Genomic DNA, 57,671 nt, shown 5'->3' with positions numbered 1-57,671 from the left:
TTTCGTCCGTTGTTCCGTTGGTTTACACCAAGGTATTATTTGGTTTACGCGGAGAGAAAATAGTTTTCAGTATTTAGAAAATGAAATATTATATCATCATTCCAACCTACAACGAAGAAAAATTTATTGCACTGACCTTACAGTCAATAGTGGAACAAACCGTTTTGCCTTCAAAAGTTGTGGTGGTTAATGATGGTTCAACCGATAAGACTGAAGAAATTATTCAATCGTTTTGTGATAACTATCCGTTTATTTCTTTAGTTAATAAAACTTCGGAAGCAATTCATCTACCAGGAAGTAAAGTTATTCAAGCATTTCAAAAAGGTTTAGAAACCTTGGATGATCATTATGATATTATGGTAAAAATTGATGCCGATTTGATTTTTCCATCTAATTATTTCGAAACCATAATTAAACATTTTCAATCGGATGAACGAATTGGAATGGTTGGCGGATTTTGTTATATTGAGAAAAACGGCGATTGGGTTTTGGAAAATCTAACCGATAAAGATCACATTCGTGGTGCATTGAAAGCATACCGAAAAGAGACTTTCAAAGAAATTGGCGGATTAAAGCCTGCAATGGGTTGGGATACAGTAGACGAATTGCTTTGTAAATTCTACAATTGGAAAGTGGTAACCGATGAAAGTTTGCACGTAAAACACCTAAAACCAACTGGCGCAAGTTATAACAAAGCGGCACGATACAAGCAAGGCGAAGCTTTCTACAGTTTGGGTTATGGTTTTTTTATCACGGCAATTGCTTCGCTAAAATTGGCAATGCGCAAAGGAAAACCATTACTTTTCATGGATTATATCAAAGGCTTTTGGAAGGCAAAATCAGCCAAAAAAGAACTTTTAGTTACACGTGAACAAGCCAAATTCATTCGAAACTATCGCTGGAAAAAGATAAAAGAGAAGTTATTTTAAACTTAAAATTAACCTATCAAATAAAATTATAGTATTTTTACTGCTTACTATCCCGAATACTCGGGACTGAAAACTGAACACTTATAAAAATGATGCTCATTCGTTATTTATCACAAATTGGAAAATATTTCTTGATGCTAAAAGAAGTCTTCAATAAACCTACCAAATGGTCGGTAATGAAGGGATTGATTTTCAAGGAAATTGACGATTTAGTTATTGATTCATTAGGAATTGTGGCTTTCATTTCGTTTTTCGTTGGTGGTGTTGTTTCCATTCAAACAGCGTTGAACTTAACCAATCCGTTAATTCCAAAATATCTAATTGGTTTTGCCACTCGACAATCGGTGATTTTAGAGTTTGCGCCAACCTTTATTTCGGTTATTATGGCCGGAAAAATGGGGTCGTTTATTACGTCAAGTATTGGAACGATGCGCGTAACGGAACAAATTGATGCCTTAGAAGTTATGGGTGTAAATTCGTTGAACTATTTGGTTTTTCCAAAAATTATTGCCCTACTACTCTATCCTTTCGTTATTGGAATTGCTATGTTTCTGGGCATTTTTGGCGGTTGGATCGCTGGAGTTTATGGCGGATTTTCTTCTAGTGTAGAATTTATACAAGGACTTCAAACGGAGTTTATTCCGTTTCATATTGCGTATGCGTTTATAAAAACCATTGTTTTTGCTATGATATTGGCAACCATTCCATCATTTCATGGTTATTATATGAAAGGTGGCGCATTGGAAGTTGGAAAAGCCAGTACCGTTGCTTTCGTTTGGACGTCGGTAGTGATTATTTTGACAAATTATATTTTAACTCAATTACTTTTGGCAAAATGATAGAAGTAAAAAACGTAGAAAAATCATTTGGTGATTCAAAAGTATTGAAAGGAATCACAACAACATTTGAAACCGGAAAAACTAATTTAATTATTGGTCAAAGTGGTTCGGGAAAAACCGTTTTGCTGAAAAGTTTACTTGGAATTCACATGCCCGATAGTGGTACAATTGCATTTGATGGCAGAATTTATTCTGATTTAACAGATGATGAACGAAGAGAATTGCGCACCGAAATTGGAATGGTTTTTCAAGGAAGCGCATTATTTGACAGCATGACCGTAGAAGAAAATGTTGGTTTCCCTCTAAAAATGTTTACTACAAAAACACCAGCCGAAATCAAAGAACGTGTTGATATTGTTATTGAAAGAGTAAAACTAATTGATGCAAATCATAAGAAACCTTCTGAAATATCAGGCGGAATGCAAAAACGTGTTGCTATCGCAAGAGCCATTGTGAACAATCCGAAGTATCTTTTTTGTGACGAACCCAACTCAGGTTTAGATCCAAAAACGGCGATTGTAATTGATAATTTAATTCAAGAAATTACGCAAGAATACAACATCACAACGGTAATTAATACACACGATATGAACTCGGTAATGGAAATTGGCGAGAAAATTGTTTTCTTAAAACAAGGAATTCTTGCTTGGGAAGGAACTAAAAAAGACATTTTCAAAACCGATAACGAAGCGATTGTTGACTTTGTATATTCGTCAAATCTTTTCAAAAAAATTAGAAAAGCGCAAAATAAAGAGGAATAGTTTCTATCCTTTAGTTACATAAATCCAACCTACTTTAGTTGAAGCTTCATTTTCTATTTGAATTAAATAATAATAGGTAGAATCAGGCAGCAACTCGCCGTTGTTATTTTGTCCGTACCATTCGTTAGAATAGTTTTCTTTGTCGTAAACCAATCTTCCCCAACGATTGTAGATTTCGATTTTTTTCACACCAAAACCTGTTAAATCAAAGCTATCGTTAGAACCATCATTGTTTGGCGTAATCACATTTGGGATTTCACAAATCGTTCTAATTACGTTAATTTCTTTAGTAGCCGAACAACCAATCAAATCAGTAATGGTTAAATTATATATTCCAGTTTCGCCTCTTGTAATCGTCACTTGATTTTCTGTGCTTGAAAAATTATTTGGTCCAAACCATGAAAAATCATAATCAGTTTCAACGGCTGCATCGTTATTTGATATCTCATAACTCAGAACATATTCATTGTTAACACAATTTTGAAATAATTCAAATTCTGGTAATTCATTTACGAAAATCTCTATCGAAGCTGTTTCGGATGGACATTCGTTTAAAACCACATTTACAGTATAAATTCCGTTGTTTACACTCGATATATTTTCAATTGTTGGATTTTGAACTGATGAAGAAAAGTCATTTGGTCCAACCCAATTATAAGTAACATTTGGAATAGTCGTTGCAAATAAATCCAGCTCTTTTGTTTCACAAATAATGGTATTGGAACTAGCGATTGGTGCATTTGGAATTTCCTTTATGGTGATATTGACTGTGGCTTCATCAAACACACCACAATCTCCATCAACGCGATAGGTAAAACTATACGAACCAAAAGCAACATTGCTTGAATTCCAGAAATTTCCTGATAATGTTCCGCTGTTTGAGGTTTCTGTCCAAACGCCATCAGTATCAAAAGTTCCTTGCAGTAATGTATTTAAATCAACCGTATTTTGTGTGCCACAATAACTAAAACTTCCGCCTTGACCTGCATTAGGTTCATTTGTATTTACATCTATGGTATAAGTCAGCACTTGGTTCAAACAAGAATTCGGATTACCATCATAAATTATTCTAACGGAATAGGTTCCATTATTTACATTGGAATTAAAATTTGGAAAAACTAATGAATTACTCGTGCTTAAAATAGTTGTTGTGTTATTGTTTTTCCACCATTCGTATTCTAGAAAATCGAAATTAGGCGCAATCAGTGTAACATTTTCTCCATTGCAAAGCGTTGAATTTGTGGTGATTTCTAACGGATTTGGATTTAGAACTTCAAAAAATCTATTCACTGTATTATTACAACCATCTTCCACTTCAAAATTATAAATGGCTGGTTCTAGGTTTGAAAATAAATACGAACTACCATTTTCTATCAAAAAAGGTAAATTGTTTTTTGTTTTAATTCTATAAACAAGTGGATTTAATCCAACAGCATCAACAATAACTTCAAAAGTTGCTCCACACGAAATAGAATATATATCAATGATTTGTGGAACGCCTTTGAACTCAAACTCCTCAATAACTCGAATACAATTGGCAAGTGCAAGACTGTTTTCGATGTAACATTTATAGGATTTCACAATTCTAAAATCTCCAAGTGTAGCTAGATTAAAAGTGGAAGCATTATTTTGAATTAAAAAAGAATTGTTTTCAATAGGTACAACTCCTTCGAGATATTGATTCCCATTGAAAGGATGTTCCCAAGAATTTGTATTCGGATTATATTTTTGCAACCAAAATTTCACATCATTGTTATTACTACTAGTGTGATTTAAATTAAGATTGAATGAACCACAATTTGCCTGAACATCAAGAATTGTATTGTCTGTATACCCCAAAACAACAGCCGTTTTGGTATACATTATGTTGCATGAATCAGTAATTTCAAAGGTATAACTTCCTGGCGGTAACATATCCAAAACTAAAGCGGAGTTTCCAGAAATTAAGCTTGACGTATAATCAACTGGAAATGAAGTTGCAAATGAACTTGGTGCTGAAATTAAATTAATACTTTGCATCAAACCACTCACTTTAAATGAGCCAACATTGTCATTACAACCTTCTAGAACAGTTACTGTTGGTGGAACAGCTAATGGTTCAATAGTTATTGTCATTATCTTTGGTTGACCGCAGAGATCTATCACTGAAAAAACATAAACTCCAACTGGCAGGTTCACAAATGCGGCATAATTAGCATTATTAATTAAATTAGTATAATCCTGAGGCAAAGTCACATTATAAGCAGTTGGAGAAGAAGTCAATATCAATTGCGAAATGTCAAAAATGAGAAGTGAGCTTGATGAACAGGTTCTATTAAACAAAATATGGTAAGGATCATTTCCTTCTGAAATTTCAATTACAATAGAAATCACTTGAGCAACTCCACATAAATTTGTTGCATTAAAAACATAAGTTCCAGCTCCAAGATTATTAATCGTAACTTGATTATTAATTATTTGTGAAGTAAAATTTTGAGGAAGTGAATTTGGATATGTACTTGGCGCAGCTGTTAAGGTTAATGCTACTACATCAGAAAATTTAATACTTTTTTGAGTGCAATTTTGGGTTAGAACAGTATAACTAACTGAAGTGGAAAGCGTTTGTACACTTCCATTTAAAACATAGTTTTCTCCACAAGCATCGGTTATAGAAAAAGAGTAATTATAGGATTGACCGTTATAATAAGGAATTGAAGTACTAAATCCTGAACCAAAAGTAATTGTTGAATTAGAAACTATTGGAGAACCAGTTGGAGGAAAAACGGTAGTAGTAACTGCTAAAGGATAAGCTACAACACCATCACTCGCTACTGTAGAAAAACTAAACCCAACCGAAACCATCGTACAAGATGACAACGATGGAGGATTTAAATTGCAGCTTAACGTTGGATCATCACTAAATAAAGTATAGGATTGTACAACACCTTCGTTACAGTTACTAATCACTCTAATTTGATATAAGCCAGCTGTCAAACCTGTGAAAATATTTGAGGTTTGTAGTGGTCGAGTAACTGGTCCTGAAATTATTTCGTATTGCTGTGCAATGCCTGTTACGGTGCTTACAATAATTTCTCCATCGTTTCCACAGAGTTCATTTTTACTATCAAGTGTATAGCTTAGCGGGGAAATTTGATTTGTAATTATAACATCTTGTTGCTTACTTGCATTTTCATTTCCTAATGATTGTGTAGCAACAACTCTATACGTTCCAGATGTCAAACCGCCTAAAGTAGTAGCAGACTGAACAGAAATTGGCGTAGTTATATCAGGAAGTTTGTATATCGAATACAACATTGTAGCACCAACAGTTGTATTATTTACTGAAATTGTTATCGTACCATTTGCCGTACACGTTTCATTGGAAGAAATTACAGTTAAACCAAAGTTTGACAATTGACAAAACACCATTTGTGAAAAAAACACGAAAAGTATTGAGAGTTTGATTTTGCCCACTTTGAATCTTTATTAATAACTATAGAAAGTAAAAATAGTTATTTTATCATAACCCATTCATTAATCATATAAATAGTTTTATATCATTACTTTCTTTAGGCTAAAAGATACTAATTTTTGAAAAAATCATATAATTGTTTAGCATATTAACCACGATTGGATGCCAAAAAAACCCAACCGTTTTTTATTTCACCACTTCTTAAAAAAACCAAATAAAAATAAGTAGAATCAGGCAGCCTTCCACCATTCATGTTTTGACCGCGCCATTGAGCTATATAATCATTTTGTTCATAAACTAATCGACCCCATCTGTTATAAATTTCAAGTTTTAGAACATCAAAACCTGACAAATCAAACGACTCATTACTTCCATCATCATTTGGAGTGATAACATTTGGTATCGTACATGATGTACTTAAAACATTGAAGGAACTACCTTTAGAACAGTTTTCTTGATTGGTTACAGTCACGGAATACATCCCTATTGCATTGTTGCTAATAGTAATTGGATTTTCATTACTTGAAAAACTATTTGGTCCAGTCCAACTGTAATTGACCAACTCTGGATCAAATGAACCATCTACTGCAACTGCCTTTAAAGTATAGAAACCGTTGACACATTTTTCTTCAATTACTACATTAGGAGTGGATTTAAAACCAATATCAATTGATGCTGTTTTCATACATCCATTTAACATGGCAGTTACTGTATAAGTTCCAACATTTTCGATTGTACTGTTTTCAATTAAAACATTTTGACTACTCGATGAAAAATCATTTGGTCCAGTCCAATTGAATGTTGCGTTTGGTATATCATTTAAATTAATAGCTATCGTTTCTCCATTACAAATTTCTTGATTACTTCCAAGTATTGGCGTTGTTGGTCCTTCATTGAAAATTATTGTAACCGTCGCACTATCGGTTTCACTACAAAATCCAGTTACTGTATATTTAAAAATATAAGTTCCAAATTCCAAATCTAATGGCAACCATATACTTCCGTTCAACATTCCACTGGAAGTAATTTCTTCCCAAACACCATTATTGTCAAAAGGTGCTTCTAAAATTGAAAATAAATCTATGGCTTCAGTTAAATCACATAGTGTTTTAGTCACATCATTTCCAGCATTGGGATTAATCACTGATGGGATTGTGTATGAAATAATTTTATCTACACATGATAATGATGTTGTTGAATATATTCTAACAGAATAAGTTCCTGGTGTTGTAACACTTGAAAACGGATTGAATGGCAATACATTGGTTGTACTCAAAATAGTTGCTGTATCACTTCCTCTCCACCATTGATAACTTAAAAATGAAATGGCTTGAACCGATAGTTGACCAACTTGTCCATCACACAAATCTGAAGGTGTAATTGTTGGCTCAGGAAGAGAGTTGATGTCAAATAATCTATTTACAATATTTCCGCACAAATCTTTTACCTGAAAATTATAGATAGCAGCTTCTAACCCTGAAAAAATATTGGAATTCCCATTATTAACAATAAAAGGAGAACCATTTTTTGAAGTTATTGAATAGCTTAATGGTGGAAATCCTTCTGCTTCTATTACAACTTCATTAACACCGTTTGCACACGGAAAAGTGGTAGCAGAAAGAATTTTCAAATCATTATTGAACTCAAAATTCTTTATAACTTGTATACAATTTGTCAATGGAAGTAATCCGTTTGAATAAATTGAATGTCTCTTAACTATTCTAAAAACGCCAGTAGAAACTATGTTGTAATTTGTTGTTAAATTCACCAATGGATAGGAATTTGTACTGTTTGGTATTGAACCTTCAACATAATCTTGTCCTGTTAATGGATGTTCCCATTGATTAGTATCCGAATTGAATTTCTGCAGCCAATAATTATGCAATGAATTTTCGTTTACTACATATTGCATTACTACATTAAATGAACCGCAATTGGCTTGAATTGTAATATTATCTTGTTGAACAATATAATCTGGAATAACAATATTTGATATTAATTCAAAACCGCAAACATCGATTGTTTTAAAAGTATAATTACCTGGCGGTAATGAATTCATACAAAAATTTCTATTGGATGTAATGATATTAAACGAAACATCATGTGGTAAAGTAGGAATAAATCCAGAAGGAGCAGCTGTAATTATTACTGAGTTCAAACCACCATTTCGGCTTATTAATAATATTGAGCTATTTCCCGTTTCACATCCTCGTAAAAAGCGAACCACCAATGGGAGTTCAGAAATAATTACTGGAACAGTAACAGATACAATATATACATTTCCACAACTATCAGTAACTCTAAAAGTATAATCTCCAGCAGGAAGTGTAGTTCCAAACTGAAGTATTGTATTTGGAACTTCTATTATTTCAGAAATATCTTGCGGTAAAACAGTTCCATATTCAACTGGTGCTTGTTCTAAAATAACAGAAACAATAACTGGACCACCTAAAATCTTTAATGTAATTTTACCCGATGGATTTAAACAACCAAGAGTTGCTGTAGCTTCTGCTATGACAGTTGGTGGTTCAAATGGCGGAACAATTACTTCAAAGTTAAATGTATCTCCACAAATATTGATTCCAGTAAATGTATACGTTCCAGGTTGCGTTAATGGCATTACAAAATAGCCACCAGAAATCATCGATGAAACATCATAAGGAAATGAAAAATTTAATTCGGACGGTGCATTTGTTATTATTACAGAAGTTACTTCTGGACCAACATTTGGTATCTGTATATTGTCATCAGGATTACATGGATCGCCTGTGAAAAAAAGTTTATAATCTGGAAGTTTACTTCTAATCGTAATATTATTTTGAGTTTCATTTCCGCACGAGTCTGTAACTTTAACAACATAATTTCCATTTGGTAATCTATTTTCTAACGTAGGTAAATAGGAAACAGAATTTGTAAATGGTCCAGGATGCGCAGAGTTAAAAATAAGTGGATTAAAACCAGAAGGAGTTGATAAAAATTCAACCGTAAAAGGTGGAACAAAATTGCACAAACCTAGATTAAGACCATTTGAACAACTAGTAACTTCTTGTTGATCTAGCTCAAGCCCAATACTTTTGTTTATTTGAATAGAATTAGTTTGTACTTCCAATCCGCAACCATTGCTGACTTTTATTGAATAATTATACAGCTGTCCATGATAAAAAGGAATATCTAAATTGACGACTTGAGCTGTGGCGTCACCAGAGGAAATGGTTTGATTAAAAATTATAGGTGTTCCGCCGTTTGGAGGGAAAACAGTAAACACTATACTTAACGGATAAATCAGTGTGGAATTGGCAGTTGACTGGATTATATAAGTGCCCGAAATGGTTGTACAATTTACCAAACTACATACTGTTTCAAATGGTGAAATAGTAAAATTAGCAACCAATGGCACTGATAATAATGTGAAGGTTTGTACAACTGCATCGCCACACGAATCGTTAACTCTAATATTATAACTTCCTGCAGGCAAGTTTGTAAAAACATTCGAACTTTGAGGTGGAACAATAACTGGTCCTGAAATTATTTCATAACTAGCAGGACTTCCTTGAGATACACTGACTGTAATAGACGATTCCGTAAAACATGTAGCAGGAATTCCTGAAACTTGATAAATTAATGGTGTAATTTGACTATTAATTTGAATATCTTTCTGTTGCGAATTACTAAGATTTCCAAGTGATTGTAATGCGACTACCCTATAATTTCCAGCACTTAAACCCGTAAAAACATTTTCGGTCAAAACCGATATAGGAGTCGTCACATTGGGTAATAAATATACCGAATATAATAGCGTTGCATTTGGAGTTGTATTTTGAACATTAAAAGTTAATGAGCCGTTTCCTGTGCACGTTTCATCAGTTTTAGTAACGGTCAATACAAAATCCGCTAATTGACTATAAGAGGATTGTCCAACAAATAATAAAATAAAAATTATAAAGGATAATTTTCTCATAGTAAAGGTTTGATAAACAAATATATCTATTATTGTTTGAAATATATCATCCCAATGATTAAAACCCCTTTTTCAATTATTATTTAAGTTCTAAACAGTATTTTAAAAAAATTACAACTCGTTCGCTAATCCAGTAATTCGTTTAATATCTTGCTCTTTACTTTTTGGGTAAATCATCAAAATACCTTCTTTGTCAACGATAATGTAATCATGCAATCCATCAATAACTATGATTTTATTAGCATCAGAACGAACAATATTGTTTGTAGCATTTTCTAGAATAACTTTCGCATTGATAACACCGTTATTATTCTCGTCCTTATCAATTTTTTCGTGAAGTTGTCCCCAAGTTCCAAGATCATTCCAGTCGAAAGTAGCTGGTAAAACATACACATTAGTGGCTTTTTCCATTATAGCATAATCAATCGAAATATTTTCTGCCGAAGCATAATTTTCATTAATAAACTGCTTTTCATTTTCAGTATTATAGCTTTCAAAACCTTGTTGAAACAAAGCATTCATTTGCGGTTGAAAGGTCGAAAAAGCTTCTGTAACTGATTTTACACTCCAGATAAAAATGCCACCATTCCAAAGAAAATTGCCTTGTTCTAAAAATGATTTCGCTGTTTCATAATCGGGTTTTTCCCTAAACTGATTTACTTTTTTTATACTGTTTTCGTCCGTTTTATCAAATTCAATATATCCAAAACCAGTATTCGGAAAAGTCGGTTGAATACCAAGTGTCATCAAAGCATTTTCTTTTTGACAAAAATCAAAACACTCTTGCAAATTATCGGCAAAAGCCGTTTCATCTTCAATCCAATGATCGCTTGGTGCTACAACCATAACCGCATCAGGATTTTGCTTTTGAATTTTTAATGAAGCATACAAAATACAAGGTGCTGTATTTCGCATGGCTGGTTCTAACAAAACTTGCTCCGGTTTAACCATTGGCAGTTGTTCTAAAACCAAATCATTATAGCGTTCATTAGTCAAAATCAAAATATTCTCCGCCGGAATTAGTTTGGCTAATCGACTAAATGTTTTTTGGATTAAGGTTTCACCAGAACCCAACATATCGTGAAATTGTTTTGGAAATTCTGTTGTAGAAACGGGCCAAAATCGCGAACCAACGCCACCAGCCATCAATATTGCGTAATAATTTTTATTCATAATTGTTGCGAGAAAAAAGCAATCTCTTATTTTTTTGTTGTAGTTACAAATATATCTAATACTATAAGATTTTGATAAAATAATAGTAGTAAATAATATTTTTTACCCCGGTATTATTTCTACCTCAGCATTAGCATTAAACAAAAATAATTGTCCCGTTTTTACTTCAAGGCATTCATAGCGTTTTACTCGAAGTCCTTTTTTTTGAAAAACCCTTCCATTTTTTATTCGAAATAAACTACCACTCGGCACTTCATGCACAAAATGAACATCGGGTTTTCGTTCGTCAAATTGCTTTAGAGCGAATGCCAATCGAGCATCAGTGTCGCTACTTGCCGCAGGATTTCTAAAATGATTGGCAACCAAAGGCAACACTGAATGCGGAAAAATCTCAGGTCGAATAAACGGAACCATCAGTCGTTGAAAAGTCATTTTCCACTCCACGCCGTGAGGTTTAATAAATCGTCCATATTTTTCAAAAGCGACCAAATGAGCAATTTCATGAACCAACGTAATCAAAAAGCGGTATTTATTTAAATTGGCATTTACCGTAATTTCGTGTTTCCCCGAAAATCCTTTTCTATAATCGCCATGACGCGTTTGTCGTTCGTTGACAATTTTCAAATGCACATTATTGGTTTTGATTAATTCAAAACAACTAGCAACAGCATGTTCCGGTAAATATTTTGATAAAACTTCGCTCAAATCTTACTGATTTATTATCTTAAATCTTACAAATATAGTGTGTTTATTAAAAACCATCGTCTGACATTCTACTTCCATCGTCTGAAGGCTTACTTCTACCGTCTGACAATCTACTTCCATCGTCCGACTTCCAACTTCCATTGCCTGAATGTTCACTTCCATCGTTTGATTGCTTACTTCCACAGTCAGACTTTCTACTTCTATCGTCTTACTATCTACTTTCATCGTCAGATTTTGTTTTCCTATCCTAACGACACTATATTTTTAAGGTGTTGAACTTGAAACTTGTATAATCTTTCCGTTATGATATTTATTTCCTGTCAAAGCAAAGTTAAAAATATAATCGGCCATTTCTGTTGCCGAAATTGGTGCTTCATAGCCAGGAAAAGCTTCTTGCAGCATTTCAGTATTCACAGCGCCAAGTGCTAAAACATTAAACGCAATGCCTTGTTCTTTATATTCTTCAGCTAATAATTCCGATAGTGTAATTACTGCGCCTTTGCTCGAACTATAGGCTGCCAATCCCGGAAATTTCATGCTGCCTTGAATTCCTCCCATGGAACTAATCGTTACTACATGACTTCCTTTTTGAAGATATGGCAATGCAATTCTGGTCAAATTGGCAACACCAAAAACATTTACTTTATACACATTCTCAAAATCAGATTGCGATAATTCAGCAAAAGGTTTACTAATTAAACTTCCTGCATTGTGAATGATTATATCTACTTTCTTCCAAGAGCTCGAAAGTAATTTTTCAACTTCAACCAACTCGTTTTCATTACCTAAATCAACAGCAATACAAGTAATATTTTGATTATCGATTAATGTTTGAGGTGTTTTTCTCGAAATAGCAAGAACTTGATGTCCTGCATTGGCAAATTGTAAAGCCAGTTCATATCCTATTCCGCGTGAAGTTCCTGTTATGATGATGTTTTTACTCAAAATTTTAAATTGTTTTTTTGTGTTCGTGAATCTACGATTTCAAAATCTTTTTTTTGTAAAAATAAGAAATGAAAACTACTTATAATACTTTTTATAAAACTTAAATCCTTGTACTAATCCCAAAATTATAAACACTAAAGGAATGATTACTTTCATTAAATATTTTGCCAAAAAATCGTTTTGGTGGGTAACGTAATCTAAAGATAAAATCAAAACTAACATTCCGGAAAATGTCCCGATAACAGTTCCAAAAACGTAAAAATATTTTCTGCTTTTAGAAATTTCGATATAATTTCCATTCAATAAATACAAATTCCAACTCGTCCAAAACGGAACTTGAATAAAATTTAAACAACTCAAAATCAACCCAACTACAAACGGAGAATAGTTTACATATCGTTCTAAAACAGATGGATTTATCGTTTCTGAAGAAGCGCTTGAATAAAAAATATAAGCCAAAACAAACATAAAAACGACTGAAAATCCTTCGATAAATTTTAGCAGTTTTTGATTTGCAATTAACTGATTTGCAAATAACAAAGTAAAATAAATTACAAAAAACTCAATCGATATTACTCCCAACAAATAGAATACTGTTTCATTTAAACCAAATTTTTTAAAAACATCATATCCAACAACATTCAAATAGCCCAATGGAATTGAACCAATAAAACTGACTAAAAATCCAATGAATATGTTTTTTATTTTTATCACACTTTTTTAAACTAACTTGTCATTTCGACGAAGGAGAAATCACATCAAAAAAAATCAAATTATGAGATTCCTCCTTCGTCGGAATGACATAAAAATGCGTTGCAAATTAAAAATCAACTATTTTTTTACACTGTTCTAAATGCAAACGATATTGTTTCATTCCTTCTTTATGAGTAAGATACGGAAAACCACGTTGGTGATTTTGAACACTAATTTTGTACATATATGAAATGTGTCTGGATAGTTCTTTCCATGCAAAAAAAATGGAGTGCTTTGGATCATAAATGTGGGTTGGTTCGCTTGCTGCGCCGTTCACTTCTACGAGCAGAAAGTTTTTACCTTCTTCAAGTTCTTCCCAAGAATTGTACATTAAATCCATGCGGCCAAAATAGAATTCATTCATTTGTAAACACATTTCATCAATAACTTTGGTTAATTTTTCAGAAATCAAATGGCTGTAATCTAAAAATTTAGCACCGCGAGCATGATTGCCATAAGGAACTAAATTGCGTTTTTCACCATTTGGTAAAATTTCGTTTAGTTGATTACCATATTCCTTTTTTAATGCGTTTAATTGCAGTTCATATCTAGGATTTTTTAGAATTAAATCTAAAGTGGTTGCATTTCCATCGCCTTCAACGATTAAAAATTCTTTGGCAACAATTCCTGTAATTTTTCCGCTCAATTCATTTGGAAAACGAACATAGAAAATACCAACTTCATTTGGAAAAGGAATTAATTCTTGGAGTAAATAATCAAAATTTGCTTTAATGTGGTAGTTTTTTAGGTCTTCAATATTCTCAATTTTTTTTACTGCCGAACCACGTAAACCAATATCCGGTTTAGTTATAAAAGGAAAATTGATTGCGGCTTTTTTTAGTATATTTTCGACTTCCTCAAAAGGTAAATTTTCTTTAATGTAATCTGTTTTGGGATAGAATTTCTGCGGAATTAAACCATAAATTTCTTTCTTACTATCCATGATAAATCCTCCGTTTGACATGGTTGGATTACTGGCATTGAAGAAGAAAATCGTTCGTGCTTTTATCGCATAAAACGCCCAAAGAAAATAAATCGGAATGTAAACAATTTGAAAAGGCCAATATTCCCAATGGAACAATTTGTGGAAAAACAACTTCATTAAATAATGATAAAAGCATGGTTAAACGAATCATTTTTCATCAAATCATAATGCGTCATTTGAACTTTGTTCTTTTCAACTACTGCTTGCGTTATGCTAAGTGTTTTGAGCGCATCATTCCGATTGATAACTAAACCATGTTCTGTATTTTCTTCTTCGGTATAGCGATGAAAATTAAATAGTTCCGCTTCGTTTACTTCTGGTTTCGTGTCCAGGAAAGTATTGAACCAATTGGCTCTTTTTTCTCTAATTGCTGCCGAATACAACGTTGATGATGACCAAATATGATTTTTAGTGACATCTAATGCTAGAGTAGTTTTTTCGATTTCATTCCAGCGCAATTGGTATAACTTTTGGTCTTCAAAAAGCACTAATGTAAAGGGTTCAACATTATCTAAATCAATAGTTTGCCACATTTTTAAAGGCGAAGTTTCACCTATCAATTCGAGAACAATCAAACCTCTACTTCGGTTGTATTTTTCTTTGAGAATATGTTTTTCTTCGGCACCGTTGAGTAATACTAAAACATTGGAATTTTCATCTACAGCAAACCAAGTTCCGCCGGCTTTTGGATCTTTTGGAAAAAAAACATTCTTAGTATTAATTTGATAATTTTTGGGCTCAATGGCTGATGGTCTGAGTACCTTTTCATCACGATTGGACGTAATGATAGTTTTGCCATTAGAAGAAACAAAACTTACTGTGCACATTGTTTTCTGTATTCGATTGTAGAACGTGCAACGCCAAAATTTTCATCAATTTTAATTGTTTCTGATTGAATAACAGCCACTTTTATCAAGGCTTGATGATGAATACAATGCTCTAAATTATACAACAATTCGCGATTATAGTTGGTATCGATTAATAATTCTTCACCATCGACAATTTGTTGCAATTGAAGCGACTTGTTTGGTTTTTCAATTTGATTTAGAATTTGCAAAATACATTTTTGAGCAAAATCCGTATTGGTTTGAATAAGATGATCTCTTTTTCGAATATCGTAATTCACTATTCCATTTTCATATTGACTTTCAAGACATTGAAACATTTCAATACTATGTCTTGTATGTTCTCCAATGGTTGCATTGCTTAATTGATGACAAGGACAAGAATAATCAGTATCTGAAATTTGCGACAATAAATCTAAAAGTTCGTTTAATGTTTTGGTTATAGAGGCAATCAACATATGGAAATAAATTGTTTAGTGGTGTTATTTACGATTTAAAGACTGCACTAGTTTTTGGGTTATACTTTTAAAAAGTATATCCTGTAAAATTTTGATGTTAAAAAAAAAGACATTAATAAATTACGTAAACTAACACAAATATAAACGAAATAAAACAGTTTGTAGAAAAAATGATTTCAAAACCACAATCGTGAATGATTTTCATAAAATTATTTTACATTTAAAATAAAATTCGATAATTCAATCCTAAAACAAAGCTTCTAGTCAATCCATCTGGACGAACATCTCTAACTACAAAAGGTGTTGCCACTGAAAGTTCAATACTGTTTTTTGAGTTGATGTTGTAAATGCCAATCAAATTTCCGTTGATGGTTAATCCGTCCGAACCTTGGATTGATTCTCTATTGCCCAACAGATTTTCAAAAGTATCTTCACCCAAATGATAAATAAATAAAACATTTGGCTTGAATAAAAACTTGTTATTGGCAGTTTTTAAAGTATAAATCGTTCTAAAAAGCGCATCCGATTTTCTTTCAAAATAATTAGTAGAAGGAAAATCATTAGAAGCGGAAAACTCATCATAATAAGCATTTTTGTTGTTATTAATGACTGGGATTTGGAATGCTAGATTAAAATCCCACGCTTTGTAATTCAAATTTGTTCCGAGAAACAAATCAAATGTTCCCAAACTTGCTTGATAATCCATTGGCAAGGAAACGAAAGCATCTTTTGCATCTGCATTGGTTAATGGTATTTTCCAACCTGCTAAAACGCTCCATTGTTTATTGTTGTTTTCCTTGAACTTATAATTTCCAATTAAATACACATCGCCCAATTGACTATTAGAACCTAAATCGCCATCAGCAGTATTATAAGTTACTCTTGTGCTCAGGGAAAATTTATCAGTAAATTTTCTTGCATAGGTTACACTTTGAGTAAATATAGATACATCGCCATCGCCTTGACCAAGTGTTGCATTAATTTCAAAGCTATTTTTAAACGTTTTTGTTTCCTCTTGAAAAGCTTTTCCAATAGAACAAATTCCTGCATCGCTGCAACCTTGCGCAAAACTTAAATTACTAGTAATAACTAATAAAAGAACAATACAAAAATTTTTCATAGTTTTATTTTTTAAAGTGATTTGACAACCGAAAGTAATAAATCATTTGTAATTCGTTGTTTGTAATCTGGAGAAATATATTCAAATATAATTGTCCCTGATTGATTTAAAATGAATAAACTAGGTACAGGAATATACAATTCGGTGTTTAGATTTTCGGAACTTTTTTTCAAATATTTACCATAATTTTCTGGAGCTTGAAAAGCAATTCCAAACGCTTTAGCAAATTCTCCGTCGCTATCTGATAATAAAGTATAATTAAGCTTTTCTTTTGTTTGTGTTTCCATCAAACTTTTCGGCGAGTCTGGACTAATGGCAACAATTTGATAACCTTGGGCAATTAATTGCAATTCTGTTTCGGCCAAAGCACTCAAATGGGTATTGCAATATGGACACCAACCACCGCGATAAAAAACTAAAATCGTTTTTTTAGAACTGATTAAATCAGAAAAATTAACTGATTTTCCATTAGTGTCTTTCAAACTTAAATTTGGTACATTCTCACCAATTAGCAAAGGCGAAATGTCGCTGGCTGAGGAAGGCAGATTCGATTGTGCAATTAATGAGTTGGAAACAAAAAATAAAAACAAGAATACTCTTTTCATAATAATTGAATTAGATTAGTATTCAAATTTACTTCAATGCACTAAAAAGAATTGTCGGGTAGTTTACAAACGGAGTAAGTTATTATAATTTGCTGATGTCTTCAATAGTAATTTCTTTTCTGTTATAGTAAATAAGGTTTTTTTCTTCCAATTCATTTAACAATAAAGTGGCCGTTTGTCTGGAAGTACAAATAATTTGAGCGATATCGGTTTGGGTTAAATAATTACTAATCGTATATTTTTTTCCTTCCTGTATTCCTTCGCGTTCTGCCCAATCTTTTATAAATGAAATCAATCTGGTTCTTGCGTCTTTGGAAACCAAATTGGAATAATTATTCTTAAAACGTTTCATTTTCAGTCCAACAAACTTAGTATACGACAACGCTAGTGATGGATTTCGAACCAATAAATCTTCAAAATCAGATAATAAAAAACTACAAATAGAAACTTCATCGGTTAAAACCTTAGCATATTCATTGACGTCGCCATCATTTTCTAATGACAATTCACCAAATAAATCGCCTTTTTGAATAATTTCTTTGATGGTTTCGTTGCCTTCTTCATCCACAGAAACTATTTTGATGTTTCCTTTTTTTAGCAAATAAATTCGTGGCAAATCTGACGATGAAAAATAAATGACTTCACCTTTTTTCGCTGTTTTAAAACCTGAAATTATACACAACTGTTTGATTTGAGACATGTTTAACGTCAAAAATAATTTGTGATCCCGTAAATACCAATATTTTAATTCGTCGTACATAAAGATAAATCTTTAGTAAAAGTATAAAAAAATAAAACCCTTTCCATTAAAATAGAAAGGGTTTCGATTTATGAGTAATTTATTTTTTATAAAGTCAATCCTCTTGAAATTACAATTCGTTGAATTTCAGAAGTTCCTTCATAGATTTGAGTGATTTTAGAATCACGCATCATACGTTCTACATGGTATTCGGCAACGTAGCCATTTCCTCCGTGAATTTGAACTGCTTCATTCGCTACTTCCAAGGCAATTTCTGAAGCATATAATTTTGCCATTGCTCCAGAGTGTGCAATATCTTTACCTTCGTCTTTTTCGACAGCAGCTTTCATTACCAATAATTTGGCAGCTGTAACTTTTACATACATATCGGCTAATTTGAATGCTATGGCTTGGTGATTGAAAATTTCTTTTCCGAATGCTTTTCTTTCTTTCGAATATTTCAAAGCAATTTCATATGCGCCAGTGGCAATTCCTAATGCTTGTGAGGCTATTCCAATTCTACCGCCATTTAAAACGTTCATTGCAAATGAAAATCCAAAACCATCTTCACCTATTCTATTTTCTTTAGGAACTTTAACGTCAGTAAACATCAATGAATGCGTGTCGCTTCCGCGAATTCCCATTTTCTTTTCTTTTGGACCAATATCAAAACCTTCCCAACCTCTTTCTACTATAAATGCGTTGATACCTTTATGTCCTTTTTCTACATCCGTTTGGGCAATAACTAAATAAGTCGAAGCCGTTGAACCATTAGTAATCCAGTTTTTCGTTCCGTTTAACAAATAGTAATCGCCTTTGTCGATAGCGGTTGTTTTTTGCGAAGTAGCATCGCTTCCTGCTTCTGGTTCTGACAAACAAAAAGCACCAATAACTTCACCTTTGGCAAGCGGAACTAAATATTTCATTTTTTGTTCTTCCGAACAGTATTTTTCCATTCCTGCACAAACCAAAGAGTTGTTTACCGACATAATAACGGCAGCTGAAGCATCAACTTTTGCAATTTCAGTCATTGCTAAAACATAAGAAACGCTATCTAAACCTGAACCACCATATTTTGGATCGACCATCATACCCATGAAACCTAATTCTCCCATCATTTTCACTTGTTCGGTTGGAAACTTTGAGTGTTCGTCTCTTTCGATTACACCTGGTAATAATTCAGCTGCAGCAAAATCTTTGGCAGCTTGTTGAATCATTAAATGTTCTTCGGTTAAATTAAAATCCATAGTATGTATTGATTATGATAGTTGTTTCTTTATTTTTGATGGGCAAAAATAGAATATTAAAGTTAAAATTTCAAACGATTTCGTAAATTTAGAACATGTTTAAAGAAAGCTACAACGTATTGGGAATTATGTCGGGAACATCGCTTGATGGTATTGACTTGGCGCATATTAATTTTACTATAAAAAACAACCGTTGGAGTTATACTTTGCATGAAACCCAAACTATTCCTTATGATAATAATTGGTTAAACAAACTAAAAACTGCCGTTGATTTTTCCAAAACTGACTTAGAAATACTCAATGAAGATTATACGCTTTTGCTGGGAAATACGATCAAATCGTTTATTAAAAAAAACAAAATAACCAATCTTGATGCCGTATGCAGTCATGGTCACACCATTTTGCATCAACCCCAAAATGGTTATACGTTGCAAATTGGTAATCTTCCCGAGATTGCTGAAATAATTGGCGTAACAGTTGTCTGCGATTTTAGAGTTCAGGATGTAAAACTTGGTGGACAAGGCGCGCCGTTAGTTCCAATTGGTGATAGGATTTTATTTTCTGAATATGATTATTGTCTAAATTTAGGCGGATTTTCCAATATTTCATTTGAACAAAATGGAAAACGAATTGCCTTTGACATTTCGCCTGTCAATACCGTTTTAAATTTTTATGCGAATAAATTAGGTTTGGCATATGATGATAAAGGCACTATTGCCCGAAGCGGCGAATCTGACCTCAACCTGATGGAAGAATTGGATACGTTGTCCTATTACCAAAAACCATTTCCAAAGTCATTAGGATTTGAATTTGTGAAAACTGTTGTACTACCTTTGATGGAAAGCTATGACATAAGTATTGAAGATAAAATGCATACGTTTGTCAAGCATATTGCCAAACAAACGGCATTTGCTTTACCTGAAAGAAATGAAAAAATGTTGATTACTGGCGGCGGAGCTTACAACACTTTTCTACTGGAATCCATGCAAAATTATTTACCCGAAATGAGCCTTGTCGTTCCAGATGCCAAAACGTTAGAATACAAAGAAGCTTTGATTTTTGCTTTGCTCGGCATTTTAAAACTTCGAAAAGAAATTAATGTTTTAAGCAGCGTTACGGGTGCGAAGAAAGATCATAGTAGTGGAAAAATTTATACAATCTAAAGAATATGATAGGCTAAAACTTTCTGCACATCATACACATTAACCGAACGATTAAACTGTTTTACAACACTTGGATTTAGTTCGCTAGAAACCCAAATTTTCAATTCTGCATCAAGTTCAAATGTTCCTGCTGTTTCGATGCTAAATCTCGTTATGCTTTTGTAAGCTATTGACTTATATTCTACTTTCGAACCTGTAATACCTTGTTTTTCAATTAAAATTAATCGTTTTGAGGTAAAGATGAACGTATCTCTAATCAGTTTAAAACCTAATTCTACTGTTTCGCCATCAATTAAAAGTTGTCCATATTGTTTGATTAAATCTTCTTGATTCACTGAACCTGCATTGCCTAATAAGGCTGAAAAAATTCCCATAGTTTCTTTTTTATATTTTCAGTACTGTTTTGTACAGTACAGGCTAATATACAAAAAAACCCAATTAAGTTCTAATTGGGTTTTTATGATATTAATTTTAATTTATTTAGGCTAACATTGTCACTGGATTTTCCAAATACTGTCTAAGTGTTTGTAAAAATTGAGCTCCTGTTGCGCCATCAACTGTTCTGTGATCACAAGCTAAGGTTAATACCATTGTATTTCCAACTACAATCTGACCATTTTTAACTACTGGTTTCTCTTCAATTGCTCCAACAGATAAAATTGCAGAGTTTGGTTGATTAATGATAGAAGTAAACGACTGAATTCCGAACATTCCTAAGTTAGATACAGTAAAAGTACTTCCTTCCATTTCGGCTGGTTGTAATTTTTTACTTTTCGCTTTTCCGGCTAAATCTTTTACATTTCCACCTATTTGAGACAAGCTCATTTGATCTGTAAAACGCAATACTGGAACTACTAATCCATCTTCAACAGCTACGGCTACACCAACATTCACATGATGATTAATAGTTATAGCATCTTCTTTCCACTGTGAATTTACTTTTGGATGTTTTTTCAACGCCATTGCACACGCTTTGATTACCATATCGTTGAAGGAAACTTTAGTATCTGGAACCGAATTGATAACTGCTCTTGATTTCATAGCTTCGTCCATAGTAACTTCTATCGTTAAATAAAAATGTGGTGCTGTGAAAATTGATTCTGATAAACGTTTCGCAATGGTCTTACGCATTTGCGAATTTTTGATTTCTTCAGAAAAAGTTTCTCCAGCTGGAACGAATGGTTTTACCACTGTAGTTGGCACCTCGACTGCGCTAGGCGTAACAACTGTTTGGGATTGACTTGAAGCAGCAGCTGATGTTGTGAAATTCTCCACATCACTTTTTGTAATACGCCCGTTTTCACCAGAACCCTTTACTTGAGAAAGATTAATACCTTTATCTTTTGCTATTTGTTTAGCTAACGGTGAAGCGAAAATTCTTCCCCCATTTTCAGTTGGAGCTACTTCTGTTGAAGTTGCTACAACGTTTGATGAAGTAGTTGCTTCGACAGTTGTTGCTGGTGCAACTGATGCTCCACCTTTTTTAAAGTTTTCAGCAACTCCTGTAATATCAGTTCCATCAGGACCAATAATAGCCAAAACGCTATCCACTGGTGCAGATTGTCCTTCGTTAATTCCGATAAACAAAAGTGTTCCAGCATTAAACGATTCAAATTCCATTGTAGCTTTATCAGTTTCGATTTCTGCTAAAATATCGCCTTCTGAAACTTTGTCTCCTACTTTTTTCAACCAAGTAGCTACAGTTCCTTCCGTCATGGTGTCGCTTAAACGTGGCATTGTAACTACTACAACTCCTTTTGGCAAAGCTGTTGATTGACTGTTGTCGATTGTCGGTTGTTCTTCAGCTGGGGCTTCTGCTTTTACTTCAGTAGTTGTAAGTGTTGAATTACCGCCAGAGATTAAACCTGAAATGTCTTCACCTTCTTTTCCTATAATGGCAAGAAGCGAATCTACTGCAGCCGTTTCACCTTCGTTAATTCCTATATATAATAAAGTACCAGAATTGAATGATTCAAATTCCATGGTTGCTTTATCGGTTTCAATTTCTGCTAAAATATCTCCTTCAGAAACTTTATCACCTACTTTTTTCAACCAAGTAGCTACAGTTCCTTCCGTCATGGTGTCGCTTAAACGCGGCATTGTTATTTTTGTTGCCATAATTATAGTCTATGAGGAATGAAAGGATAATTTTCTTGTTCATACACTACATCATATAATTGTTGTGCTTCTGGGAAAGGAGATTCTTCGGCAAATGTGGCACATTCTTCTACTAGATCTTTTACTCTTTCGTCAATCACTTCAATTTCTGCATCGGTAGCATACTTTTTCTCTTTGATAATATCTAATACTTGAGTAATTGGATCAATTTTTCTATACTCATCAACTTCTTCTTTTGAACGGTACAATTGCGCATCTGACATAGAATGACCTCTATAACGATACGTTTTCATTTCTAAAAATGTTGGTCCTTCGCCACGACGAGCTCTTTCCATGGCTTCGTGCATAGCTTCGGCAACTTTTACTGGATTCATTCCATCAACTGGTCCGCAAGGCATTTCATAACCTAAACCAAGTTTCCAGATATCAGTATGGTTAGCTGTTCTTTCCACAGAAGTTCCCATGGCGTAACCATTATTTTCACAAATGAATACTACTGGAAGTTTCCACAACATAGCCATGTTGAACGCTTCGTGAAGTGAACCTTGACGTGCTGCACCATCACCAAAATAGGTTAAAGTTACACCGCCAGTTTCGAAATATTTATCGGCAAAAGCCATTCCTGCACCAACTGGAATTTGAGCTCCAACAATTCCATGACCTCCATAAAATCCGTGTTCTTTTGAGAAAATATGCATCGATCCACCCATTCCTTTGGATGTTCCTGTTACTTTTCCTAAAAGTTCTGCCATTACTTTTTTTGGATCAACACCCATTCCGATTGGTTGAACGTGATTACGATAGGCTGTAATCATTTTGTCTTTCCCACCCAAGTTCATAACATGTAAAGCACCTGCTAAAACAGCTTCTTGTCCATTATATAAGTGAAGAAATCCTCTAACTTTTTGTTGAATATAGAGTGCGGCAAGTTTGTCTTCAAACTTTCTCCAAAATAGCATATCTTCATACCATTTTAAATAAACTTCTCTTGTTACTTCTTTCATTTGTTACTTTTTGCTAAAGCGTTATTAAGTTCTAAATTAAATTCAACGCAAAATAGTTCACTCACTCACAAATTTGCGAAAGGCAAAAGTAAAACATTCCTAGTAAGAAGTAAAATTTAAAAGCGTAATTTTTTCTTTCTATAGGAAGTTTTTATCGAATGTTAGTGGTAATAAATTTTTAATAGAATCTGATTTGTAAACTTCTCCCGTTTCACCCATAAAATAAATTTCTATTGGATAACTTTGTTTGAACTCATATTCCGAAATTGACTGACGACAAGCGCCACATGGTGGAATTGGTGTTGTGGTTTGGTTGGTGTCAGAAGCAGCAGAAATTGCCATTTTTACAATTTTAGCATCAGGATACATTGCTCCTGCTTGAAAAATCGCCACGCGTTCTGCACAAAGTCCAGATGGATAAGCGGCGTTCTCTTGATTGGAACCTAAAACAATTTGTCCATTATCTAAAAGCAAACAAGCACCAACACGAAATTTAGAGTAAGGAGCATAGGCTTTTTTACGAATTTCAACGGCTTTTTCCATCAAAGGCTGTATGTCTTGAGGAAGTTCCTCCTGCGATTGATAAACTGTAAACGAAGTATTGATATTAATTTCTTTCATTCTTTATAGGGGAAAAAAAATCCAAATCTCTATGAATTGAAATTTGGATAATTATTAAATTGTTTTCTATTTATTAATATTCTTCGAATTTATCACCAAAGTTAAACGTTAGTGAGAAACGAAGTGTATTTTCTAATGGATTTTTTACTTTTGAAGCAGAGAACAAATAAGATACATCTACTTTAACTACGTTGTATTTGAAACCAGCACCAAGAGAGAAAAACTGTCTTGCTCCTTTTTCTGGGCTTTCATGAAAATAGCCTAAACGCATTGCAAACGAGTCTTGATACAAGTATTCAGCTCCAACCGAATAAGTGAATTCTTTTAATTCTTCACTGAACCCATCTGGCGCATCACCAAACGATTTAAAGATACCAGAAACCCAATTCACTTTATTATAAGCCACATTATTCTCATCTCTTAAATTAAACTCTTCTTGACCTGAAATTACACCATCACCATTAATATCCGCGCTTTGAGGCGTTGGAACTAAAAGTTTTGTTAATTCAATACCTAATGAAACTTTATTATAATCATCAAAAATAAAATCAAAACCACCACCAACTCTCATATTAGCAGGCAAAAAGTTGGCACTACTTTCATCTGATTGACCTGCATCATAATTGATTTTTGGTCCTAAATTTTGAAAATTAAAACCAGCTCTCCATCTACCGTTAAAATCGCCATATGCATCTTCTTCTGATTGATAATAACCTGCAATATCTACAGCAAATGTACTTGCTGGTTTTGCATCAGCACTTCCCGCAGTTGCGATACGCAATTGAGAACGAATGTATCGACCAGCAACAGACATGGCAAATCTTTCACTAAGTTTTAGGGAATAGGAAGCGTCAAGAGCTAATTCATTTGGCTTAACTATATTAGCAGCATCTTCAGCATTATCTCTTAATTCGATTTCTCCTAAACTGAAATAACGTAAGCTAGCTCCAAAGGCACTTCTTCCATCGGCGCCAAATCTATTATAATAAGTTACTTGTCCAAGTGAAATATCATTTACAAGCTCTGTTAAATAAGGCGTGTAACTTACTGTAAACCCTTGTTTATCCAAAGAGAAAGCATATTTTGCAGGATTCCACATTTGTGAATACGCATCAGGTGCAGTTGCAACACCTTGATCAGCCATACCTGCAGCTCTAGCATCGGCAGCTATAAGTAGGAATGGAACTCCAGTAGTGATAACTCTACTTGACTCAGTAACTTGGGCTTGAATAGTTGTTATTGTGGTTAAAAAAAGTAATAATAATGCAATTTTTTTCATCTTCATTTTTAATAAAAGTTAACAAATATAGTATTTTCCTAAAGGATTACAAGTTTTTCTATTTTTTCTGCTTTTTTATTCGTTAAAGTGGATTTCACAGTTAGTTTGTAGACATAAACACCTTTTCCAATTCGATCGCCAAAATCATCTTTTCCATCCCAAATTATATCTCTGGAAAGAAAACCTTCATTAACGACGGTTTGGTTTTTTGTCCAAACAATTTTACCTGTAATAGTCATTACTTGAACTTGGACTTCCAGTGGTTCAAAAGGTCGATTGTGAGAGAACCAAAACTCAGTGTAACTTACAAATGGATTTGGATAATTTAAAACATTTTTTAAGGTAACACTTTCATCTCCAACTACAATAAATTGAATTTCGGCAGTGATTGGATTGTTATAAACATCCCAAGCTTTGAAAGTTATAGTGTGTAATCCTGGCGCTAAATTTCTATAAGGAAAATACACTCTTCCTTTGGTGTAATCATCTAATTCAGTTTCATAGTAATCATTCATTATGAAAGGATTACTCTCGTCTCCATCTAAAATTCCTACAATATCATGTCCGATTCCGCTTGCCGTATTTATACCATTTTCATCTTCAAGTATTGCTAAAAGGAATGGTGATTCATTTGTAATTCCTCCATTGACAAATGTTTCATCGTTCATATATAATTTTACGGTTGGACCAATATTATCTACTGCTGCATTAGTGTTTATTCCGCCAATTTTTATATCGGTATTATAACCCGTTTTATCAAGCAATGTTTGATTTCTTTTGGCATAAAAACTAATTCTTCCATTATCAACAGGAATTCGAATATCGCGAGGAACAATAAACCCAAATTCAAATTTTCCATTATTTATAGAAGCATTTCCTCTAAAAATAGTTTCACCTAAAGCTGTAAATGGCATCGTTGGTCCTGTTTGTCCCGAAGCGCTTATCATAGCGTTGACATTATCATTTCGTAGTGTTGAAAGAGTAAGGTTTTTATCAAAAATATTGACCGCTAATTCACCATTGTAAGTCGACAAAAGTGCGTTATTCTCATCAACAATTTCTCCAGAAAGTTTCACAAAAGCCAACGATTTTAAATCATCAATAGCTCCTGTTATTGGTACATCATTCACTTTTGTTAAAATAACTTTTGGCTTTGGAATGGCTAGCATTAAAGCTGGATCGCCAATGTAGAAAACAATATTGGTTGCCGAATTTGGTCCCGAATTTTTAGCACGTCGTAAAGCTTCAGCTATCGATGGATAATCATTATTATTTGGTGTTGTGTAGGCAAACAAATACTCTGCCATGTCATCGTTAAAATATTGTGCTGTGGTTTGACCGATAGACCTAACAGTTGTAATCATTGAGATTGCACCACCTTTTGGATTCCAATAGGTATATTCTCCACCTGTTGGACGTGAAGGATTGTCGAACCTAGAATAATCACAAGTTATCGTTATAAACAAAGGATATTTATATTGATTATTTAGATTTTGTCCATCTGATTTTTCCCAAATTCGTTCTTCAGAAAGGCCATCCTCTCCACCATGACCAAGATAATTAAACACTAATGCTCCTTTTTCAAACGCAGCAAAAATTTCTTCCCTAGCTTTTGGATATCGTTTTCCTCCAGCAGCTGATTCTTGTTGAAAGGCGTCAATAAGTATTTTTTTTGTATTTATAAATGGTTTTTCCAAAGCGATTCTATCTGTTAAACGATTTTGGTAAAATTGCAACTGTTTATCGCCATCTTTTTCGATACTTGGATCATCAGCTATACATACATAATTATTTCGCCAACTTCCATAGGATTTAATATCATGATATTCGATTACTTTATTGACCATTTCATCAGCTTGCTTGGCGTCGCTAGCAAGCATTCTTCCAACAGCAATATCTAGACCTAATATTTGAAAATCCCATTGACCACCGGGTGTTATATAGTCAATTCTACCTTCGTTTGGATCCATTAATCCGTAAAAATCATCAGTTGAAAAAGAAAACTCCGATTCGGAATAACTATTTAGCGAATGATAAATTGGAACCAAATTTGTGTTATTCGAAATTCTATTTTTAAAATCATACGAACCATCTCCAAAAAGGTTTACATATTTCACTCTTTTGCTAGCAGTTGATGCATTGTAATAAACATATTTAACAAAATTTCTAATGGCTCCAATGTCTTGTTTACCAGATGAAAATTCTTGATAGATGTTTTCGAGGTTGACAACTTTTACATTTAGTTGCGAATAATTTCTGTGAAAAACAGCTAATTTTTCAGCTTGAGCGCTCAATATTTTAGGTGTAATAATTAAATAATCAACATCTTGAAATTGTCCTTGTGCATTTTTAAAAACAGTTCCTTTTAAGTTTTGATTATCAACTTTTGATTTAGTTTCTTTTAAAGGTGTATAGAAGTCAGTATTATCAATGGCTATATATTTTCTAGCAATTCCGAGGTTTGATTTGAAGGTGAATAAACTTTGCGAAGCATTTTCAATTTTTGACACATTATAAATATCGGTGATATCCCAAACTTGACTGATAGCATTGGCACTTGAGATTTGATATTCGCCTATCCCAATATAAGTTGCAGCGGCATCATTTTGAAATCTGAACTGACTTCCTGTTCCGGTTAAATTACGTTTTGCTCTTATTCGTATGTAGTCTAACAATCCTTTTGAACTTGGAACGCCATTATTATCATACTTAATTTTAACTGTAATTTCATCAGAAGAAAGTGCAACACTGTTTCTAATTGTATAATCATACGCTTCAATACTACTGCTTGAGTTTAGTGCAGGAAATGTATAGCTGCCAACATTTTGACTATTGGCTTCAGCAGAAAAAGTTGTTGTTGTTGCAGATGCAGCTACTAAATGAATATCAAATCGAACTGGAACTGAAGTCACTAAATTTGGGAAGTTAAACTTAAATTCTTGTTCATTTTCATTTGAGAATTGTTCACCAAACCATACTCTTCCTAATTTTGCAACATTTTCTTCATCAACTTCGTGAAATTGATAATCGTCAAATGTTGTAATTGTACTTGTTGCAGCTGCAGTTGGCTGATTATAGTCTGCAATTCTTTTACCATTATCGCCTTTTACAGTAACATAATAATAGGCTTTATCGGCATATAAATTTAGGTTAGTTTGATTTTCAGCATTCCAATTATCCATACCTTCAGCATAAAAAAGGATATAATCTTGACTGTCAAACACACCATCGTTTTCACCAACAAATTGAATGGCATTTTCAGCTAAGTCATTGGGATATTCTATAGAATTCAAAAGTGGAACCATTCTTCCACCATTGCCATAAATTTTTATTTTTCTAGGATCAACATTAACGTTCATCCCTAAACTTTGTAAAAAATTCTTAGAAACCTTATAAACTCCAGAAGTTTTTACATAAAATCGATACCAATCACCACTACTTAAGACCGAGTCCTCAATTAAATTTACATTATTGACTGTTTCAACTGTACGAGCGGCGTTTTGGTTTAATCGGTATTCAAATGAAATAAGTTTTTTAAATGCTCCATTCTCCTTAATAATGGGAGTAACTGAAATCTGAGCATAAAATTTATCTCTTGCTGTATAGCTAACAAGACTGTACTTCAAAGTTTGAGGAATTTCCTTTGTAGATAAATCGCCTAATTCACTTTCGTTAATAGTTTCAAAAACTGGATTTAAGATTTCCAATGCAGTAGTACCAAACAAATAATTGGTTTCAATAGTAAGATTGAATGATACCTTTTTATTGATAACATCAAACTGAAAATGCTCAGAATTGAACTGAGGAATAGCATAACTTGCTTTGCCATAAGCGAATTGCGTTTTTTCAATCCAAGTTAATCGAACCGTTTTTTGTTCTTGACCATACGTCAAGAAAACGCACAAGAATATAAATAATAAAGAGTATAACTTTTTCATAACAATTATAAAAACGTATTTTTTTCTATTTTAGTATAAGAAGAAATATTTTTTTTAGGTTTATATAATAAATAATATATTTTTGCGTTATCTATATAAAGTCCTGCGAAAGGGCTAATTTAGTATTATTTTAAAAAAGTTGTTGCTAATTAAAGGTTAATTCTTAAATTGCGCCATTAAATGGTTACCTACTAAACTATGAAAATAAATAAAACGATGAATACTAGACTGTTACTATTATTAGTATTGGCATTCAGTTTTGCTAGTTGTAGCAAAAAATCTGATTCAAAAGGTGGCTCAAAAGCTACTGGATGGAAAATCAACGATAAAAAAGGTGGTTTTCAATATGCCTCAAAATTTAAAAAACAAGCTACTGGTCCAGGACTTGTTTTAGTTGAAGGTGGAACTTTTACTATGGGAAAAGTACAAGACGATGTTATGCATGATTGGAATAACACTCCAAATCAGCAACACGTTCAGTCGTTCTACATGGATGAAACTGAGGTTACCAATATGATGTATATGGAATACCTTGATTGGTTAAAGAGAGTTTATCCACCAGACCAAGAAAACTATAAAAACATTTACGAAGGTGCTTCACCAGATACATTGGTATGGAGAAATCGTTTAGGTTATAATGAAACAATGACCGAAAACTATTTAAGACATCCAGCTTATGGTGAATATCCTGTAGTTGGTGTAAACTGGATTCAAGCTACTGAGTTTTCTAGATGGAGAACGGACAGAGTAAACGAAAAGGTATTAGAAGAACAAAGATATTTGAAAAAAGATGCTAAAGTTGCCAGTGAAGCTGGAAAAACTTTTAGTACTCAAACATATCTTGCAGTGCCTAATCAAGCTGTTGGAGGCGATTCTGAAATTGTTCTTCAAAGAGGACAAGGTAGAGGAGCTAAAAAAGCACCTGCTAAATCGGGTACTGATGGCGCAGCAAATGCACAACCAACTGGTGGAAACGATCCTAAAAATGTATATGCAACAAGAAGTTCAGGTTTAATTTTACCTGACTACAGACTACCAACTGAAGCGGAATGGGAATATGCTGCTGCTGCTGATGTAGGTCAAAGAGAATATAACATCTACAAAGGACAAAAGAAATATCCATGGTCTGGAAGCTACACTCGTTCAGGAAAAAGACAAGTAAAAGGCGATCAATTAGCTAACTTCAAACAAGGAAAAGGAGATTACGGCGGAATTGCTGGATGGTCTGATGACGGTGCAGATATTACAAATAAAGTTAAATCATATCCTTCAAATGATTTTGGATTGTATGACATGGCTGGTAACGTTGCAGAATGGGTTGCTGACGTTTACAGACCTATAGTTGACGACGAAGCAAATGACTTCAACTACTATAGAGGTAACGTTTACATGAAAAACAAAATTGGTGAAGATGGTAAAGTTGAATTAGTAACTGCTGAGAACCAAAAATTTGATACTTTATCCAATGGTAAAATTATTGCTAGAAACTTCCCAGGAGAAATAGCTCAAGTTCCAGTTGATGATAATGAAACTTATTTAAGACAAAACTTTGACAAATCAGATAACAGAAATTACAGAGATGGTGATAAACAATCTACTAGATATTTCAAATTTGGTTCTTCTGAAGAAGGAGATGAAAAAGGAAAATTGAATGATAATCAAAGAATGTATGACTCTCCTAAACATAATGTTTCTGTTGACAGTTTAGGAACTATGGTTAGAAAATATGACAAATCTAACAAAAGAACAACTTTGGTTAATGACGATGTTAGAGTTTATAAAGGTGGTTCTTGGAGAGATAGAGCTTATTGGTTAGATCCTGCACAAAGAAGGTATTTCCCTCAAGACATTGCAACTGACTACATTGGATTTAGATGTGCTATGTCAAGAGTTGGTCCAAAAGCGGATAAGAAAAAATCAGCAAGAAATAAGAAAAAATAAATTATTCAAATAAATAATAAAAGCCCTAATTTTAGGGCTTTTATTATTTATATTCATTTCGTTATGACAATACAAGATTTGCATAAGTTGTTTCTAGAATGCATTACAATTTCTATTGACACAAGAAAAATTGAACAAAACTCAATGTTTGTTGCCCTTAAAGGCGAAAATTTTGATGCCAATACTTTTGCGAAAGAAGCAATAGAAAAAGGCGCTAAATATGTAATCGTTGACAATCCAACCTATGCAACAAACGAAAAAACAATTCTAGTTGAAAATAGTTTAATTGCACTGCAACAGTTAGCAACATATCACAGGGAATTTTTAAAAATTCCTATTCTAGCCTTAACAGGAAGTAATGGAAAAACCACGACCAAAGAATTAATTCACGTTGTCTTAGCTAAAAAATTCAAGACCAAAGCCACTAAAGGAAACCTAAACAATCATATCGGCGTTCCATTAACCTTATTGTCATTTGATGATAAAACTGAAATAGGAATAGTAGAAATGGGAGCCAATCATCAAAAAGAAATAGAATTTCTTTGCAGCATTGCAAAACCAGACTATGGTTATATTACCAATTTCGGCAAAGCACATCTTGAAGGTTTTGGTGGTGTTGAAGGTGTTATAAAAGGAAAAAGTGAAATGTACACTTACCTCCAATTAAATACAAAAACCGCATTTGTAAACCTCGATGATAAAATTCAGGAAGAAAAAACTTCAAACATAAAAAGAATTACTTTTAGTCAAAATAATAAAGCGACCAACTTATTTATTGAAAAAATAACAGCCAATCCTTTCGTAGAGATAAAAACACTTGACACGACTATTAATTCTCATCTAATTGGCTTATACAATTCAAACAACATAAATGCAGCAATTCTGATTGGAAAATATTTTAATGTTCCAACAATTGAAATTAAATCAGCCATCGAGAGTTACATTCCCGAGAATAATCGCTCACAACTTTTGATTAAGGGAACAAATGAAATTATTCTCGATGCCTATAATGCCAATCCAAGCAGCATGAAAGTAGCGTTGGATAATTTTATACAACTAGATAAAAAAAACAAGCTAATAATTATTGGTGATATGTATGAATTGGGAGAGGAAAGTATATCGGAACACAAAGCAATAGTTGATTTTCTATCTACAAACACAGACTTTGAATGTCACTTCTTAGGAAAAGACTTTTATACCAATGCTATTTCAAAAGATAATTTTCGTTTTTACGAATCATTCGATGCTTTTTCAAAACAATTTGATTTTTTAAATTGTAAAGAAAAAACTATCCTAATCAAAGGTTCACGCGGAATGGCACTCGAACGTACATTAGATTATTTATAAAATAAAACTCCTTAAGAAATTAAGGAGTTTTTAGCTTTTAATAGGATATATTTACTCACTCTCCAACACATATTTATCAATCATATATTGCGTAATTTCTTTTAATTCATCACCATTCTCAGGGTTTCGTCCATCTTGATTGAAATAGGTTACTTCACCATCTTTTTTCCCATACCAAACAACCGCTTTCCCATTTTTAAAAAAAGTAGTGGTATCACAAACTTCTATTTTTCGCAGTTCAAATTCCTTTTCATCAAATGGTTTCACAATTTCAGAAACCAATCCCAACGTCTCATCTTGACAATCTATCCTTTCATAATGAACACCTCTCCAAACCATGCATTCCTTTTTAGGGATAACAATTTCTTTAATTCCAAAACCAGCTAAAAAAGTTACCGCTAATCCCAAAACACCCACTGCAACTTTCTTTTTAAAAGTTGATTTTTTTCCAATAACCGTTTTATCAATTATAGTATCAAAACCATTTCTTTCCTCAGTAAAAACAAAACTTTTTTCTTCCTCTACAAAACCTTTTTTCGAAAACTCACTATAAGGTCTTGGTTCAAAACCACAGAGAATTGCTGCCATTTCTACCCTTACTCTATTTTCTGTATCCGTTTCATTTTTCAAAAAAGAAATAATAGGTCTAAACCTATCAATATTACAATGGTCTATTGATTTTTTTAGCAACTCTCCTTCTTTGGTTTCAAAAAACAATCTAAAAACCTCATCATCTTTTCTACTCAATTCTTTTTCACAAAGAGCTACACATAACGTTCTAATTTGAGCAGGTGAAGGCGAGTCTAGCAAACCCGAAAATCTGTCAGACTTACTCCTTTCATAATGATTTTGTAATAACTTCTTATAATCTTTAAAAGTAGTTTTACTCATACAAAAAAGTGATTTATTAGAATTTTCGGAAACATCGGAATTATCAGAATTCTTTATAAACAGCCCAACAAAAACCCTTTTCCTTTGCCTCAGAATTAGTTCTTGTTCTACATCGCGATAGAACAAATGTACAAAACTAGTCCTAAAAAAGTGATGCTATACAGAACCCAATTCTTATTCAGGGAAGTATAAAAAAAAGGTTCTGTTCTAGCTCACTTCACTTCCCTAAAAAATCGAGTACTCTGAAAAAGACACTGGCTTTGGTCTTTGTCTTGGCTTCGGACAGAATCCGAACAGCCAAAACTATGTTCCATTTTTAAATTTCAAAATCATGAAAAAAATAATTTTATTTTCATTCATAATGATAGCTTCTGTGCTATCTACGTCCTGCACTGCAGACGCTATTGAGGACAACATTCCCAATCAAGCAGTAAATGCTGATGGTGATACTGGAGGTCAAAACGGTATAATCAAACCGCCACCTCCGCCACCTCCAACTCCATAATTTTTTTTAGCAAATTGTTGCTACTAATTAAATTTTAAATAACTTCGGGAAATGATACTTAAGCGGTTTCTTTTCCCGATTTTAATTTTAGCACTAATCAGTGCTTGTAAAAATGATTTATCTTTTTCTACAACAGATAATGATTATAGTAAGTGTATTGCAAATGCCGCAAAGTACCTCAAAGAGCAAAAACATGACAGTTCCTATTACTATGCTGAAAAAGCAAAAAATCTAGCAACCTCATCAGAGCAAAAAATATATGCTTTACTTCAAATAGCCGAATTGCAGAATATTATTTGTGATTTCTCGGGAGTAGAAGAAACAGCAACTCAAGCATATCATTTAGCACCATCAAACAATTATTTACTAGCCATAAATAATTTCTTGGGTATTGCCTATCAAGAACAAGGAGATTACAAACAGGCGCTCAAATATTATTACAAATGCTTAAACGATACCCTTAACATAGTCCATAAAAGCATTATTAAAAACAATATTTCTGTAATCTACCTTGAAACAAAAGAATACAACAAAGCAATTCTAACATTAAAACCGTTATTAAACAGTTCCGAATTAAAAAAAGACAAATTGAACTATGCAAAAATTATAGATAATTATGGTTTTGCCCTTTTTAATATAAATGATCAAAATGCAGAATACTACCTTAATAAATCTTTAAAATTAAGAGAAGAACAAAAAGATAATACTGAAATCATTGCTTCCTATATTCACCTATCACAATTTTATAAAACAGAGAATCCTGATGTAGCATTTCGTTTTGCACAAAAAGCACTTCAAGCTGCCCAAAAAGTAAATAGTCCCGATGATAAAATAGAAGCCCTAAAATTCATGATAGCTTCCAGCAACGAAAAAAAAATAAAACCATTGGCGCTAAAACAAATTGCACTTTCTGACAGTATTAATAAAATCAGACAATCTGCAAAAAATCAATTTGCAAAAATTAAATATGACACTAGTCTTCTTGAAAAACAAAAACTAAAATCAGAAAAACAATTATACATTACATTGATTTTCTTAGTCCTAGTAATTCTGTCCGCTACACTTTTATTTTATGGAATCCGATTTAGAAATCAAAAAAAGATCGAAGAAACTGCCTATAAAACCGAAGCCCGAATAGCCAAAAAACTCCACGACGAACTAGCCAATGATGTACACAATGCCATAGCGTTTGCCGAAACCCAAAATTTAGAAGATCCAAGTAATAAAGAAGTCTTATTAGAAAACCTAGATACAATTTATACCCGAACCCGTAACATTTCCAATGAAAATAAAGACATCGACACAGGAGAAAAATACCTCGAAAATCTAAAAGCAATTATAGCAACCTACAATTCTACCAGTCGAAATATTATTGTAAATACGGAATTATTCAACGCACCAAAAACATCAAAAGAAATAAAAATTACTATCTACAGAGTAATTCAAGAATTATTGGTCAACATGAAAAAACATAGCCAATGTTCAATTGCAAGCATAAGCATTAAATCAAACAACAAAACAGTAGAAATAAACTATTCCGACAACGGAATTGGAGTAGCCAATCTGTTAAATTTAAAAAATGGACTTCAAAATGCGGAAAACCGTATTCATTCTCTAAAAGGAACAATTACTTTTGATACCGAACCAAACAAAGGTTTCAAAGCAAAGATTACAATCCCAAAATAAAGAGTATGTATAAAAAAGTTCTAATAGCCGAAGATTTTGACAGCATTAACATCGCCGTAAAACAAACCCTTGAAAACTTGGGAGTTCAAGAAATACAGTATGCAAAATACTGCGACGATGCCATCCTAAAACTGAAGAAAGCACTCCAAGATGACCAACCATTCGATTTGCTGATTAGCGATTTATCCTTTGTAGAAGACTATCGCGAAGTAACTATAGCGTCAGGAGAAGAACTCATTCAAGCCATCAAAGAAATTCAGCCCGAAATAAAGGTGATAGTCTATTCCGTAGAAGACAAGCCCTATATCATCAAAACACTTTTTGACGAAGCGCAAATCAATGGCTACGTAAAAAAAGGACGAAACAGCATCAGCCAACTCAAAACCGCCATCGAAACACTACTCTATGGCAAAACCTTCATTTCTCCCGAGCTAGCCCATGCATTACAAGACAAAACAGGAAAAGAAATAGACAGTTATGACATTACCCTGCTTTCCCATCTTGCAAACGGTGTTGCCATAGAGGAAATGGAAACCCTTTTCAAACACTTAAACATCACGCCAAACAGCAAATCCACCATCGAAAAAAGAGTAGCCAAATTAAAAGACTACTTCAAAGCCAACAACAATATCCATCTAATCGCCATTACCAAAGATTTAGGTATTATATAGTCACGTATTTCGTCACTTCTAGTGATTTTGCCAACTGAAAATGCCAATTTTTAGTTGGTAAAATTGTATCGAGAAGCAATCTCTACAGTATCCTCTCAGTCTATTCTCTATTCGCTATTCTCTATTTTCTATTCTCTTTTTTCTATTCTCTTTTTTCTAAAACCTACAACCTATTCACTCATCACCCGTCACTTCGAGTGATTTTGCCAACTGAAAATGCCAATTTTTAGTTGGTAAAATTGTATCGAGAAGCGATCTCAACAGTATCCTCTCAATCTATTCTCTTTTTTCTATTCTCTTTTTTCTATTCTCTTTTTTCTAAAACCTACAACCTATTCACACATCACCCGTCACTTCGAGTGATTTTGCCAACTGAAAATGCCAATTTTTAGTTGGTAAAATTGTATCGAGAAGCAATATCTACAGGCTATCTCAGTCTATTCTCTATTCTCTATTTTCTATGTTCTATCCTCTATTTTCTAAATTTTTTCTCCCAATTACGGATTCCCGTAAAATACTTCCAAACCATGTAAATAAATTTGTCGCTTATACAATTGTGGTAACATTGCCATCGGCACAGACTATTTTTTAGAAACCTGCCGATGGTATATGTATTTTGAATTAAAACAAAACCTACCATAACAATATAATAACAATAAATAAAGCAAAATAATTTCGTAATTAACTATAAATTAACCACTTTTGCCAAATACCCGACCTAGAACTGTTAAAAATATCAAATTAAAACAAAACGGATGAAGCAACTATACGTACTACTATTTTTTTGTCTATCCTCTGTTATAAATACAAACGCAAAAGAAAGCACCACAACACTTGCTCCAGCCGCAACGATTACTGGAGGAACAACAGTTTGCCAAAACGCAGCCAGTCCACTAATTACTTTCACAGGAAGCGGCGGAACAGCACCTTATACGTTTACTTACACTGTTACTGGTGTTGCGGGTAATCAAACGATATCAACAACTGGAAATAATTCAACCATTACCATTCCAGCGAATACAAGTTCTAGTGGTACTTTCACATATAATTTAGTTCGTGTTGAAGATTCTTCAAATCCAGTTCAAGTAAGCAATGTTACTGGGAATACAGTAATGATAATTACGCCTCAAGCAAATGCTGACTTATCTTCTTCGGCTGATTTTAGTGTTTTTAACGGATTTCCTACTTATCGAGTTTGTACAAATCAACCAACTCAGTTAGACTTTAATAATGCCTCTTCAACATTAGCAACTAATACTAACTATAGCATAAATTGGGGAGATGGTTCTCCTAATTTCACAGGTACAACTTGGACAAGTTTATCGCATACTTATCAGGTTGGTTTGTGGACATTGACCTATACAATTTCAGCTCAAAATAGCTGTAATATAACTAAGATTTATAAAGTTTTTGTTGGAAACAACCCTGCTGTAGGATTAGAAAATCCCGGAAACACTGATGTTTGCATTACTTCTTCATTAACTTTTCCAATTACAGGAACTGAAAATAATCCTCCTGGAACGACTTACATCGTAACGTTTAATGATAATTCACCAGCAACAACATTCAATCATCCTCCACCAAGTTCTATTACACACACTTTTTTAGATAGTTCTTGTGGAACAACGAGTGTTTCTGGACCTACAACATATACAAATTCCTTTTTTGCAAATATCATAGCTGTTAATCCATGTGATCAGTCCTCTGCTATGGTTGTTCCAATAAGAATTTCAGATGCACCTGAGGCTGAATTTAGTTTACCTCAGCAAAATATTTGCGTCGGTAGTCAAGCTTGTTTTACTAATACTTCAACGGGTGGAGACGCAGCTTCTTCATCAGGATGTACCTCGCCAAAATTGATTTGGATTATTTCTCCAAATACAGGATTTTCTCTGGCTAGTGGAACTCTTGGAAATGATTTTAATTCTACAAGTACAAATTCTTGGGTTAGTGGTTCTGCTACTATTTGTCCCGTTTTTTCTGTCGCAGGTAATTATACAATTACTTTAAAAATAGGTAATAGGTGCGGAATAGACACCATAACAAAAACAATCTGTATCGAACCACAACTAACTCCTCAATTTACCTTAAACACTAACGCTGGATGTGCTCCACAAGCCATTACAGCAACAAATACCACCAACTTAGCAAACCAATGCGGAACGCCAACCTATCTATGGTCGGTAGCTTATGCTCCTGCGTTTTGCGGAACAACAAGTACACCAATTCCTAATCAAACCACACAAAACGCCTCTTTTAATTTTACAGAAGCAGGAATCTATACCATAACATTAACCACTACAAATTCCTGCGGAAGCGCAACAGCTACCGAAACAGTAATCGTAAAAAAACCACCAACAGTCGCTATAACTCCAATAAGTGATGTCTGCGGTGCAGCTACCATTACACCAGTTGCCACAGTCAATTCTTGCGCACCAACTGGAAGTACTCTTACTTATGCTTGGAGCTTTCCTGGTGGAACGCCTGCAACATCGAGTGCAGTAAATCCCGGAGCTATCAATTTTCCTGAGTCACCAACGCCATATACAATAACGTTAACCGTTACAAATGAATGTGGTATTTCTAACACGGCTTCAGAAACGTTTTCAGTAAATACAGCTCCAACAATCACTACTACCAATTTAAGTCAAACTATTTGTTCAGGAACGGCTACCACGCTCGTCAATTTAACTGCCAATCCATCAACAGCTACCATTAATTGGTCAGCAACAGCAACCGCTGGCGTTAGTGGTTTTGCAACATCGGGAACAAATACCATTCCTGTGCAAACCATTACAACTACAAGTACAACAGCAGGAACGGTGACTTACATAATAACACCAACTATCAATGGTTGCAACGGAACGCCTGTAAACTATGTCATTACTGTCAATCCAGCACCTGTTATGGTTACCAATCCAGTAAACAGCAACATTTGCTTTGGACAAACACCAACCCAACTTTCCGTAAGTTACAATAACGGTTCAGGAACTCCCGTTTATGAATGGTTTAGTAATACAACTAATTCAAATTCTGGTGGAACACCAATTCCTTCCTCTAATGCACCAACTTATGATCCTCCTGCAGGAACAGTTGGTACCGTATATTATTATTGCGTAATCACATTTCCTGCGCTAACTGGTTCTTGTTCTTTTATCACTTCAACGGCTGCCGAAGTTACTATAGTAAATTCTGCCACTGTCACTAGTGCTAACCAACCTCTTGCAACTCAAAGTCTATGCGTAGGAGCAACAATCCCATCGCCTTTGACGGTGACACCAACAGGTGGAATTGGAACACCAACCTACCAATGGTACAGCAATACTAACAATACCACAACAGGTGGAACACCAGTAGGTTCAAATGCTTCAAGCTATACACCACCCGTTTTTACTGCTACTGGAACGTACTATTATTATGTAGTCATAAGCTATACAAACGGTTGTGGCAATCTAACCAGTACCGTAGCACAAATTGACGTGGTAAGTGACCCAACAATTACAGCGCAACCATTAGCTTCTCAAACCGTATGTCAATCAGAGACAGCAACCCAACTATCTGTTATGGCAACAGGCGGAATTGGAACCAACTATTCCTATCAATGGTATAGTGATACTAATAACGACTCTGCCAATGGAACACTGCTAGTGGGTGAAACAAACAACACGTTTACACCGCAAACAACCAATGCGGGTACTTTTTACTACTATTGCGTAATAACGCAACCTACTGCAACAGGATGTAATGCAACAAGCACCGCAGCAATGATTACGGTCAATATTGCGCCAGCATTTACTACAACATTAACTTCGAGTACTATTTGTTTGGGGCAATCACCACCGCAATCGCCATCGCAACTTGTTATCGTTACTAATAGTGATGCGCTATCCCCAAATTATCAATGGTATTCAAATACTATCAATAGTAACAGCGGTGGAACGCTACTCACAAGCGAGAACAATGCTACCTTCAATCCTCCTGCAACAACTGCCGGAACTACCTATTACTATTGCGTAGTCACTTTTCCAACAATTGTGGGAACCTGTTCTGAAATCAAATCAGCTCCTGCAGAAGTAATCATAAACCAAAACCCAATTATCGGTCCTGAAACAGCAACCATTTGTAGCACAACATCATTTTCAATAACACCTACAACTGCTGGAGGAAATGTAATTCCAACGGGAACAACTTATACTTGGTCAACTCCTACAGTCAATCCTGTTGGAGCAATAACCAATGCCACTGCAGAAACTAATTCGCAAACAGCTATAAGTCAAAATTTAATCAACACCACCACAAATCCTGCAACGGTTACTTATACCGTTACACCAAAATCAGGAAACTGTATCGGAACTAATTTTTTGGTAACCATAACGGTTAATCCAGCCATAAATCCAAACGTAGTGGCAACGAACAACACTTGTTTTAATGTGGACAATGCTTCTATAACAACCAACATTACAGGTGGAATTCCTCCTTACATTATTACTTGGACAGGTCCAAATAGTTTTTCTTCTTCAGCTACTAATATTCAAAACATTGAGCCAGGAAACTATGACTTAACGATTACGGATACAGGAAACTGTCCATTTACAAGTTCATATACCATCTCCGAGCCAAACGATATCATAATTACAACGGACAGTAATAATAACATTACTTGCTTTGGAGCTAATAACGGTTCAATCGCCATTTCAGTAGCAGGCGGAACAGGAACTTACACCTACAATTGGACAAAAGATACTTTCCCTTTTGCAGCAACCGATGATATCAGCAATTTAGCACCAGGAGTTTATGTCGTTACGGTATCTGATGCCAATAACTGTGGTCCAAAAACAGCAACATTTACAATTACCGAACCTCCTTTACTTCAAGTCAACTTAGTAAGCCAAACCAATGTAGATTGTTTTGGTTTTTCAACAGGCGCAATAAATGCGGATGTAATTGGAGGAACATCGCCTTACACCTATGCATGGTCAAACGGAGAAACGACAGAGGATATTACTGCCATTCCTGCTGGCGTGTACAACCTCATTGTTACCGACAATTTAGGATGTTCCCAAAACCTTTCGGTTACCATAACCCAATCGCCCGAAATCATCATCAATGCAATTACAACTCCAATAGTTTGTTATGGTGACAACAATGCAACTATTGACGTAACCATTTCTGGAGGTGTTGCACCCTATCTATACCAATGGAGTAATTTAGCAACTACGCTAAATCTTACCAATCTTGCGCCTGATGATTATATCATCACCGTTACGGATGGCATTGGATGTATAAAAGTACTATCCATAAATATTCCTAGTCCGCCAATTTTTGAGGTAACACCTGTAGTAACTAACATATCTTGTTTTGGCGCAAATGATGGAAGCATTGATCTAAATTTTGTAGGTGGAATTGCACCAGTAACACTAGTTTGGAACGATGGAAGTACTTCCGGAACTTCTAGAAACAATCTTCCTCCAGGTATTTATTCCGTAGTAATTACAGACTCAAAACCTTGTACCATTTCCAGAACGTTTACCATTGTTGAACCAGCGGCAATTGTATTATCAGCTAATGTAACCAATCCGCTAGATTGTACCAATGGAAGTTCGGGCGCTATCGATTTGATTATTGCAGGCGGAACACTACCTTATAGTTTCCTTTGGACCAATGGTGCAACCACCGAAGATGTATCAGGAGTGACAGCAGGAAATTATGGTGTAACACTAACCGATGCCAATGGTTGTTCTACATCAAAAACATATACACTAATCAGACCTGCACCACTAGAAATAGCCGTAACCACTCAAACCGATGCCAATTGTACTACACGAATAGTAAACCAAAGTTTTGTGGCACAAGCATCTGGTGGTGTTCCGCCATACCAATACCAATGGTCTAGCGGAAACGTTAGCGGTTCAAATAATGAAATTATGAGTACACCATTAAACGGAATTGTAATTGTAACTGCAACCGATGCTATTGGATGTACCACTACTTTTTCCGTTGATGTGAACAATCCAGTCATTGGAACTGCATCTTTTGAACCCACATCAATAGGAATTATAAACTATGGTATGTTTGCAATTGGCGATCCTATACAATTTGAAAGCACCATAACAGGCGATTACATTTCAGTCCTTTGGGATTTTGGCGATGGAACTTTTTCAACAGAAGTCAATCCGATACATACCTATTTGAATGTCAAAGATTCCTATACCGTAACACAAACAGTCACTTATCCTTTTGGTTGTGTGTACACGCAACAACTTGAAATAAATGTAGAAAAAGGATATATTCTTGTCGTTCCAACGGCATTCACACCCAACGGCGATACTAAAAACGATACCTACAAACCAGTTACCAAAGCATTAAAAAACATCCAACTCGACATCTACGACACTTGGGGTTCATTAATCTATTCCGAAAAAGGAGAAGTACTCTTAGGTTGGGATGGAAAAATAAAAGGAGTAAATGCCGAAAACGGAAATTATTACAGCAAAGTCAGTGCCGAAACATTCTACGGAAGTGTGATAAACCAAAATCAAACTTTTGTATTAATCAAGTAAAAGCCACAACATGAAATTAAAAAGCATCCTCTTCATACTAGTCGCTTTCACTTTTTGTAAAGTACAAGCACAAGATCCAGTCATCACCCAGTTTTATTTAATGCCCGAAAAAATGAATCCAGCCTTCACTGGAATTTCAAACACATGGAACGCAGGTATTCTTCACCGAAGACAATGGCCCGATGGCAATAGAAAAATCGATACCCAATTCGGTTTTTTCAACAATTTGATACACGACCAAATAGGATTGGGTGTAACCGTTCTCAACCACAATGAGGTTTTCACCAATTACAACTATTTTCAAATCAATACTGCTACATCCTACAGGATAGATTTAAATTACGATTGGCGCATGCGTTTCGGACTAGAAGTAGGCTACGGTAGAAAAGACTTCAACTTTCGAAACCTTTTGCTCGAAGACCAAATCAATATAAACGATGGTTCCATAAACCCAATTTCGCAAGATCCAGGTCTCGCAGGTTTGAATAACAAAGTAGGTTTCTTTGATATGAGTGTAGGTTTTGTTGTCGACCAAGAAAATGCTTGGTTTGGCGCATCAGTAAAACATTTAACACGACCAGACATCTCGTTCAAAGAAAACGGAAATGCACCACTAGACATGCTTCTTTCCCTACACGGAGGTTATTATTTTGAATTTCTAAATGCGCCTTCAGCCTTAATTCCCGAAGAAACCACACTGCTACTCACCGCCAACTACATGCGACAATCACAATACAACCGACTAGACATTGGAACCGTATTGGATTTTCCACGATTTAGCTTAGGAGTAATTGCAGCAACCAATCCACAGGCAAAAAGCGACAACAGCCATCTCATAACCTCCATAAACCCAGTAATGGCATTCAAACTAGGTGAGTTTAGCTTTGGCTATTCCTATGATTTAAATACCTCAAGGATAGGAAGAACACAAGGTGTACATGAACTAACCCTAACCTGGCAATCCAGCTACCGCTGCGATGATTGCGAAAACTACAAAGTAAAACTAAAACGAAACGGCGAATCAGGATATCAAAAAATGTAATTCCTAAATCCCAAAACCACTTCCCGTCACTTCGAGTGATTTTAACTAGTAAAAATGCCAATTTTTATTAGTTAAAATTGTATCGAGAAGCCACTTCTATTCTCTTTTCTCTATTTTCTATTCTCTATAACCTATTGCCTAATATCTATTTCCTCATCACACGTCACTTCGAGTGATTTTGCCAACTGAAAATGCCAATTTTTAGTTGGTAAAATTGTATCGAGAAGCGATCTCTAAAGTATCCTCTCAGTCTTTTCTCTATTCTCTATTCTCTTTTTCTATTCTCTTTTTCTAAAACCTACAACCTATTCACTCATCACCCGTCACTTCGAGTGATTTTACCAACTGAAAATGCCAATTTTTAGTTGGTAAAATTGTATCGAGAAGCCACTTCTATTATCTTTTCTCTTGTTTCTTTTCTCTTTTCTCAAACTTTTTTCTCCCAATTACGGATTCCCGTAAAATACTCTCAAATAGCTTAACTAAGTTTGAACAAACATAAATAATAACCAAAATAATTATCAAAATGAAAAAAATCTACTACTTATTATTCTCTTTTTTAATGACCTTACCTACTTTGGCTCAAGAAACAAAAAAAGAGCTTGAAAAAGAAAAAACAAAAATTGATGCATTTGCATCAAAAACAGGAAGCATAATTAAACTATCAGATTATAAACTAACTGGCATTAAAACTTTGTATGGAGGTATTTCTGAAACAAGAATTAGAAAAATAAATTCAGGTTCTGTAGTCAGCTATTTTTTTCAAATTGAAAAGCAAGGCAAGTATAATACTTCAACAGCATCAATAGAACAATCCGATTTATTAGAAGTAATTAAAGCTCTAAATTCTTTGAAAACTGAAGTCGAAAAAGATATTGCAACTAATTGTGATTACCTTGAGAATAAATTTACAACTGTGGATGGATTCAAAGTTGGATATATGATTAGTAAAAGTAAGCCAACATGGTATTTACAATTAGAAAAATATGGTTCTGACAATACAATATTTGTTGAAAATCTTGAATTAATTGAAAAAAGTTTTGATGAAGCGAAAAATAAAATTGAAGAGTTAAAAAAATAAATAACTATGGGATTGTTTGATTTTTTGAAGAAGAAAGAATTTGCTTTAATTAAGGAGTTAAATTCTAAACTAGAGAGATATAAATCTATTAGTGATATTGAAGAAGAAACTAATAAAAAGAGGAATGAGTTAAATAAAATTATTGAGAATAAAGAAAATGAATTAAATAAAGTAATTATTTCAAAAAGTGAGGAAATAAATACTATTGATAATAAGAAAGTAAAATTAAACTCTGATTATATATCTGGACTAGATTTATATACAAAACTCAGAAAAGAAATTAGTTTATATGAGTCAAAATTAGATTTAATTGAATTCGGAATTTATGAACCTGTCTACGATTTTGAAAAATCTGACGACTATAGGATTGAACAAAATAAAATTATTGAAAAACAAAAGGAACTAGTACGATTAGAAAAAGCTGCAAGATGCACAGTTGATTGGACAATTGATGGAAGTGTTACAAAAGGCAGGGCTAATACAAAAAAATTCATTAAACTAGTTTTAAGAGCTTTCAATGGCGAATGTAATTCTTTCATAGCAAAAGTTAAATGGAATAATGTTAATCAAATGAAAGAAAGAATTCAAAAATCCTTTGAAGCTATAAATAAATTAGGAGAGAACTCAGCAGTATTTATCGAAAAGGAATATCTTGATCTTAAAATAAAGGAACTAATACTTGAATATGAGTTTCAAGCAAAAAGGCAAGAGGAAAAAGAAGAATTAAGAGCAATTCAAGAAGAATTAAGAGAAGAGGAAAAGGCAAGAAGAGAATATGAACAAGCTCAGCGAGAAGCCGAAAAAGAAGAATTGAATTATCAAAAAGCATTAGAAAAGGCAAGAAAAGAATTGGATATTTCTATTGGTGATAAACATGAAAAACTCCAAGAGCAAATTAAAAAATTAGAACAAGAACTTCTGTTTGCTCAAGAAAAAAAGGAAAGAGCATTATCAATGGCACAACAAACTAAAAGAGGGCATGTATACATAATATCTAATATTGGTTCATTTGGAGAAAATGTATATAAAATAGGTATGACTAGAAGATTAGAACCTATTGATAGAGTAAAAGAATTAGGTGATGCCTCAGTTCCTTTTCAATTCGATTTACATGCAATGATTTATTCTGATGAGGCAAGAACTCTAGAATATGAATTACACAAAGCTTTCGCAGATAAAAAAGTGAATATGCTAAATTATCGAAAAGAATTTTTCAATGTTACTTTAGAAGAAATTGAAAGTAAAATAGCTGAATTAGGTTTTGAAGCTGAATTTACAATACTTCCTGAGGCAATGCAATATCGAGAGACTTTAGCTATTTTAGAAAAACTAAATTCTAATGAAAATGTCAAAACAATTGAAGAAATAATTTCCGAGGAATTTCCAAATACATTAATTTAATTTCTTATAAAGCTCAAAGAATTATGAAAATCAAACAAGTTAAAATAGAAAATTTTCGGTCATATGACAACGAATGTACAATTGATTTAAACGATTTAAATGTATTTGTTGGTAAAAATGACATTGGTAAATCAACCATTTTAGAGGCTCTTGATATTTTTTTCAATGAAAATAAAGGAGTTGTTAAAATGGACAAAGAAGACATTAACAAAAAATGTAAAGATGCAGGTAATACTGAAATCAAAATTAGTGTGGTTTTTAGTGAACTTCCTGAAACATTAACTATTGACTCTACAAATCCTACAAAGCTTGCTGAAGAATATTTGTTAAAAAGTGATGGGACCTTAGAAATTATAAAGAGATTTCCAAATGCAGGAGCACCAAAAATATTCATTAAGGCAAATCATCCAACAAATCCAAACTGTTGTGAATTACTTTTAAAAAAGAATGTAGATTTAAAAAAATTATTAGGTGATATTGAATGTGATGATAAAACCAAAAATGCGGTTATTAGAAAATCTATTTGGAACAAATACATGGATGATTTACAATTAAATGAAATAGAAATAGAACTTGCGAAAATAGATGCGAAAAACACTTGGGAACAGTTAAAAAATTACATGCCTTTATTTACTCTTTTTCAATCTGATAGAAAAAATAGTGATGGAGATGATGAAGTTCAAAATCCTATGAAATTTGCTGTTCAAGAAATATTGAAAGATGCAGAGCTTAAGTTAGCTTTAGAAAAAGTTGCTAAAGAAGTTGAAAAAAAACTTACTGAGGTCTCAACAAAAACTTTAGAAAAACTTAATGAGATGAATCCTGAAATAGCTAAAAGTTTAACACCTATTATTCCAAGTCCTGAAAGTTTAAAATGGTCAGATGTTTTTAAGAGTGTTTCTATCGTTTGTGAAGAAGATATCCCAATTAATAAAAGAGGAAGTGGTGTAAAAAGACTTATACTTCTCAACTTTTTTAGAGCTGAAGCAGAAAGAAGAAAAAAAGCTGAGAACATTCCGAGTATAATTTATGCTATTGAAGAACCTGAGACTTCTCAACATCCAAGCCATCAAAAAAAATTAATTGAAGCTTTCATTGAGCTATCGAATGCAAATAGAACACAAATAATCTTAACTACTCATAGTCCTTCAATTGTAAAACTCTTAGAATTTGAACATTTGAAACTAATTAAAAACGGAAATGAAAGAGAAGTTGTTAATATTGAAAGAGGAGATTTGCCTTATCCATCACTTAATGAAGTTAACTATTTAGCCTTCGACGAATCTGATGACGAGTATCATAATGAACTATACGGTTTTATAGAAAGCGAAAAAATGCTCGAAGAATTTAAAATTGGGAAAGAAACAATTTTATATAAAAAACAATTAAAAAATGGTATTATTGAGGAGCAAAAAATTCTAAGTGAGTATATTCGTCATCAAATTCATCACCCTGAAAACCTAAATAACATTCGTTTTACAAACGAACAATTGAATGAATCAATAAAACAAATGAGAGAGTTTATTAAAATCAAAATTTGATTTTGAATTAGTTTAATATGATTGAAGTTTATAAAAATCTATTTATCGGAAATCTAATTGATTTTGAAAGAAATCAGTTTGACTCGGATTTCTATTTTGTTCAGGCATGCAAGGAACCCTGTCATCGTAAAGCACTTGGGTATTCAGGAAGATCTGCTGACACCAATCACCCTGAATATTTAATAGCTTACAGAGAAAGAAGAATTATTTTAAACATGATTGATCCACCAACAGCTAAATATTTTGATAATATACAATTTGAAAAATCACTACTTTTTATTGAAGAAAATTTGAAAAAGGGGAATAAAGTCTTAATTCATTGTAATCAAGGGATTTCTAGATCTCCAAGCATAGGATTACTTTATTTAGCTGTAAAAGGAATTATAAAAAATGATACTTATGCTGAAGCTAAAGAAGACTTCTTGAAAATTTACCCAAATTATAAGCCAAGTGGTATTAAAGAGTTTTTAGAAAAAAATTGGAGAAATTATATTAAATAATTTTGATATTTATCAATTGTTTTTTTATTACAAAAAAAAAACTTTATTAAGATCTAAAAAAATAATTAATTATCACTAAATCCCAACAACCAACAACCCAAAACCATGCTGCTCTTGGAAACCATAAAAAGCCCCATTAACATCCTGCAAATAGCGGTAGTACAAAACCGCTATCTTAAAACCACTAGCATCATTGGGTACAGTAGCAGCCAAAGGAACAGCCTGCGGAGCACCATTTTTTGGCACACGTACAGCGTCACTCCTAAAAAGAGAAGCTTTCATCTGTTCTAAATCCAAAACAACAACACCAAGTTGCAACTCCAAATGAGTAGCACTAGCTAGAAACTTCAAGCTTTTCGGAGCAAAATCACTAAAAGTGTAAGTCGTACTAGCAGCATCATAAAAACCAGTATCAGTAGGCAAACAAAAAGAAGTAAAACAAAAACCAGCAAGCAAAGCCTTTCCATCAACCTGTTGCAAACCATTACCCACTTGCCGTTGACCACGTTCAGAGACCAAATCGGCATTCTTAATACTAATAAACAATTGCATCAATCGTCCCTGCAACTCCTCATTGCGTTGCTTACCCAAAAAAGGAAACAAACTATCTTTAAATAACTTTTTTACCCGCGAACAATGACCAAACTCACTATTATTTTCCCTAACACGTTCCATGTTAGCACTATTTTTAATCGCTTTGCCTGTAAATCCGCCACCTGCTTTTCGAGCAACAGGCTTACCCTTGCGCATATAAAAATTAACACCATCAATAGTGCCAACCAACGGTATAATACCAACTTGCTTTGCCATAATCCAACGTTTTAAGAAAATAATAAGCAAATATACTAAATATATATGTCGTCTATATAACCTATTTATACAAACTATATAACATATTTAATTGCCACAAAAGGAAGGTAAAACAAAAGACATACAGTGAATAATTAACGTAAATTAGTGACCAAAATGCCAATAAAAAGAATGAAATCAATTCTAACCATACTGCTGCTACTTCTAATTTCGGTTACTACAGCCCAAATAAAAATCCTAACCTGGAATGTAGAAAACCTAGGCAATAAAAAATCCGACAGCACTATCCAATACATAGCCTCAGTACTAAAACACTATGATGTCGTAGCGCTACAAGAGATTGTAGCTGGCAATGGTGGTGCACAAGCCGTAGCCAAACTAGCCGACGAGCTCAACCGAACCGGCAATAAATGGGATTATGCCGTGAGCAACCCAACCGAGAGTTCTAGTTATAAAACCGAGCGCTATGCCTTCCTGTGGAAAACCGCCAAAGTAAAACTAATAGGCAAAGCCTGGCTCGAAAACAACTACCAACTTCAAATAGACCGCGAACCTTATTTAGCTACGTTTGAACACAACAAAAAACAGTTCACACTAGTCAATTTCCACGCCATCACCAAAAGCAAACAACCCGAAACCGAAATCAAATACTTCAAGTTCCTTCCTGAAACCTATCCCACTTTGAAACTAATTTTCATTGGCGATTTCAATTGCCCACAGTCGCATACTGTTTTTAATCCATTGAAAAAAATGGGCTATCTTCCTGTTTTCACAGACCAAAAAACATCGCTCAAAAAATCGTGTATTGAAGACAATTGCCTTTCCAACGAGTTCGATAACATTTGGTATTCTACTAGTAAAGTAGAAACGTCAAACCCAACAGCCATAATGTTCTACAAAGACTTCTATAATTTTAATACAGCAAGAGAAATCACCGATCACATTCCGCTAGCGGTAACCCTACAACTAAAATAAAACAACAGTATGAAACCAAAACAACTCCTTTCATTTTCAGTACTAGCAATCGTGCTATCACTGCTATGGCTATCCTGCAAACAAAAAGAACAACAACCAAGCAACTTTCTACCCGAAAATACAGAAAACCTTACCCAAGAAGAAAAACAAACCCTACACACCGATACAACCCATAAATACGAATACAGAACAGGAACCAGTGGCAACTATAGCTACAACTACGATGTTTCAGGTTTTGACACCAACGGCGAAGAAGTATCAGGCAATGTAGATATGGAAGACAAACAAGGAACAGGAACGCTAACCATTTCAGGCGGTGAACAAATAGAGGTAGAAGTACAATGGACAGGCAATGGCGAACTACTAGCAACCGACAATCAAGGAAAGCAGTACGAACTAACAGTAGATTAAAAAAAAGAATGTACCTTTATACGTAGCAATCCCATTTTCATGAAAAAAATAGTATTATTGCTATGTTGCATTACCCTAACCTCTTTTTCCAATAAAGCAGACGATATCTACATCTGCAAAAGCAAAGGCGCAAAAAAATATCACCTAAAAGAATTTTGCCGAGGACTAAGCGCCTGCAAACACGAAGTAGTGAAAATAACCCTAAAAGAAGCCAAAGCCAGAGGACTTGACCTCTGCGGTTGGGAGGATTAAGCTAAAGAGAAAAACAAATCATCCATCTGATATATACTCCAATCGCCCTAATAGCATTAGCGTAGAAAACAACGACGAATTGAAACAAAGCAACCCACATAAAGTTTATCCCGATAAATATCGGGAAGGAGGAACGACGAGCGACTCGTCCCGAGACTTCGGGAGCGACGTGAAATTCAAGGTAGTTTTCGAGCTAAGACTATTGAGGCTTGACTTTTTGTTTCTTTTGGGTCAAGCCAAAAGAAAAACTTTCATCTCTCAACTTCCACTGTCTTGTCCGAAATAGCTAGTACACATCTCAAGTATACCTTCGCTCTACTTAATGTATGAAGAGTGTATGAAAACCAGCATTATGTAAAATAAAAACTTATTTTAAAACCAAAATAATTACAAAAACTGTAGAGTTAAAAAAGGACAAAAAAACTCCTTAATTACTTAAGGAGTTTTTAAAGTGGTGGGCGATGAGGGATTCGAATGCCGACGATTAATGTCGGCATCGAGACAAGCTAGGCTTCGTCTCGACCCCCGTATTTTTCAATAAACATTTCTAAACGTTGCTTGTTTAAATTCTTTAATTTCTTTTCCAATAGCATTGCCTCGGAGCGAGAAGTCTTAGTAATCAAACATTTCAATACCCAAGGACGATAAGGAAAGGTAGATTTTTCATAACCAGAATTATGCCTAATAATACGGTCATCAAAATCCTGTGTTTGACCAATATAATACCGATGGTGAGAAGTAGAGAAAATTATATAAACAAAATACATAATTAGTATAAATAAAAAACTCCTTAATTACTTAAGGAGTTTTTAAAGTGGTGGGCGATGAGGGATTCGAATGCCGACGATTAATGTCGGCATCGAGACAAGCTAGGCTTCGTCTCGACCCCCGTATTTTTCAATAAACATTTCTAAACGTTGCCTGTTTAAATTCTTTAATTTCTTTTCCAATAGCATTGCCTCGGAGCGAGAAGTCTTAGTAATCAAACATTTCAATACCCAAGGACGATAAGGAAAGGTAGATTTTTCATAACCAGAATTATGCCTAATAATACGGTCATCAAAATCCTGTGTTTGACCAATATAATACCGATGGTGAGAAGTAGAGAAAATTATATAAACAAAATACATAATTAGTATAAATAAAAAACTCCTTAATTACTTAAGGAGTTTTTAAAGTGGTGGGCGATGAGGGATTCGAACCCCCGACCCTCTCGGTGTAAACGAGATGCTCTGAACCAACTGAGCTAATCGCCCGACTTGTGCTTGATTGCGAGTGCAAATATAGGCTACTTTTTTTATTCTGCAAATAAAAAGCAATAAAATTTATAAAATTTCTGCAACAACAAAAGTACTTCCGCCAATGTATATAAAATCAGTAGCAGCTGCATTTTCCTTAGCATTGGAGTAAGCTTTTGAAACTGAATTACATATTTCACCTTTAAGTCCAAATTCAGTTGCTTTCTCATATAAAACTAAAACATCAAGACCTCTTGGAATATTGGGTCTACAAAAGTAATAAATAGCATTTTTTGGAAACAAAGGCAGTATTTCATCCAAATTCTTGTCATTAACAACACCCAAAACGATGTGCAATTGAGTATAATCTTCCTTTTTTAGCTGATTGAGTACAATTCTAAGTCCATGCTCGTTATGTGCAGTATCACAAACAACCTTGGGATTACTGCCCAATTGTTGCCATCGTCCTTGCAATCCTGTATTCTTAATAGCATTTTGAAATCCTAGTTGAATAGCAGTTTCTGCTATTTTAAAATCAGTTGTGTCTTGTAGCACCTTTAATGTTTGGAGAACAGTCCTTTTATTATGCTCTTGATAATCCCCAATCAAATCAGAAGTATAATTTTGAGTAATCAAATCAGAAGCAAAAAAGATTTCAGAATTGGTCTCTGTTGCTTTCTTAATAAAAACAGGTTTCGTTTCATTATGATACTCACCAATAACAACTGGTATCGATGGTTTTATAATTCCCGCTTTTTCAAAAGCAATCGCTTGAAGCGTGTTTCCAAGAAACTGTGTATGGTCCAAACCAATATTCGTTATAACCGAAACTAACGGAGTAATAATATTAGTTGAGTCCAATCTTCCGCCAAGTCCAACCTCGATTATATTAATATCTGTTTTATGCTTTGAAAAGTAATCAAAGGCTAATCCTACTGACATTTCAAAGAAACTCAATTGGGTATTTTCTAAAAACGATTTGTGAGCAGCAATAAATTCAACAACAAAGTGCTCATCAATATCTTTTCCGTTAATCTTTATTCGCTCTCTGTAGTCTTTTAGATGTGGAGAAGTATATAATCCAACCTTATATCCTGCTTCTTGCAAAACAGAAGCAAGTAGGTGAGATGTAGAGCCTTTACCATTGGTTCCTGCAACATGGATACACTTTAATTGTTTTTCAGGATTGCCCAAATAATTGGCTAATAAAATAGTATTAGTCAAATCTTCCTTATAAGCTGATGCACCTTGCGTTTGATACATCGGCAATTGGTTGAACATCCAGTCGAGCGTTTGTTGATAGTTCATTACTTTCTTAATAAAATATTCACAAAGTAAAATATTTTACACTTTTTTTCGTTTATATTGTGTGCATATTACTGAGTACAAATTTCAAATAATTTTTTAGAATAAATATAACAATTTATGATTAGTTCCTTTATTAGATTACAAGTTGATAGTTTATCACAGGCAACGCAAGCAGTTCAAGCAGCTGCGGAGACAAATCCAGCATTAAACCAAGAAATTTCCGTTTTGGAGTTTGTATTTAAAGGTGGTTTCTTCTTAATTCCCATTGCGCTTTTATTGTTTTACACACTCTATGTTATTTTTGAACGATACATGTTTATCAAAAAAGCATCAAAAATTGACAGTCATTTAGTTTCAGATATTAGAACAAATTTAAACGCAGGGAATATTGACATGGCACTTTCTGTTGCTGATAGAACAGGAACCGCTCACTCAAACGTTCTAAGAGAAGGAATTCTAACTATTGGAAGACCAATTGCCGAAATAGAATCTAATATGGAAAGAGCTGCAAATATTGAAGTAGCTTTGATGGAGAAAAAGCTAGGACATTTAGGTCTTATCGCTGGTATTGCTCCAACATTGGGTTTTATTGGAACAATTTCTGGGGTAATTAAAATTTTCTATAGCATATCAGTTACCGAAGATATTAGTATTGGTAACATCTCAGGAGGTTTATACGAAAAAATGATTAGTAGTGGTGCTGGACTAGTTGTAGGTATTATTGCTTACAGCGCCTATCACTTATTCAATGGAAAGATTGACGATTTTGTATTAAATATGCAACGTCAAGTATTAGAATTTGTTAGTATCATTCAAAGACCAAATTATGCCGGTAAGACGAAATAAACGATTTCATGCTGAAGTAGCAACTTCCTCTTTGAGTGACATCATGTTTTTCTTGTTGTTGTTCTTCTTAATTATTTCCACCTTGGCAAATCCGAATGTTATCAAAATGACATTGCCAAAATCCAAAACAAATGAGAAAACAAACAAACAATTAATAACGATTTCAGTTACCGAAGAGAAGCGATTTTATGTAGACAAAGAAGAAGTGGGTTTCGAAGATTTAGAAACCAAACTATTGTCTAAAATGGATGTAGATAAAAACTCAACAGTAGTTATCCGAATTCCATTTAACATGCAGGTGCAAGACTTAGTGGATGTACTGCAAATTGGAGTTAAAAACAAATTAAAATTTGTGATTGCAACAAGTCCTAAGTAAAAGATAAGCATAAAAAAACCGAGTAGTAACTCGGTTTTTTTATTTGTATTAGTTTCTAAGACTAAAATTATATTTAATAGTACCTACTTGTTTTTCAGTTCCATCTGGGCTCGAACTCCATTTGGTTTGCATCGCAGCAATCTTGGCTTGACTAGCTAAACAACTTGCCGAATTGGTTGTTCCCCTAGCTCCAGGTTTTGCATCAATTACGTTTCCGTTTTGATCAACTGTTATTTGTACAACCACTACGCCTTCTTCATTACAATTATAATTAGGTTGAGGCTTACTTAATGCTTTTCTATTTCCAAGAGAATATCCAGAACCACTACCTATTCCACTTCCGTTTCCACTTCCACTTCCAGAACCTGTTCCACTTCCAGAGCCAGTACCATTCCCTGACCCATTTCCGCCTCCAGTTCCTGTTCCGCTTCCGTTACCGTAATAGCCTTTTGAATTTAAATTTCCGTTGGCACTACCTTTGTTACCACCTTTAGTATCATCTCCATCACCTCCTTTATTTCCATTTAAAATACTAGACAAAGCATCGTTAGTATTTTTAGAAACCTTGGGCTTTTCAGGCGTAGGAGTTGGCTTTATATCTTTTTTAATTACAACGGGTGTCTTTTTTGTGGTTTCATTTTTAGGAACAACAACATCACTATCCTTTGTATCATCTTCGTCAGAAATTATATTTTCATCTGGAGTTGGTTCTGATGTAAATGTTTTAGTTTCTGTCTTAGCATTTAAAACTTCACTTTTATAGTTATCTCCCAAACCGTAATCACTATCACCAAAATTCATTTCAATGCCGCCACCGCCACCGCCGCCAACAAGTTCTTTTAAATTGGATGGAGGCCAAAAGCGAACTAAGAAGAGAATGAGCAACAACAAACCATACACAATCGCCGCATAGGCAAACGATTTTTGTTCATCTTTAGAAATTTCGAGACTCATAAGCTTTAGATTTTATATAATATAACGATAAAAGTAATCAAATATTGTTTTAAACAAGTTGTTTTAATGCAATTTCAAATGCCGTGCCACTAATGTTTGTTTTACTTGGATTTAAGTCATAAGTATTTTTTAATGCTTTCTTTATCGTTTCAGATATATCAAAAAAGATAGCCTCATCCGTCATCTGAACTCTTTTTTCCATAAAATAAGCAAAAACCCTAGCCATTCCACAATTAGAAATAAAGTCAGGTATCAAACTAACCTTATTGTCTGTTTCTTCCATGATACTTCCAAAAAAGATTTCTTTATCAGCAAATGGCACATTAGCACCACATGATATTACCTCCAATCCCGAAGCAATCAAAGTATCAATCTGAGCCTTAGTTACTAATCTCGATGCAGCACATGGCGCAAAGATATCGGCACCAATAGTCCAAATCTTTTCATTTATTTCCGAAAAAGGTATCATGTTTTGAGCAATCAATTTATTACCATCTTTATCTAAAAATAATTGTTTTATTTCTTCAAAAGTAAAACCAGCTTCGTTGATAACACCACCATCTCTATCAATAATTCCAATTACGCTAGCGCCCATTTCAGCAAGATAAAAAGCAGCGGCCGAACCTACATTTCCAAAACCTTGTACAATTGCTTTTTTACCTTTTACATCACCACCATATATAGTATAATAATGACGAACGGCTTCGGCCACGCCAAAACCTGTAATCATATCAGCAATAGTATATTTTCGAAGAACATCTGGCGAGAATTTAGGATTCTCAATTACCTTAATTACTCCTTGTCGTAACTGTCCAATTCTATTGATTTTATCAGCTTCTGTTGGTTTAAAATGTCCATTAAAAACGCCTTCTTGCGGATGCCAAACACCACATTCTTCAGTAAAAGGAATTACTTCATGAATTTCATCTACATTTAAATCACCACCTGTTCCATAGTAGCTTTTTAACAATGGGGAAACCGCTTTGTACCAACGTTGTAAAACCCCTTTTTTTCTCGGATCACTAGGGTCAAAATTAATACCTGATTTGGCTCCACCAATAGCAGGTCCAGAAACAGAAAATTTAACTTCCATTGTTTTTGCCAATGACAAAACCTCATTCATATCAAGTCCTTTTCGCATTCTAGTTCCTCCTCCTGCTGCGCCACCTCGAAGCGAATTGATTACAGTCCAACCTTCGGCTTCAGTCTCAGAATCTTTCCAATTAAATACGATTTCAGGCTGTTTATTTTCAAATTTTTTAAGTAAATCTTTCATTCTGTAGTTTGTTTGTGGTGCAAATATAGACAAATATTTAGTTGTGAATTTAGTTATTTAAGTTGCCCAATCATTGAAAACTGTATAACTTCAAAGATCTTTTTTTAAGTAACCATAAAAAACATATACGTTCTGTAACCAAAAGAGTTTCCCACCAGAAACTCTTTTTTTATTAAAAACAAAAAACCACTCAAGAAAAGTGTTGAACCGTCCGAGAAGAGTGTTGGAGCATCCGGGCAGAGTGTTAGACCATCAAGGATGAGTATTGAACCACTTGGGATGAGTTTTGAAGTATCTGTGAAGAGTCTTATATCACCTCAAATAACTTAAAGCACTAAAAACAAAAAAGCCCATCCAATACGGATAGGCTTTTCAAAAAAAGGCGGCGACATACTCTCCCACAAATTGCAGTACCATCTGCGC

General features: G+C 33.9%; 47 protein-coding genes and 1 tRNA gene (1 of these 48 running past the window's edge). 20 read left to right on the top strand and 28 right to left on the bottom strand.

From position 1 onward, the window contains the following. From BC748_RS12470 to BC748_RS12455, 4 genes are all read left to right on the top strand, one after another. Window positions 1-63, top strand: the end of a protein-coding gene (locus BC748_RS12470; protein WP_133533833.1) for a methyltransferase. 459 nt of this gene lie to the left of the window's left edge; only the last 63 of its 522 coding nucleotides appear in the window; its start codon lies beyond the left edge, outside the window; its stop codon occupies window positions 61-63. A 17-nt stretch (window positions 64-80) separates the two neighbouring features. Next, the gene (locus tag BC748_RS12465; protein WP_133533832.1) at window positions 81-929 is read left to right on the top strand and encodes a glycosyltransferase family 2 protein; all 849 of its coding nucleotides are present in this window, start codon (window positions 81-83) and stop codon (window positions 927-929) included. 89 nt (window positions 930-1,018) lie between these two features. Then, window positions 1,019-1,768, top strand: a complete 750-nt coding sequence (locus BC748_RS12460; protein WP_133533831.1) for an MlaE family ABC transporter permease — start codon at window positions 1,019-1,021, stop codon at window positions 1,766-1,768. After that, entirely contained in the window at window positions 1,765-2,529 is a 765-nt protein-coding gene (locus BC748_RS12455) for an ABC transporter ATP-binding protein (protein ID WP_133533830.1), read from the top strand. The genes BC748_RS12460 and BC748_RS12455 overlap by 4 nt, the downstream gene beginning before the upstream one ends. Window positions 2,530-2,532: 3 nt before the next feature. On the opposite strand, the gene BC748_RS12450 is transcribed toward BC748_RS12455, so the two are convergent. From BC748_RS12450 to BC748_RS12385, 14 genes are all read right to left on the bottom strand, one after another. Continuing rightward, on the bottom strand, window positions 2,533-5,937 hold the full coding sequence (locus tag BC748_RS12450; protein ID WP_162846468.1) for a T9SS type B sorting domain-containing protein: 3,405 nt from the start codon (window positions 5,935-5,937) through the stop codon (window positions 2,533-2,535). 191 nt (window positions 5,938-6,128) lie between these two features. After that, the gene (locus BC748_RS12445) at window positions 6,129-9,938 is read right to left on the bottom strand and encodes a T9SS type B sorting domain-containing protein (protein WP_133533828.1); all 3,810 of its coding nucleotides are present in this window, start codon (window positions 9,936-9,938) and stop codon (window positions 6,129-6,131) included. Between the two features lie 111 nt (window positions 9,939-10,049). Continuing rightward, on the bottom strand, window positions 10,050-11,111 hold the full coding sequence (locus BC748_RS12440) for a mannose-1-phosphate guanylyltransferase (RefSeq protein WP_133533827.1): 1,062 nt from the start codon (window positions 11,109-11,111) through the stop codon (window positions 10,050-10,052). Between the two features lie 102 nt (window positions 11,112-11,213). Then, complete coding sequence (locus tag BC748_RS12435; protein ID WP_133533826.1) at window positions 11,214-11,816, bottom strand: SprT-like domain-containing protein; 603 nt, start codon at window positions 11,814-11,816, stop codon at window positions 11,214-11,216. Window positions 11,817-11,819: 3 nt separating this feature from the next. After that, window positions 11,820-12,041 carry a hypothetical protein gene (locus BC748_RS12430; RefSeq protein ID WP_133533825.1) on the bottom strand — a complete coding sequence of 74 codons (222 nt, stop codon included), beginning with the start codon at window positions 12,039-12,041 and terminating at the stop codon, window positions 11,820-11,822. Window positions 12,042-12,080: 39 nt separating this feature from the next. Beyond that, entirely contained in the window at window positions 12,081-12,764 is a 684-nt protein-coding gene (locus BC748_RS12425) for an SDR family NAD(P)-dependent oxidoreductase (RefSeq protein ID WP_133533824.1), read from the bottom strand. Between the two features lie 72 nt (window positions 12,765-12,836). Then, window positions 12,837-13,475 carry a hypothetical protein gene (locus tag BC748_RS12420; RefSeq protein ID WP_133533823.1) on the bottom strand — a complete coding sequence of 213 codons (639 nt, stop codon included), beginning with the start codon at window positions 13,473-13,475 and terminating at the stop codon, window positions 12,837-12,839. A gap of 106 nt (window positions 13,476-13,581) precedes the next feature. Next, window positions 13,582-14,616, bottom strand: coding sequence for an ATP-grasp domain-containing protein (locus tag BC748_RS12415; protein WP_133533822.1), 1,035 nt, complete (start codon window positions 14,614-14,616; stop codon window positions 13,582-13,584). Further along, entirely contained in the window at window positions 14,616-15,326 is a 711-nt protein-coding gene (locus BC748_RS12410; protein WP_133533821.1) for an NRDE family protein, read from the bottom strand. Before BC748_RS12410 ends, BC748_RS12415 begins: the two co-directional genes overlap by 1 nt. Beyond that, a complete protein-coding gene (locus BC748_RS12405) occupies window positions 15,314-15,802 on the bottom strand; it encodes a DinB family protein (protein ID WP_133533820.1) in 489 nt (162 codons plus the stop codon). The genes BC748_RS12410 and BC748_RS12405 overlap by 13 nt, the downstream gene beginning before the upstream one ends. A 220-nt stretch (window positions 15,803-16,022) precedes the next feature. Beyond that, window positions 16,023-16,922: a hypothetical protein gene (locus BC748_RS12400; RefSeq protein ID WP_133533819.1), complete on the bottom strand. Its 900-nt coding sequence runs from the start codon at window positions 16,920-16,922 to the stop codon at window positions 16,023-16,025. Between the two features lie 11 nt (window positions 16,923-16,933). Then, the gene (locus BC748_RS12395) at window positions 16,934-17,527 is read right to left on the bottom strand and encodes a peroxiredoxin family protein (RefSeq protein WP_162846467.1); all 594 of its coding nucleotides are present in this window, start codon (window positions 17,525-17,527) and stop codon (window positions 16,934-16,936) included. A gap of 82 nt (window positions 17,528-17,609) precedes the next feature. Continuing rightward, window positions 17,610-18,227 (bottom strand): Crp/Fnr family transcriptional regulator, encoded by a 618-nt coding sequence (locus BC748_RS12390; RefSeq protein ID WP_246014041.1) that lies wholly within the window; start codon window positions 18,225-18,227, stop codon window positions 17,610-17,612. Between the two features lie 146 nt (window positions 18,228-18,373). Further along, window positions 18,374-19,513, bottom strand: coding sequence for an acyl-CoA dehydrogenase family protein (locus BC748_RS12385; protein WP_133533816.1), 1,140 nt, complete (start codon window positions 19,511-19,513; stop codon window positions 18,374-18,376). Window positions 19,514-19,608: 95 nt separating this feature from the next. Here BC748_RS12385 and BC748_RS12380 point away from each other — a divergent pair, with 95 nt between their 5' ends. Continuing rightward, a complete protein-coding gene (locus tag BC748_RS12380) occupies window positions 19,609-20,676 on the top strand; it encodes an anhydro-N-acetylmuramic acid kinase (protein ID WP_133533815.1) in 1,068 nt (355 codons plus the stop codon). Here the strand turns inward: BC748_RS12380 and BC748_RS12375 are convergent. The 6 genes from BC748_RS12375 to porU form a co-directional block, all read right to left on the bottom strand. After that, on the bottom strand, window positions 20,673-21,050 hold the full coding sequence (locus BC748_RS12375; protein WP_133533814.1) for a PH domain-containing protein: 378 nt from the start codon (window positions 21,048-21,050) through the stop codon (window positions 20,673-20,675). The two genes, BC748_RS12380 and BC748_RS12375, sit on opposite strands and share 4 nt — an antisense overlap. 106 nt (window positions 21,051-21,156) lie before the next feature. Then, complete coding sequence (locus tag BC748_RS12370; protein ID WP_133533813.1) at window positions 21,157-22,794, bottom strand: pyruvate dehydrogenase complex dihydrolipoamide acetyltransferase; 1,638 nt, start codon at window positions 22,792-22,794, stop codon at window positions 21,157-21,159. 2 nt (window positions 22,795-22,796) lie between these two features. Then, entirely contained in the window at window positions 22,797-23,798 is a 1,002-nt protein-coding gene (pdhA, locus tag BC748_RS12365; RefSeq protein WP_133533812.1) for a pyruvate dehydrogenase (acetyl-transferring) E1 component subunit alpha, read from the bottom strand. Between the two features lie 138 nt (window positions 23,799-23,936). Next, complete coding sequence (gene cdd / locus BC748_RS12360; protein WP_133533811.1) at window positions 23,937-24,419, bottom strand: cytidine deaminase; 483 nt, start codon at window positions 24,417-24,419, stop codon at window positions 23,937-23,939. Window positions 24,420-24,492: 73 nt separating this feature from the next. After that, window positions 24,493-25,698 carry a type IX secretion system outer membrane channel protein PorV gene (gene porV, locus BC748_RS12355; RefSeq protein WP_133533810.1) on the bottom strand — a complete coding sequence of 402 codons (1,206 nt, stop codon included), beginning with the start codon at window positions 25,696-25,698 and terminating at the stop codon, window positions 24,493-24,495. 38 nt (window positions 25,699-25,736) lie between these two features. Next, entirely contained in the window at window positions 25,737-29,636 is a 3,900-nt protein-coding gene (porU, locus tag BC748_RS12350; RefSeq protein ID WP_133533809.1) for a type IX secretion system sortase PorU, read from the bottom strand. Window positions 29,637-29,834: 198 nt separating this feature from the next. Here porU and gldJ point away from each other — a divergent pair, with 198 nt between their 5' ends. Both gldJ and BC748_RS12340 read left to right on the top strand, forming a co-directional pair. Then, the gene (gene gldJ / locus BC748_RS12345) at window positions 29,835-31,577 is read left to right on the top strand and encodes a gliding motility lipoprotein GldJ (RefSeq protein ID WP_133533808.1); all 1,743 of its coding nucleotides are present in this window, start codon (window positions 29,835-29,837) and stop codon (window positions 31,575-31,577) included. A 63-nt stretch (window positions 31,578-31,640) separates the two neighbouring features. After that, window positions 31,641-32,924 carry a UDP-N-acetylmuramoyl-tripeptide--D-alanyl-D-alanine ligase gene (locus BC748_RS12340; RefSeq protein ID WP_133533807.1) on the top strand — a complete coding sequence of 428 codons (1,284 nt, stop codon included), beginning with the start codon at window positions 31,641-31,643 and terminating at the stop codon, window positions 32,922-32,924. A 51-nt stretch (window positions 32,925-32,975) separates the two neighbouring features. Here BC748_RS12340 and BC748_RS12335 read toward each other — a convergent pair whose 3' ends face one another. Continuing rightward, entirely contained in the window at window positions 32,976-33,815 is an 840-nt protein-coding gene (locus BC748_RS12335; protein ID WP_133533806.1) for an SAM domain-containing protein, read from the bottom strand. Window positions 33,816-34,146: 331 nt separating this feature from the next. Here BC748_RS12335 and BC748_RS14225 point away from each other — a divergent pair, with 331 nt between their 5' ends. The 9 genes from BC748_RS14225 (at window position 34,147) to BC748_RS12295 (ending at window position 48,802) form a co-directional block, all read left to right on the top strand. Beyond that, the gene (locus BC748_RS14225) at window positions 34,147-34,320 is read left to right on the top strand and encodes a hypothetical protein (protein ID WP_162846466.1); all 174 of its coding nucleotides are present in this window, start codon (window positions 34,147-34,149) and stop codon (window positions 34,318-34,320) included. Between the two features lie 51 nt (window positions 34,321-34,371). Next, window positions 34,372-36,006 carry a tetratricopeptide repeat-containing sensor histidine kinase gene (locus BC748_RS12330; protein ID WP_133533805.1) on the top strand — a complete coding sequence of 545 codons (1,635 nt, stop codon included), beginning with the start codon at window positions 34,372-34,374 and terminating at the stop codon, window positions 36,004-36,006. 5 nt (window positions 36,007-36,011) lie between these two features. Then, a complete protein-coding gene (locus tag BC748_RS12325) occupies window positions 36,012-36,677 on the top strand; it encodes a response regulator (RefSeq protein WP_133533804.1) in 666 nt (221 codons plus the stop codon). Between the two features lie 755 nt (window positions 36,678-37,432). Next, complete coding sequence (locus BC748_RS12320; RefSeq protein ID WP_133533803.1) at window positions 37,433-43,237, top strand: PKD domain-containing protein; 5,805 nt, start codon at window positions 37,433-37,435, stop codon at window positions 43,235-43,237. A 10-nt stretch (window positions 43,238-43,247) separates the two neighbouring features. Continuing rightward, window positions 43,248-44,279, top strand: a complete 1,032-nt coding sequence (locus tag BC748_RS12315) for a PorP/SprF family type IX secretion system membrane protein (protein ID WP_133533802.1) — start codon at window positions 43,248-43,250, stop codon at window positions 44,277-44,279. Between the two features lie 526 nt (window positions 44,280-44,805). Next, window positions 44,806-45,360 carry a hypothetical protein gene (locus BC748_RS12310; RefSeq protein ID WP_133533801.1) on the top strand — a complete coding sequence of 185 codons (555 nt, stop codon included), beginning with the start codon at window positions 44,806-44,808 and terminating at the stop codon, window positions 45,358-45,360. 6 nt (window positions 45,361-45,366) lie between these two features. Continuing rightward, complete coding sequence (locus tag BC748_RS12305; RefSeq protein ID WP_133533800.1) at window positions 45,367-46,761, top strand: SNIPE associated domain-containing protein; 1,395 nt, start codon at window positions 45,367-45,369, stop codon at window positions 46,759-46,761. 23 nt (window positions 46,762-46,784) lie between these two features. Next, window positions 46,785-48,302, top strand: coding sequence for an ATP-binding protein (locus tag BC748_RS12300; protein WP_133533799.1), 1,518 nt, complete (start codon window positions 46,785-46,787; stop codon window positions 48,300-48,302). Window positions 48,303-48,319: 17 nt separating this feature from the next. Then, a complete protein-coding gene (locus tag BC748_RS12295) occupies window positions 48,320-48,802 on the top strand; it encodes a dual specificity protein phosphatase family protein (RefSeq protein WP_133533798.1) in 483 nt (160 codons plus the stop codon). A gap of 75 nt (window positions 48,803-48,877) precedes the next feature. On the opposite strand, the gene BC748_RS12290 is transcribed toward BC748_RS12295, so the two are convergent. Beyond that, window positions 48,878-49,612: a hypothetical protein gene (locus tag BC748_RS12290; RefSeq protein ID WP_133533797.1), complete on the bottom strand. Its 735-nt coding sequence runs from the start codon at window positions 49,610-49,612 to the stop codon at window positions 48,878-48,880. A 171-nt stretch (window positions 49,613-49,783) separates the two neighbouring features. On the opposite strand from BC748_RS12290, the gene BC748_RS12285 reads away from it, so the two are divergent. Together BC748_RS12285 and BC748_RS14260 are read left to right on the top strand one after the other, a co-directional pair. After that, window positions 49,784-50,587: an endonuclease/exonuclease/phosphatase family protein gene (locus BC748_RS12285; protein ID WP_133533796.1), complete on the top strand. Its 804-nt coding sequence runs from the start codon at window positions 49,784-49,786 to the stop codon at window positions 50,585-50,587. Between the two features lie 9 nt (window positions 50,588-50,596). Continuing rightward, window positions 50,597-50,998 carry a hypothetical protein gene (locus BC748_RS14260; protein WP_211338561.1) on the top strand — a complete coding sequence of 134 codons (402 nt, stop codon included), beginning with the start codon at window positions 50,597-50,599 and terminating at the stop codon, window positions 50,996-50,998. A 758-nt stretch (window positions 50,999-51,756) separates the two neighbouring features. Here BC748_RS14260 and BC748_RS12270 read toward each other — a convergent pair. The 4 genes from BC748_RS12270 to BC748_RS12255 form a co-directional block, all read right to left on the bottom strand. Beyond that, window positions 51,757-52,017: a GIY-YIG nuclease family protein gene (locus BC748_RS12270; protein ID WP_133533794.1), complete on the bottom strand. Its 261-nt coding sequence runs from the start codon at window positions 52,015-52,017 to the stop codon at window positions 51,757-51,759. Between the two features lie 102 nt (window positions 52,018-52,119). Further along, entirely contained in the window at window positions 52,120-52,380 is a 261-nt protein-coding gene (locus BC748_RS12265) for a GIY-YIG nuclease family protein (RefSeq protein WP_133533793.1), read from the bottom strand. 48 nt (window positions 52,381-52,428) lie between these two features. Then, window positions 52,429-52,506 (bottom strand) — tRNA-Val (locus tag BC748_RS12260). A 69-nt stretch (window positions 52,507-52,575) separates the two neighbouring features. After that, complete coding sequence (locus tag BC748_RS12255; protein ID WP_133533792.1) at window positions 52,576-53,796, bottom strand: bifunctional folylpolyglutamate synthase/dihydrofolate synthase; 1,221 nt, start codon at window positions 53,794-53,796, stop codon at window positions 52,576-52,578. Between the two features lie 120 nt (window positions 53,797-53,916). On the opposite strand from BC748_RS12255, the gene BC748_RS12250 reads away from it, so the two are divergent. Beyond that, a complete protein-coding gene (locus BC748_RS12250; RefSeq protein WP_162846473.1) occupies window positions 53,917-54,642 on the top strand; it encodes a MotA/TolQ/ExbB proton channel family protein in 726 nt (241 codons plus the stop codon). Beyond that, window positions 54,623-55,018 (top strand): ExbD/TolR family protein, encoded by a 396-nt coding sequence (locus BC748_RS12245; protein WP_133533790.1) that lies wholly within the window; start codon window positions 54,623-54,625, stop codon window positions 55,016-55,018. The genes BC748_RS12250 and BC748_RS12245 overlap by 20 nt, the downstream gene beginning before the upstream one ends. 48 nt (window positions 55,019-55,066) lie before the next feature. Here BC748_RS12245 and BC748_RS12240 read toward each other — a convergent pair whose 3' ends face one another. Then, a complete protein-coding gene (locus BC748_RS12240; RefSeq protein WP_133533789.1) occupies window positions 55,067-55,972 on the bottom strand; it encodes an energy transducer TonB family protein in 906 nt (301 codons plus the stop codon). Between the two features lie 49 nt (window positions 55,973-56,021). Continuing rightward, on the bottom strand, window positions 56,022-57,248 hold the full coding sequence (locus BC748_RS12235; protein ID WP_133533788.1) for a Glu/Leu/Phe/Val dehydrogenase dimerization domain-containing protein: 1,227 nt from the start codon (window positions 57,246-57,248) through the stop codon (window positions 56,022-56,024). Between the last annotated feature and the right edge of the window lie 423 nt (window positions 57,249-57,671).

The sequence above is a fragment of the Flavobacterium dankookense genome, from assembly GCF_004362665.1.
Classification (GTDB): Bacteria; Bacteroidota; Bacteroidia; order Flavobacteriales; family Flavobacteriaceae; genus Flavobacterium; species Flavobacterium dankookense.
This window is presented reverse-complemented; position numbering and strand designations above follow the sequence as displayed.

What these genes read in the sequence shown, in the direction of transcription:
- BC748_RS12430 (WP_133533825.1), bottom strand. Translation starts at nt 12,041, where the DNA reads ATGAAAGTAGATAGTAAGACGATAGAAGTAGAAAGTCTGACTGTGGAA.
- BC748_RS12325 (WP_133533804.1), top strand. Translation starts at nt 36,012, where the DNA reads ATGTATAAAAAAGTTCTAATAGCCGAAGATTTTGACAGCATTAACATC.
- BC748_RS12330 (WP_133533805.1), top strand. Translation starts at nt 34,372, where the DNA reads ATGATACTTAAGCGGTTTCTTTTCCCGATTTTAATTTTAGCACTAATC.
- BC748_RS12450 (WP_162846468.1), bottom strand. Translation starts at nt 5,937, where the DNA reads ATGGTGTTTTGTCAATTGTCAAACTTTGGTTTAACTGTAATTTCTTCC.
- BC748_RS12390 (WP_246014041.1), bottom strand. Translation starts at nt 18,227, where the DNA reads ATGTCTCAAATCAAACAGTTGTGTATAATTTCAGGTTTTAAAACAGCG.
- porV (WP_133533810.1), bottom strand. Translation starts at nt 25,698, where the DNA reads ATGAAAAAAATTGCATTATTATTACTTTTTTTAACCACAATAACAACT.
- BC748_RS12385 (WP_133533816.1), bottom strand. Translation starts at nt 19,513, where the DNA reads ATGGATTTTAATTTAACCGAAGAACATTTAATGATTCAACAAGCTGCC.
- BC748_RS12240 (WP_133533789.1), bottom strand. Translation starts at nt 55,972, where the DNA reads ATGAGTCTCGAAATTTCTAAAGATGAACAAAAATCGTTTGCCTATGCG.
- BC748_RS12395 (WP_162846467.1), bottom strand. Translation starts at nt 17,527, where the DNA reads ATGAAAAGAGTATTCTTGTTTTTATTTTTTGTTTCCAACTCATTAATT.
- BC748_RS12310 (WP_133533801.1), top strand. Translation starts at nt 44,806, where the DNA reads ATGAAAAAAATCTACTACTTATTATTCTCTTTTTTAATGACCTTACCT.
- pdhA (WP_133533812.1), bottom strand. Translation starts at nt 23,798, where the DNA reads ATGAAAGAAGTAACAAGAGAAGTTTATTTAAAATGGTATGAAGATATG.
- BC748_RS12375 (WP_133533814.1), bottom strand. Translation starts at nt 21,050, where the DNA reads ATGGGAATTTTTTCAGCCTTATTAGGCAATGCAGGTTCAGTGAATCAA.
- BC748_RS12265 (WP_133533793.1), bottom strand. Translation starts at nt 52,380, where the DNA reads ATGTATTTTGTTTATATAATTTTCTCTACTTCTCACCATCGGTATTAT.
- BC748_RS12380 (WP_133533815.1), top strand. Translation starts at nt 19,609, where the DNA reads ATGTTTAAAGAAAGCTACAACGTATTGGGAATTATGTCGGGAACATCG.
- BC748_RS12340 (WP_133533807.1), top strand. Translation starts at nt 31,641, where the DNA reads ATGACAATACAAGATTTGCATAAGTTGTTTCTAGAATGCATTACAATT.
- BC748_RS12270 (WP_133533794.1), bottom strand. Translation starts at nt 52,017, where the DNA reads ATGTATTTTGTTTATATAATTTTCTCTACTTCTCACCATCGGTATTAT.
- BC748_RS12235 (WP_133533788.1), bottom strand. Translation starts at nt 57,248, where the DNA reads ATGAAAGATTTACTTAAAAAATTTGAAAATAAACAGCCTGAAATCGTA.
- BC748_RS12300 (WP_133533799.1), top strand. Translation starts at nt 46,785, where the DNA reads ATGAAAATCAAACAAGTTAAAATAGAAAATTTTCGGTCATATGACAAC.
- BC748_RS12445 (WP_133533828.1), bottom strand. Translation starts at nt 9,938, where the DNA reads ATGAGAAAATTATCCTTTATAATTTTTATTTTATTATTTGTTGGACAA.
- BC748_RS12440 (WP_133533827.1), bottom strand. Translation starts at nt 11,111, where the DNA reads ATGAATAAAAATTATTACGCAATATTGATGGCTGGTGGCGTTGGTTCG.
- BC748_RS12410 (WP_133533821.1), bottom strand. Translation starts at nt 15,326, where the DNA reads ATGTGCACAGTAAGTTTTGTTTCTTCTAATGGCAAAACTATCATTACG.
- BC748_RS12290 (WP_133533797.1), bottom strand. Translation starts at nt 49,612, where the DNA reads ATGGCAAAGCAAGTTGGTATTATACCGTTGGTTGGCACTATTGATGGT.
- BC748_RS12405 (WP_133533820.1), bottom strand. Translation starts at nt 15,802, where the DNA reads ATGTTGATTGCCTCTATAACCAAAACATTAAACGAACTTTTAGATTTA.
- BC748_RS12455 (WP_133533830.1), top strand. Translation starts at nt 1,765, where the DNA reads ATGATAGAAGTAAAAAACGTAGAAAAATCATTTGGTGATTCAAAAGTA.
- BC748_RS12400 (WP_133533819.1), bottom strand. Translation starts at nt 16,922, where the DNA reads ATGAAAAATTTTTGTATTGTTCTTTTATTAGTTATTACTAGTAATTTA.
- BC748_RS12305 (WP_133533800.1), top strand. Translation starts at nt 45,367, where the DNA reads ATGGGATTGTTTGATTTTTTGAAGAAGAAAGAATTTGCTTTAATTAAG.
- cdd (WP_133533811.1), bottom strand. Translation starts at nt 24,419, where the DNA reads ATGAAAGAAATTAATATCAATACTTCGTTTACAGTTTATCAATCGCAG.
- BC748_RS14225 (WP_162846466.1), top strand. Translation starts at nt 34,147, where the DNA reads ATGAAAAAAATAATTTTATTTTCATTCATAATGATAGCTTCTGTGCTA.
- BC748_RS12335 (WP_133533806.1), bottom strand. Translation starts at nt 33,815, where the DNA reads ATGAGTAAAACTACTTTTAAAGATTATAAGAAGTTATTACAAAATCAT.
- BC748_RS12295 (WP_133533798.1), top strand. Translation starts at nt 48,320, where the DNA reads ATGATTGAAGTTTATAAAAATCTATTTATCGGAAATCTAATTGATTTT.
- BC748_RS12255 (WP_133533792.1), bottom strand. Translation starts at nt 53,796, where the DNA reads ATGAACTATCAACAAACGCTCGACTGGATGTTCAACCAATTGCCGATG.
- gldJ (WP_133533808.1), top strand. Translation starts at nt 29,835, where the DNA reads ATGAAAATAAATAAAACGATGAATACTAGACTGTTACTATTATTAGTA.
- BC748_RS12245 (WP_133533790.1), top strand. Translation starts at nt 54,623, where the DNA reads ATGCCGGTAAGACGAAATAAACGATTTCATGCTGAAGTAGCAACTTCC.
- BC748_RS14260 (WP_211338561.1), top strand. Translation starts at nt 50,597, where the DNA reads ATGAAACCAAAACAACTCCTTTCATTTTCAGTACTAGCAATCGTGCTA.
- BC748_RS12415 (WP_133533822.1), bottom strand. Translation starts at nt 14,616, where the DNA reads ATGAAGTTGTTTTTCCACAAATTGTTCCATTGGGAATATTGGCCTTTT.
- BC748_RS12320 (WP_133533803.1), top strand. Translation starts at nt 37,433, where the DNA reads ATGAAGCAACTATACGTACTACTATTTTTTTGTCTATCCTCTGTTATA.
- BC748_RS12315 (WP_133533802.1), top strand. Translation starts at nt 43,248, where the DNA reads ATGAAATTAAAAAGCATCCTCTTCATACTAGTCGCTTTCACTTTTTGT.
- BC748_RS12460 (WP_133533831.1), top strand. Translation starts at nt 1,019, where the DNA reads ATGATGCTCATTCGTTATTTATCACAAATTGGAAAATATTTCTTGATG.
- BC748_RS12465 (WP_133533832.1), top strand. Translation starts at nt 81, where the DNA reads ATGAAATATTATATCATCATTCCAACCTACAACGAAGAAAAATTTATT.
- BC748_RS12370 (WP_133533813.1), bottom strand. Translation starts at nt 22,794, where the DNA reads ATGGCAACAAAAATAACAATGCCGCGTTTAAGCGACACCATGACGGAA.
- porU (WP_133533809.1), bottom strand. Translation starts at nt 29,636, where the DNA reads ATGAAAAAGTTATACTCTTTATTATTTATATTCTTGTGCGTTTTCTTG.
- BC748_RS12285 (WP_133533796.1), top strand. Translation starts at nt 49,784, where the DNA reads ATGAAATCAATTCTAACCATACTGCTGCTACTTCTAATTTCGGTTACT.